General features: G+C 60.4%; 36 protein-coding genes. 24 read left to right on the top strand and 12 right to left on the bottom strand.

Annotation, left to right across the window (positions count from 1 at the left end; translation table 11 throughout):
• From M3436_02915 to fusA, 8 genes are all read left to right on the top strand, one after another.
• Window positions 1-394 (top strand): hypothetical protein (locus M3436_02915; GenBank protein ID MDQ3563121.1); only part of this gene is annotated, 394 nt, incomplete at its 5' end.
• A 91-nt stretch (window positions 395-485) separates the two neighbouring features.
• Window positions 486-1,109 carry a substrate-binding domain-containing protein gene (locus M3436_02910; protein ID MDQ3563120.1) on the top strand — a complete coding sequence of 208 codons (624 nt, stop codon included), beginning with the start codon at window positions 486-488 and terminating at the stop codon, window positions 1,107-1,109.
• 22 nt (window positions 1,110-1,131) lie between these two features.
• Complete coding sequence (locus M3436_02905; GenBank protein ID MDQ3563119.1) at window positions 1,132-2,316, top strand: hypothetical protein; 1,185 nt, start codon at window positions 1,132-1,134, stop codon at window positions 2,314-2,316.
• Between the two features lie 497 nt (window positions 2,317-2,813).
• Window positions 2,814-3,704: an alpha/beta hydrolase gene (locus M3436_02900; GenBank protein ID MDQ3563118.1), complete on the top strand. Its 891-nt coding sequence runs from the start codon at window positions 2,814-2,816 to the stop codon at window positions 3,702-3,704.
• Window positions 3,705-3,784: 80 nt separating this feature from the next.
• Window positions 3,785-4,486: a cell division protein ZapE gene (zapE, locus tag M3436_02895; GenBank protein MDQ3563117.1), complete on the top strand. Its 702-nt coding sequence runs from the start codon at window positions 3,785-3,787 to the stop codon at window positions 4,484-4,486.
• Window positions 4,396-4,728 (top strand): AFG1/ZapE family ATPase, encoded by a 333-nt coding sequence (gene zapE, locus M3436_02890; GenBank protein ID MDQ3563116.1) that lies wholly within the window; start codon window positions 4,396-4,398, stop codon window positions 4,726-4,728. Before zapE (M3436_02895) ends, zapE (M3436_02890) begins: the two co-directional genes overlap by 91 nt.
• 210 nt (window positions 4,729-4,938) lie before the next feature.
• On the top strand, window positions 4,939-5,145 hold the full coding sequence (locus M3436_02885) for a hypothetical protein (protein MDQ3563115.1): 207 nt from the start codon (window positions 4,939-4,941) through the stop codon (window positions 5,143-5,145).
• Window positions 5,146-5,317: 172 nt separating this feature from the next.
• Window positions 5,318-7,369: an elongation factor G gene (gene fusA, locus M3436_02880; GenBank protein ID MDQ3563114.1), complete on the top strand. Its 2,052-nt coding sequence runs from the start codon at window positions 5,318-5,320 to the stop codon at window positions 7,367-7,369.
• A 723-nt stretch (window positions 7,370-8,092) separates the two neighbouring features.
• On the opposite strand, the gene M3436_02875 is transcribed toward fusA, so the two are convergent.
• Together M3436_02875 and M3436_02870 are read right to left on the bottom strand one after the other, a co-directional pair.
• The gene (locus M3436_02875) at window positions 8,093-10,885 is read right to left on the bottom strand and encodes a TonB-dependent receptor (protein ID MDQ3563113.1); all 2,793 of its coding nucleotides are present in this window, start codon (window positions 10,883-10,885) and stop codon (window positions 8,093-8,095) included.
• A 259-nt stretch (window positions 10,886-11,144) separates the two neighbouring features.
• Window positions 11,145-12,674, bottom strand: coding sequence for an AAA family ATPase (locus M3436_02870; GenBank protein MDQ3563112.1), 1,530 nt, complete (start codon window positions 12,672-12,674; stop codon window positions 11,145-11,147).
• A 674-nt stretch (window positions 12,675-13,348) separates the two neighbouring features.
• Here M3436_02870 and mtnA point away from each other — a divergent pair.
• The 14 genes from mtnA to M3436_02800 all read left to right on the top strand — a co-directional run bounded on the left by mtnA (window position 13,349) and on the right by M3436_02800 (window position 30,360).
• A complete protein-coding gene (gene mtnA / locus M3436_02865; protein ID MDQ3563111.1) occupies window positions 13,349-14,440 on the top strand; it encodes an S-methyl-5-thioribose-1-phosphate isomerase in 1,092 nt (363 codons plus the stop codon).
• A 167-nt stretch (window positions 14,441-14,607) separates the two neighbouring features.
• Window positions 14,608-17,166 (top strand): DNA gyrase subunit A, encoded by a 2,559-nt coding sequence (gene gyrA / locus M3436_02860; protein MDQ3563110.1) that lies wholly within the window; start codon window positions 14,608-14,610, stop codon window positions 17,164-17,166.
• Between the two features lie 8 nt (window positions 17,167-17,174).
• Window positions 17,175-18,266, top strand: a complete 1,092-nt coding sequence (pheA, locus tag M3436_02855; protein ID MDQ3563109.1) for a prephenate dehydratase — start codon at window positions 17,175-17,177, stop codon at window positions 18,264-18,266.
• Between the two features lie 206 nt (window positions 18,267-18,472).
• On the top strand, window positions 18,473-19,600 hold the full coding sequence (gene hisC, locus M3436_02850; GenBank protein MDQ3563108.1) for a histidinol-phosphate transaminase: 1,128 nt from the start codon (window positions 18,473-18,475) through the stop codon (window positions 19,598-19,600).
• Window positions 19,587-19,760, top strand: a complete 174-nt coding sequence (locus M3436_02845) for a hypothetical protein (GenBank protein ID MDQ3563107.1) — start codon at window positions 19,587-19,589, stop codon at window positions 19,758-19,760. Before hisC ends, M3436_02845 begins: the two co-directional genes overlap by 14 nt.
• A gap of 5 nt (window positions 19,761-19,765) precedes the next feature.
• On the top strand, window positions 19,766-20,662 hold the full coding sequence (locus M3436_02840; protein ID MDQ3563106.1) for a prephenate dehydrogenase/arogenate dehydrogenase family protein: 897 nt from the start codon (window positions 19,766-19,768) through the stop codon (window positions 20,660-20,662).
• On the top strand, window positions 20,659-21,981 hold the full coding sequence (gene aroA, locus M3436_02835; GenBank protein MDQ3563105.1) for a 3-phosphoshikimate 1-carboxyvinyltransferase: 1,323 nt from the start codon (window positions 20,659-20,661) through the stop codon (window positions 21,979-21,981). Before M3436_02840 ends, aroA begins: the two co-directional genes overlap by 4 nt.
• Window positions 21,978-22,685, top strand: a complete 708-nt coding sequence (gene cmk, locus M3436_02830; protein MDQ3563104.1) for a (d)CMP kinase — start codon at window positions 21,978-21,980, stop codon at window positions 22,683-22,685. Before aroA ends, cmk begins: the two co-directional genes overlap by 4 nt.
• Before the next feature lie 22 nt (window positions 22,686-22,707).
• Window positions 22,708-24,390: a 30S ribosomal protein S1 gene (gene rpsA, locus M3436_02825; GenBank protein MDQ3563103.1), complete on the top strand. Its 1,683-nt coding sequence runs from the start codon at window positions 22,708-22,710 to the stop codon at window positions 24,388-24,390.
• A 74-nt stretch (window positions 24,391-24,464) separates the two neighbouring features.
• Window positions 24,465-24,749 carry an integration host factor subunit beta gene (locus M3436_02820; GenBank protein ID MDQ3563102.1) on the top strand — a complete coding sequence of 95 codons (285 nt, stop codon included), beginning with the start codon at window positions 24,465-24,467 and terminating at the stop codon, window positions 24,747-24,749.
• A 95-nt stretch (window positions 24,750-24,844) separates the two neighbouring features.
• Window positions 24,845-25,141: a LapA family protein gene (locus M3436_02815; protein ID MDQ3563101.1), complete on the top strand. Its 297-nt coding sequence runs from the start codon at window positions 24,845-24,847 to the stop codon at window positions 25,139-25,141.
• Window positions 25,131-26,309 (top strand): lipopolysaccharide assembly protein LapB, encoded by a 1,179-nt coding sequence (gene lapB, locus M3436_02810; GenBank protein ID MDQ3563100.1) that lies wholly within the window; start codon window positions 25,131-25,133, stop codon window positions 26,307-26,309. Before M3436_02815 ends, lapB begins: the two co-directional genes overlap by 11 nt.
• Window positions 26,310-26,325: 16 nt before the next feature.
• Window positions 26,326-29,805: a transcription-repair coupling factor gene (gene mfd / locus M3436_02805; protein ID MDQ3563099.1), complete on the top strand. Its 3,480-nt coding sequence runs from the start codon at window positions 26,326-26,328 to the stop codon at window positions 29,803-29,805.
• Between the two features lie 237 nt (window positions 29,806-30,042).
• Window positions 30,043-30,360 (top strand): DUF2007 domain-containing protein, encoded by a 318-nt coding sequence (locus tag M3436_02800; protein MDQ3563098.1) that lies wholly within the window; start codon window positions 30,043-30,045, stop codon window positions 30,358-30,360.
• Window positions 30,361-30,365: 5 nt separating this feature from the next.
• On the opposite strand, the gene M3436_02795 is transcribed toward M3436_02800, so the two are convergent.
• From M3436_02795 to M3436_02760, 8 genes are all read right to left on the bottom strand, one after another.
• Window positions 30,366-34,031 (bottom strand): hydantoinase B/oxoprolinase family protein, encoded by a 3,666-nt coding sequence (locus M3436_02795; protein ID MDQ3563097.1) that lies wholly within the window; start codon window positions 34,029-34,031, stop codon window positions 30,366-30,368.
• 209 nt (window positions 34,032-34,240) lie between these two features.
• Complete coding sequence (locus tag M3436_02790) at window positions 34,241-34,837, bottom strand: hypothetical protein (protein MDQ3563096.1); 597 nt, start codon at window positions 34,835-34,837, stop codon at window positions 34,241-34,243.
• Window positions 34,834-35,382 (bottom strand): transposase, encoded by a 549-nt coding sequence (locus M3436_02785; protein MDQ3563095.1) that lies wholly within the window; start codon window positions 35,380-35,382, stop codon window positions 34,834-34,836. The genes M3436_02790 and M3436_02785 overlap by 4 nt, the downstream gene beginning before the upstream one ends.
• 40 nt (window positions 35,383-35,422) lie before the next feature.
• Window positions 35,423-36,166, bottom strand: a complete 744-nt coding sequence (locus M3436_02780; GenBank protein ID MDQ3563094.1) for a hypothetical protein — start codon at window positions 36,164-36,166, stop codon at window positions 35,423-35,425.
• Window positions 36,167-36,274: 108 nt separating this feature from the next.
• Complete coding sequence (locus M3436_02775) at window positions 36,275-38,425, bottom strand: hypothetical protein (GenBank protein ID MDQ3563093.1); 2,151 nt, start codon at window positions 38,423-38,425, stop codon at window positions 36,275-36,277.
• Between the two features lie 271 nt (window positions 38,426-38,696).
• The gene (locus tag M3436_02770) at window positions 38,697-39,689 is read right to left on the bottom strand and encodes an NAD-dependent epimerase/dehydratase family protein (protein MDQ3563092.1); all 993 of its coding nucleotides are present in this window, start codon (window positions 39,687-39,689) and stop codon (window positions 38,697-38,699) included.
• Window positions 39,686-40,291, bottom strand: a complete 606-nt coding sequence (locus M3436_02765) for a CDP-alcohol phosphatidyltransferase family protein (GenBank protein ID MDQ3563091.1) — start codon at window positions 40,289-40,291, stop codon at window positions 39,686-39,688. Before M3436_02765 ends, M3436_02770 begins: the two co-directional genes overlap by 4 nt.
• Window positions 40,288-42,945, bottom strand: a complete 2,658-nt coding sequence (locus M3436_02760; protein ID MDQ3563090.1) for an MMPL family transporter — start codon at window positions 42,943-42,945, stop codon at window positions 40,288-40,290. Before M3436_02760 ends, M3436_02765 begins: the two co-directional genes overlap by 4 nt.
• A gap of 345 nt (window positions 42,946-43,290) precedes the next feature.
• On the opposite strand from M3436_02760, the gene M3436_02755 reads away from it, so the two are divergent.
• Both M3436_02755 and M3436_02750 read left to right on the top strand, forming a co-directional pair.
• Window positions 43,291-43,722: a copper resistance protein CopC gene (locus M3436_02755; GenBank protein MDQ3563089.1), complete on the top strand. Its 432-nt coding sequence runs from the start codon at window positions 43,291-43,293 to the stop codon at window positions 43,720-43,722.
• A complete protein-coding gene (locus M3436_02750) occupies window positions 43,719-45,335 on the top strand; it encodes a CopD family protein (GenBank protein MDQ3563088.1) in 1,617 nt (538 codons plus the stop codon). The genes M3436_02755 and M3436_02750 overlap by 4 nt, the downstream gene beginning before the upstream one ends.
• Window positions 45,336-45,568: 233 nt before the next feature.
• Here the strand turns inward: M3436_02750 and M3436_02745 are convergent, their stop codons facing one another.
• Window positions 45,569-46,744, bottom strand: a complete 1,176-nt coding sequence (locus M3436_02745) for an MFS transporter (GenBank protein MDQ3563087.1) — start codon at window positions 46,742-46,744, stop codon at window positions 45,569-45,571.
• Between the two features lie 400 nt (window positions 46,745-47,144).
• On the bottom strand, window positions 47,145-47,374 hold a 230-nt coding region (locus tag M3436_02740; GenBank protein MDQ3563086.1), incomplete at its 5' end, for a hypothetical protein.

Genomic DNA, 47,374 nt, shown 5'->3' with positions numbered 1-47,374 from the left:
GCGAGGGGAACAGCAATGGCCGGATGGCCTGGCAGAAGAGGGCCGCGACACCGGTCGCCGGAGCGACGAGCGCCGGGTCTTACCGCATCCGGTTCTGGGTCTCATCAAGGCGGCCATGATCATGAGCTGGGAACGGCAGGTCAGCTACTGGTACACGGCAATGGAGCCGCGACTGGATCGGCGCCTGCGTCAGTTTGGACTCGTGCTCCGGCCTGTGAGCCCGCCGGTCGAATATCACGGACCGGTCCGCGCCCACGGGGGCTTCCTTCCGGAAGTCTTTGCAAATATGCACCAGCAGCGTCCCGAGGTATGGTGTTTGCTCACTGAGAACGGTAAGATCTGGCCCGCGCCGCGCGATGATGCAGCCAGTGCAGCACAGCGCCAGGCGAGTTAAGCGAAAGACATTCAGGAGGGGGATTGCTCGGGCGTAGTAGCGCTGAAGGTGCTGCGCTCGCAACTCACATACCGCCCCGATGGCATTCTCAATGCCGTTGCCTGCCACTCGTCAGCGAGCCACGGTTGCTACACGTTTCGTGGTAGTGCTGCGCCACGGAGTTGTCCTTGTTAAGTGCGCCCGGCCGGCGCTCGCCGGGCCATCGACAGGGAGGGGTACCGGCTCGACGCTCGGGGCGTGGGCGCTTTGCCTGATCCTGCTGTGCGGGTGGCCAGCCCGAGCAAATTCGGAGGAGGTGGTCGTCGCCGTCAATCCGACGGCACCCGTGGGGGAGGCGATCGCCCGAAACACGCTATCCGCGATTTTCGGCATGCGGCTGCGTGCCTGGGAGGACGGTACGCCAATTCGCGTCTACGTGCTCCCGGACAATCATGCGGTGCATGTCAGGTTCTGCAAGCAGATCCTCGGGGTCTTTCCACACCAGTATCGGACAGCCTGGGACCGCCTCGTCTATTCGGGCACCGGACAGGCGCCTCTTGAGGTGGCGAGCGAGGAGGAAATGCGCGCCAGGGTGGCAGGCACCCGCGGCGAGGCGCCCGTCGTGGTGGACAGCGAGGAGGAAATGCGCGCAAAGGTGGCAGGCACGGACGGCGCGATCGGGTACCTATCGCGGAAGATGATTGATGAGAGCGTTACTTTCCTGCCGGTTCAGTAGAAGCGCGGGGGCGCCCCAGTCCGTGCCGTGGTGGCCGGCGCTAGTCCTCTGGCCCGGCCTGTGCAGCCCGGTGCTTGCCATCGAGCTTTTTGAGGGCTTTCAAGTGCACGGCTTTCTCAGCCAGGGCTATTTCCTGACCACTAACAATAACCTGTTCGGATCAAGCGAACGCGGCGGAAGCCTGGACTTCACCGAGATCGGGGTCAATGCTTCCTGGGTGCCCCGGCCCAACTTGCAGTTGGCGGTCCAATTCCTGTCGCGCCGCGCCGGCGAAGCGGCAAAGAGCGAGCCGGAGTTCGATTTCGGCTTGCTGGACTATACTGCGGTGGCGACCGAGGAGCGCCGACTCGGAGTCCGGCTTGGACGCGTCAGGCTACCCTTTGGCCTTTACAACGACACGCGCGATGTGGCCTTCACGCGCCCCAGTATCCTCCTACCCCAGTCGATCTATCTCGAGAGGACCCGCGAGCTGGCTGTCTCGGGAGATGGCACCATGTTGTACGGCGAAGAACGTAGCGCGTGGGGGAACCTGGGCCTCGAGGCGGGCGCTTTTTTAGCTCGCGTCGACGATGAAAATTCGGAATTGGCCCTCCTGGGGAGGGACTTTCCAGGCGATCTTGAGAGCCGCTGGTCGTTTATCGGGCGTCTGACGTACTCGACGCCCAGTGAAGCCCTAAGGCTCGCGGTGACCGGAGTTCGCTTGGAGGCGGATTACAATCCCAGGTTTACTTTTCCCGATGACCTAGGGCCTGGGAAAGACCTCTTCGAGCCGGTGATCTTCTCGGCGCAATACAATGCGGAGTCTTGGAGCTTGACCGGGGAGTATGCCAGACGGCCGATCAAGGACGAGGGATTCTTGGTGCCCGGTTTCGATCTGGACATCGTGGGCGAAAGTTATTACGTTCAGGGAATTTACCGCATAGACCCGTACTGGGAGATGGTGGTGCGTTACGATGTGCTGTACAACAACGTCGATGACCGCGACGGAACCGAGGCCAAGGCCATCTCCGGCATCCCCGCCCACAGCCAGTTCGCCAAGGATTGGGCCTTCGGCGTGCGCTACAACATCACCCCCGCCTTGATGGCGCGTGCGGAGTATCACAATGTGTACGGAACAGCCTGGCTGCATCGGAAGGATAATCCGGATCGCTTCGCGACCGATAAGAAGTGGGACTTCTTCGCACTGCTCGTGTCCTATCGGTTTTAGGGGGCCGCACGGTTCCTGAATGCCAACTAGCGGACCCTGGTCCTGATCATCCTAGTCCTCGCTACAGCCACCGTTCGGAACAGGATTCGGGTGCACACAAACTCGGGGGACACGCCAGAGCCGGAGCGATCACCGCCGGTCCTTAAAAAAGATTGGCGGTTTTGTACGGGGATGGCAGCTCTAATCCTGTCTCTGGTAATGCCGCTGTTCGTGGTGTTTGTTCCTCTGCTCGGGTTGTCTGTTGCGCAATCCGCCGTTATCGCCGGCTTATTGATCGTGGGCGGTCCTGAGGTGGCAGGCCTCATCGGCATCGCGCTTTTGGGCAGGAACGCGTTCCAGTACTTTAGTTACCGAGCGAAGAAAACCTGTCGGGCGACGGTGATAAAGTATTATCGCAGGGCCTGCGAAAGGGGCAGGCGGTGTACCTTCCTGGGGACCGTCCGGAAGAAAGGCCAGTGAGCTCGCCAAGAATCGGATACGAAGGGAGAGACGAAGAGATGAATAGCCACCAATACAATTCCATGGCCCGATGCAGCGCCATTTTTGCAACGCTGGTCGTGCTCGGTAGTAGCGTGTCTGCCGGCCAGTTTGTCCGGGTGAGCCCCGATTTAGAGCTTTACTACGAGGAAGCCGGATCGGGTCCCGCGATGATTTTTATCCCCGGTTGGACCCTAACGACTGAGTTTTTTTCTCGGCAGCATGCCCATTTCTCGAAACGCTACCGGACGATCAGCTACGATCCCCGAGGTCAGGGACGATCTTCCAAGACGCTGGAAAACAATCATTACACCCAGCACGGCGCGGATCTAAAGGCATTTATGGATGCGCTGAAACTCCGAGATGTCATTCTAATTGCGCATTCCTATGGTTGTTTCGATGCCTATGCCTACTTCAGAGCGTTCGGCACCGCGAATGCGCAAGCCTTCATTTGCATCGATGAATCCCCCAAGCCCACGGTGGTCAAGGAAGGCGACTGGGGCATTTACACGACATTCGAAGCCATGCGATCCTTTAATAACGATATAATCTATAACCGGCGCGAGATGATGCCAAAATTCGCCCAGTCGATGGTTACACGCAAGGTAACCGGAGAGGAAGCCGGCTGGTTCGTCGAGCAAGTCATGAAGACACCGAACTACATCGCAGTGGGGCTCGGGATTAGCGGCGATTTTGTCGATTACACCTACGAAGCGAAGGCAATAGACAGCCAGATCCCCGTGTTGCACGTCTTGAGCGAACAAGAAGGTTGGACCGTCGCGGGCAAGATGTGGATCAAGAAGAATATGCCCAGCTCGGATGTGATTTCGTTTGGTTTACACCTAATGTTCTGGGAGTTTCCGGATAGGTTCAACGCCGCCATCGATGCGTTTCTAGAGAAGATGAATTAGGCGATCCACATAGAAACCGGCGTCAAGCCTGACGAATCGCCCAAGTTGCAATCGGTCGTGCCTGTGGGATTATAGTCTTCATGACGCCACAGGAACGCTACCAAGAGGACCTACGTCGCGAGGATTTTTCACCCGATCTAGCCCAGCGTGTAGCCATACGCCAAGCGCAGCGCCTGTTTGACGGTCTGCTCGCATCCACGCCGAGTGCGAAAGGCTCTGCGCGGTCTCCGTGGGCGTTCCGGGGCGGTGGAGCCAGCGCCAAAATCACCCCGCTGAAGGGTATCTATTTTTGGGGTAGCGTCGGGCGAGGTAAGACCTATGTCATGGATACCTTGTTCGAGTGCCTCCCGTTTAGCGACAAGCTGCGTGCGCATTTTCACAGCTTTATGCTGGGGATCCACCGTGAGCTTAAGGGCCTCGATAATGTGCGTAACCCGCTCGATACCGTCGCGGAGCGCTTAGCAACGAGCACCCGCGTCCTGTGCCTTGACGAGCTTCACGTCGGTGATATCACGGATGCGATGCTGCTGGGAAATTTTTTTCGCGCCGCCTTCGATCGAGGCATTACTTTAGTGGCGACCTCGAATGAAGCGCCTGAGAGCCTTTACCGCAACGGGTTACAGCGTGAGCGTTTTCTTCCGGCTATCGCGCTGATCCACGCCCGATCCCGGCCGTGCGCCACGCGGACGGCGTGGTTTGGTTCGACTTCGATCAGATCTGCGGCGGACCGCGCGCTCCCTCCGATTACATCGAGATTGCGCTGTGCTATCAAACGGTCCTGATCGCTAATATCCCGTGTATGGACGACAAGGATAACGATAAGGCCAAGCATTTTATTACCTTGGTAGATACGTTTTACGACCGCAGCGTAAAGCTCATCGTGTCAGCCGATGCAACGCCCGTATCACTCTACCGGGGCGCCAAGGCGCGGGAGCAACTGCTTGACTGGAACGCGCAAACCGGCGCGTGGTTCGAGAAGTACGTCGGCGAAACCCAAAAACTAGCCGCAGCTAAGACGGCTTAAGATTGCCTACCCACGTTCGCGTAGCTGTCCACCCCACGGCTACGCGATTTATTTCTTGTTCCCGGGGAGCGCGTCCCGGTCATGTTTACATGTTTAAGATAATAATATACAATAGGTTAAAAGATGATATTGATCTTATATAGTTCATGTAATATACTAAGTTAAAGATTTAATAATTTGTAAAGAGAACAGTTAACAGCCGCTCATCCCATGAACGCATTAGAAAATCGTGCGAACGCTTCAAACGAAGTGGAGATCGCGTCGGTGCTGAGACACCACTATGGCGATGGTGATCTTTATTTGCCGGAGGGGACGCCGGGATCTGTCGTCCATAAGGCGATCGCCATGGGTTACTTGAGGGAGGACGGTTATCTCACCCGCAAGGGAAGGGATTTGCTCGCACAGCATGAATTTTGACGCCTACCGGGGAGGCCGGTAACCTCCCGGGAACGACGACACCACTGCCGCTTGCGTGTTCGTCACCAGCGCCTTGGGGCTGACCGAGTCAGCCCCATTTTTTTTCTTGCGCCTTTTGTATTGCCTCTTATACTCCAAAGTACGTGGCTAACAAGAAACTGCGAGGTAGTGCATGACAGGCTATACAACCCAGGATATCCGAAACATCGCGCTGGTGGGACACGCGGGAGCGGGCAAAACGACCCTGGTCGAGGCGATATTGGAACGCGTGGGCGCGATTAAGACCGCCGGAACCGTTGAGCGCGGCAACACCGTCTCCGATCACGACCCCCTGGAGAAGGCACATCAGCACTCGTTGAATAGCACGGTCCTCGGGTTCGATTATCAAGGCAAGCATCTCAATCTCATCGACACTCCGGGTTATCCGGACTTTATCGGGCGGGCGCTCTCGGTCCTTGCGGCGGTTGAAACCGCGGCTATCATCGTCAATGCCCAGACCGGGGTGCAGATGGTCACGCAACGCATGATGGCATGGACGCGCGCGAGGGAGCTTGATCGGCTCATCGTCATCAACCAAATCGATGCAGAAAACGTCGATCTCTTCGGTTGTTTGGAGCAGATCCGGCGCGTCTTCGGGGATGAATGTTTGCCCATTAATCTCCCCGCCGACAACGGCCGGTCAGTCGTCGATTGCTTTTTCGAGCCCGCCGGAGAAGCCACGGATTTCTCCTCGGTGGCAGAGGCGCATACTAGGCTCATCGACCAAGTCGTCGAGGTCGATGACGCGCTCATGGAACTTTATCTCGAACAAGGGCAATCGCTCGACCCGGAACAACTGCACGACCCGTTCGAGAAAGCCTTGCGCGAAGGGCATCTAATCCCGGTCTGTTTCGTTTCCGCGCGGACCGGGACCGGGCTTGCGGAGTTACTCAATATTCTCGTCAAGCTGATGCCCAATCCGCTGGAAGGCAATCCGCCCGCCTTTCTCAAAGGTGAAGGCGCGACCGCCGAACGCGCCGAGATCACACCTGATCCCGCCCGCCACGCATTGGCGCACGTCTTCAGGGTCGCCATCGACCCCTTCGTGGGCCGTTTGGGGATGTTTCGCATTCATCAGGGCACCATCACCAAGGACAGCCAGTTGTTTATCGGGGATGGCCGCAAACCATTTAAGGTCGGACACCTGTTTAAGCTCTTGGGGAAAGAGTCGAGCGAGATCCCGGCCGGGATCCCGGGTGACATATGCGCCGTCGCCAAGGTCGACGAAATCCACTTCGATGCGGTGTTACACGACTCCCACGAAGAGGACCACATCCACCTCAAGTCGATCAGCTTCCCGTTGCCGATGCACGGCCTCGCGATCGCGGCGAAAAGCCGCGGAGATGAACAAAGGCTCTCCGATACCCTGCATAAGCTGGAAGCGGAGGACCCGAGCGCACGCGTCGAGCACAACACCGCCCTCAACGAGACCGTGTTGCGCGGTCTCGGGGATCTGCACGTCCGGGTCTTGCTGGAAACCATGAAAGAGCGTTTCCACGTCGAGGTGGAAACCCGGCCACCCAAGATCGCTTACCGCGAAACGGTTACGGCGCCCTCCGAAGGGCACCACCGGCATAAGAAACAAACCGGCGGCGCGGGTCAATTCGGTGAAGTGTTCCTGCGGGTCCGCCCGCTCGATCGCGGTGAGGGCTATAAGTTCGTCGACGCGGTGGTGGGCGGGGTCATACCGCGGCAATTTATTCCCGCCGTCGAGAAGGGGATCCTCCAGGCGATCCAGGAAGGCGTCATCGCTGGCTACCAAATCCAAGACCTTGAGGTTACTTTGTATGATGGCAAGTACCATCCCGTCGATTCCAAGGAAGTCGCCTTCGTCGCGGCCGGCAAGAAGGCGTTCAGCGAAGCTTTCAAGAGCGCCAAGCCCGTGGTGCTCGAGCCCATCGTCGACATACGTATTACCCTACCGAGCGCGAATATGGGCGATATTACTGGTGATTTGTCCACCAAGCGGGGGCGGGTGAGCAATACCAGCGCTTTGCCCGGCGGGATGATCGAGATCGCGGGGCAGGCGCCTTTGAGCGAATTGGAACAGTACCAATCACAACTCAAATCCATGACCGGCGGTCACGGCAGCTATGCCATCGAGTTCAGTCATTACGATGCGGTCCCGGTGAGGACGCAACAGCAATTGATGGCGGCTTTCAAGCCGCAAGCGGCTGAAGATTAGGATCCCGGATGAGACAAAGTGAACCCGGGGACGCATGAGATCCATGCGTCCCCGGATTGCGAATCACTCCATCCGGCTACGATTTCTGGGCCTTCGCATTCTAGGTATTATGCACCTTCACTGGCACGGGCTGTCGCACCAGCTGTGTCCGCCCGAGTGCGGATCAGGGCATGAATATTTTCCAGCATACGTGCCCGAAATGTGACATGACTTTCGAGTACCGGAGGGGCTAAAACAGCGTCCGCAACCGCTCGCCAGTGCCTCCGGTGCGGTCGGCGCAGCCGGGTCTTGCTCGGCCGTTTGGACAGGAACCGATCCCTCGGGGGCGGAATAAACTTCGAAGGGCAATAGAGCGGCAAGCCCTAACACGACAAGGGGTAACCAAAACCGCTTATGTCCATTGTATAAAATAACTGGATCGCTCATGGCAGTGTTCTCCTATGATAGGTTGGATTTAGGGTATACCTTCATTTTTCGAGCACGGCCTTCATGGAGCACGACCGCCTCCGTGAAAGTCCGTTTGTGGTGGCCACTTAGCCAACGTACAAACGAAAACGCGAATGAGGGGCCCGCGTTCGTGCATCACCGCTAATGTATATAGAAAATTGGGGTCGTGCTGTGAAATATTCACAGTAGCATGTTAAGAGGCACCGCACTGAGGCTGTCGATCAACCTCTCAGGCGATCGGCGAATGACAATGAAGGGAGATTTTTAAGACGTATATCACCAAAGTGCAAGTGTGAGCCGGGCGAGGACAGTCACTTCAGGCGGAAACGGCAGGAACGACGGTACGCCCACCTCCGGTTGCGGCCGCCTATTTTGCAGCCCTTCGAACCGATAATCCTGGTCCAGCACGTTTTGGACTTGCACTTCGAAGATCCCCCAGCGCTTGGGCAAGCGGTACCCGAAGCCCAGGTCAAGAAAGGCGGCGCCATCGCTGTCGGAATCCGCTTCCAACGCGACTTCCTGGTTCAGATAACTCGCCTGCAGCTTGGCGAAAAAACCGGAGGGATCAAAGAAGGACACGCTAATGGGTAGAGTCTGCGTCTCGGTGTCACGCGGGCCAACCGGTTCGAGATTGTCGAAGTCTTCTTTAACGTATTCCAGCGTCGCGGCCCATCGCGGGTGCGGTGCCCAGTTCAAATACATTCGGTAGAGGGATTCTTCCGAATCGTCCGGATCAGGAGTACCCGATACCGGGACTTCGACCTCGCGTTTAGATATTTCCGCACCGCCGCTTAGGCTTGAGCTAAAGCGATGATCGATACCGGCACCGTAGCGGACCGCCTCGGTTCCATTAGGGTCATCGAAAAACTGATTGAATCCAGCCACCTGAGTAGGTTCCAAGGTCTGGTTTGCAATGAGAGAGCGTTTCAGTACTTTGAATGCTCCCGCTCTAAAAAGCGTCCGCGATGTGATGTTCCATAGGATCCCAAGTTTCGGATTTAGGGAACTAGAGCTTTCGAGTTCATCGTTATCAAACCAGTCGGCGCTCAAGCCGACGTGCCAAATAACAGACCGCGGGTACCGAATATGCGTGTAGATATAGGCGTTCCCGTGGTCGGTCACCAAGTCCTCGGGGCTTTCGGTTGGAATGCGGAGGTCTAGTCCGTAATACCCGCCTCCAAGCACCATATCGAAGATCGAGTGCTTCATGACGTATTGTGTCTCGGCGATGTAAGCTTGCGCGTCGCTACGCGTGGGAACCGGGCCCATCCGTCCAAGCTCAACGTCGGACTCTTGGTAAATGAACGACGCAATCAGATCGGAAGCCTCATTAGGTTGAAAGTGGATCCCGGCACGATAGCTGTCGGAATCTGCCTCTCGCCGAAAATCACGCGACCTTTGCATCTCGAAAGCGCTCGGCTCGAAGAAGGCGTCTAGATTGCCGTGCGCGACCTCGCGGCGGCGGATCTCGGCTTGCACGCTGATTTTCGGCGTGAGCCGCGCCTGCACGAAGGCGTTGTAGATATCGACGTCTATATCGTTATTCGTCCTGAAGCCGTCGGTCTCGTAATGAAATTGGCCGAGGCTATAGGAGAGGTTATTCCAGATCCCCGACTGCACGACCTCGTCGCCGTAGGTCTCCTGGCTTCCCACGAGACCCGAAGCGAGTAGACTAAAGCGGTTACGCTGAAAGAGCGAGTTGAATTCGTTGAGGGAAGGATCGGCTGGACCCAGGCCCCCGAGCAAGAATAGATCACTTTCAGCCAACTGCGGTTGCACCGGGGTAATGTTGATCGGTTGCAGCAACTGCGACTGCAGGAGTTCACTTACCCGCGCGATTTCATGCCGCGGTAGGGCTGAGTACGAGTCGGCTAGCAGCCGGTGGGCTGCATAGTCGGCCGGGTCTACGCTCAGGGACTTCCAGCCTTCCACTAAGCCGATTTGCTGAAATCCGAGGTCGCGATAAATTCTCCCCAGTGCGGCCCCACGCGCCGCTAAATCTTCATCCAGCAGCAAGCGCGAGCGATAGACCGCGCGGTTATCGTTGAGGTCGATGGAGTGCTGCAAATCGTGTAGCGCCTCGATCGGCCGATTCGTCGTCTGCTTGTGGATGGCTGAATAAAACCACGGTGTCGGATCCTTGGGATCGAGGAGCTTGGCTTGCTCGAACTCGGTTGAGGCCAATCCGCCGCGCTTCTGCTCGAAGTAAGCCTTACCGAGATAGCTGCGGATAAGCGAGTTATTGGGATCGAGGGAAGCAGCAGTCTCGATCTCTTGGGTGCCTTCATCGACATCGCCCTCACGGATCCTCGCCAGCGCGAGCCCGAGCCGGGGGAGGGGATCGGCGGGGTCGAGCATGAGGGCGCGCTCGAAGGCAGTCTTGGCGCGATCCACCTCGATGCGGGTGAGATAGGCGAAACCGAGCACACTCTGTGTGCGCGAGAGACCCGGATCGAGTTGCTCGGCCTTGCGCGTGGCTTCAAGGGCGGCGTCGAGATCTCCCAGCGAAAGCTCGATCTCAGCGAGCCGCGCCCAGACCAGCGCATCCTCGGGGGCGAGTCGGGAGGCTTCTTCGAGGCTCTTTCGGGCCGGCTCGATCTCAAAAGCCACATACGGGGTGGATGAACGAGGCTCGGCCGTGACCGCTTCCTGGGCGAAACGGAGTGCCTCCTCGGTCTCATTGCGTACCACCGCAATCACCGCGCGTAGAGCGAGCGCCGTACCCTCCTTCGGGTTGGCCTTGAGCGCCGCCGCAATATCCCGCTCGGCCTCCTCGACTCGCCCCACACTCAGGAATAACCCCGCCCGCAGCGTGAAGAAGCGCCCCATGCGGTCTTTGGGCGAAAGTGCCTCGAGCCGCGCGAAGGCCGCGGGCAGATCGTTTTGTCGATAGGCGGCAAGCGCCGCCCGTAACGGCTCGGGGTAGCGCTCGGGTCGGGTGTCGAGCAAAGGCGGATAGTAAAGCGCCCATTCGACCGCGCGGCGGGGCTTGACAACGATGCGACGCTCCGGGCCGCGGCCGCGCGCGGCAGCCGCGGCCTCCCCGTTCGCGATCAAGCGCTTTTTCACGGCTCAATGGCTGGTCCATGTGCTCACCTGTCAACGCTTCGCCGATACCCTCGCGGATACCTGCGCATGACTCGGTGCCACTGCGGCTTGCTAAACCTTCAGTGTGGCAGACACGCACTCCCCTACTCCTTGCCGGTCTCCCGGCGCACGGTTTCGCTACGCTCTACCCATCTAGGTGGGCTTCCACTCATGCGGAAGCAAGTCTCGTGACCATCATTAGAAATGCCGCTTCGTGCGATCCGCCCGGTGTCGGAGCATGTCAGGCTACGCCAAACGTGGAGAAGTGCTTGAACACCTCCCTGACCTCGGCGAACGGATCAGGCGCGGAATCAGCCGCGGCCTTCAGGTAAAGCCGCTTTAGACGAGGGGCGTCAAGCACCGTTTTCGAGGAGAACTGCTGCAAGATAGCTTTCCCCGGAATCCGCCGCTGCCATTCGTTGTCGTCACAGGCTACGAGGTCGGAGAGGCGTGCGAATTCAGCCCTTACCTCGTTTTCGACAAGCTTCCCGTCGAGCGCCACTGCAATCCGAGCAGATTCTGACGCTCGTCGACTCTCGAATAGTTGCGCAAGAGCAGTGGCATCTTGTCCATGGCAGGCCGACGGCATCAAGTCGACATTGCCAACTGATGCGCGAAGCCGGTGTGCCACATTGAGGGCGGCTGCATAGGAAAGGGAGGACTGCGCGAGCGATCGTATCTCGGCACGAATACGAGCTGGATCCCGCAACCATGAGCCTTCAGGTTCTTCAAGTTCTTCAAACACGCGAACCAACACTCGCTCGTCGAGGAAGTAGTTTTCGATGTGGTATCTCGGCAGCAGACGGAGGCGACCGCCCCCGTCTGCCCAGGAACTGAGACCCGTAGACGTGTCGCCGTCGCAAAGCATGAAGAAGTCGACGCCCCACACGGTCTTATTCAGGACGGTCTCAAACGCCTTCACAAACGATGCGATGCTCTCTTTTCCGCCCACGGGCACAAGGACGAGATCCGGATACTGCGAACCCACGATGCTACCGTATGTCTGCTTGTCCAGGCTCGATCTGGTTCCCTCGATTAGCACGATGCGTTTGCCGAGCGAGATGACGCCGACCGACTGCCCGATAAGGTGCAGAACCCTCGACGTTTCATCATCTTCGCGAAGTTGAACGGCCTGGTTCGGACGGGCCGCATTCGGGGGAGCAATGAAGACGACGGAGTGGTCGAGAGATGCCGTGATGATGTCGGGCGAATGAGTTGAGAATATGAATTGATTGCGCTCACCGACCTCTCGGAGAGTGCGGAGGAGGCGATACGACAACTCTGGATGTAGGTGCAGCTCAGGCTCATCGAATACGATAATGCAGTCTCGTGGATCGCGAAGTAGGAAATCGAATACGATCGTGACAACCTCTTTCTCCCCAGAACTGAGTGAGGTCAACGGAAGGACAGTATCTTCGGTCCGGTATCGAATAGTCTGCGATTGCTCGTCGAACGGCTCAAGGGTTTTGCCCGGTAGGAGTTTCGCGAAAGCCTCAGTGAATTTCTCAAGCGGGTCTCGAAAGTCCAAAGTCATTGCCTGCTTCCCAGAAGCTTGCAGTGCTATGGCTTTAACCGCTATGTCTTCCTTTTGGCTTCGGATTTTTCGGTGAAGAGAGTGAATCGTGTCCTGAAAACGACCCTTCATCGGCTGAAAAGAGAAATTCCATCCAACGTCTTCAAAGAAAGGGTCGCGGAAGTCCCACGAAAATCCGTACGGCTTAATCTGCTCGAGCTGCCGCGCGGAGTCGAAGTTGATGACGCCGCTCCGCAATTTCCCCCCGCTTTTGGTTGCGTTGAAGAAAAGCTCGAAGCTTGTCGGCCTCCGCCGGGACGGCCGTGCTAAGCGTCTTCTGGCCCCACGTTTCTTCTTCTTTGCGGTTTGTCGCCAGCACAACGGCGACAGGGCTCGGCATCGCGCCGGGGTTTTGGAAGGCGCCCAGCAGACTCGTTAGGAGGTTAGTCTTGCCTACGCCGTTTGGACCCGCGAGGACGACAATGTCAGACAACTCAGTGACCTCGAATTGGCTGAGCGGTGGAAACCCATGAATCTTGTACGATACGAGCTTCATACTCGGTAGCTATTGGGGAGATGCGGTTGGTTGGAGGGCGTAGCGGGTCAGGTTTCGATATATCATTATTCTGGCCTATGCTGACCTCATGGCCCGTCCGCTCCGGCTGGAACTTCCTGGTACTCCGTCCCGGCTGCCGAACCCCGTGCTAAGATAACATCAAAATCGATGTCCGGCTCGGTCCACCGCTCTTACTCTGGGGATCTGGTCCGGGGGGAAGGCGCGGAAGAAGGTCGAAGACTGTCGCATTGATCCGGTGGAAATCCCGTCTACTATTTCGACTCCCTATCTCGTGCGCACGGCGCACGGTACTCGCGCTACTCTTGCTATGCCATGGGGATGGTCGAGCGCGCTGTGCTAGGTGAAACCCCGCACCATGGCATCCGGAGCGAACGCGTTGCTGGGTAAGCCAGAAAACCATCACGACACCGTGCGCGCCATCGCGTGGCAGGACGGGCGTCTCGTGCTCTTGAATCAGCGGCTACTGCCGGCGGAATGCGAATACCTAAGTTTCGATACGCCCGAGGCGGTCGCCGGGGCCATCACGACCATGGTGGTGCGCGGGGCGCCCGCCATCGGGATCGCGGCCGCGTATGGTGTCGTGCTGGCGGCGCGCAAGGCCTACGCGAACGAGCGCGAGGGTTGGCGGCAGGCCATCGTTGCCGATTGTGAAAGCTTGCGGGCCGCGCGTCCCACCGCGGTGAATCTCGGGTGGGCAATCGAACGCATGCGCGCGGGGTTTTCGGAGGGTCCCGGAGATCCCGAACCCGCCTTAATCGCCGAGGCGCGGACGATCCATGACGAGGATATCGCCGCAAACCGGCGCATGGGCGCGATCGGCGCGGCGTTCCTCAAATCCGGCGAGCGCGTCTTGACCCACTGCAACGCGGGCTCCCTGGCGACCGGGGGATACGGCACGGCGCTAGGCGTGATCCGCTCGGCTTACGCCTGCGGGAAGATCGTGCAAGTCCATGCCGGTGAGACCCGCCCCTGGCTCCAAGGCGCGCGTTTGACTGCCTGGGAGCTGCTCCGCGATCGGATCCCGGTCGCCTTGCTGGTCGACGGCGCGGCGGCCTATCTCATGCAACGGGGCGGTATCGATTGGGTCATCGTCGGGGCGGACCGCATCGCCGCCAATGGCGATTTTGCCAATAAGATTGGGACCTATGGCCTCGCCTTGGCGGCCCGGGCGCACGGGGTTCGATTCATGGTCGCCGCCCCCACCTCGACACTTGATCCGGAGGCGCTCGATGGCCACGCGATTCCGATCGAGAACCGCCCGCCGGAGGAGATTGTGGCGTTTGCCGGGCAACGAATTGCCGCACCTGGCGTAGATATTTGGAATCCGGTCTTCGATGTGACACCCGCGGAGCTAATTGATGTGCTGGTGACCGAGAAGGGTGCCATCGAGCATCCCAATACCACCCACCTGAACGCCTTGCTAACGCGGGATCATCGGGTTGTTTGAGGCCGTGCTATCCACCACCGCTCCGTCATCCGTGTAATTACCGGGTTTGGGCGCGCAGCGCCAGGCGCCCGTCTGAAAATCACGTTAAAAATCCTCTACCTCGGTATCTCGTTGTGGTAGCATTTTGCGCCGGATGCTAATGCAGCCGGAGTCGTGAAAAACACCCGATGATCCAGTTTGCCAAAGAAGTCTCGCCTGTCAATATCGAAGACGAGATGCGCCAGTCCTACATGGATTACGCAATGAGCGTAATCGTGGGCCGGGCGCTGCCGGACGCGCGGGACGGCCTGAAACCCGTCCACCGGCGCGTCCTCCATGCGATGCGGGAGCTCGGCAACGACTGGAACAAGCCGAACAAGAAATCGGCGCGCGTGGTCGGTGATGTCATCGGTAAATACCATCCCCACGGGGATGTCGCCGTCTATGACACCATCGTGCGCATGGCACAACCCTTCTCCTTGCGCTACATGCTGATCGACGGGCAAGGCAACTTCGGTTCCGTGGACGGCGATTCGCCGGCCGCCATGCGTTACACCGAGGTGCGGATGTCCCGCATCGCCCACGAGCTGCTCGCCGATATCGACAAGGAGACCGTCGATTTCTCTCCCAACTACGACGGCTCCGAGACCGAGCCCACGATCCTTCCGACGCGCGTCCCGAACCTTTTGATCAACGGATCGAGCGGCATCGCCGTGGGCATGGCAACCAATATTCCGCCCCACAATCTCGGCGAGGTGGTCGGCGGCTGTTTGGCGCTCATCGATCGCCCCGATATCGACGTCAGCGGGCTGCTCGAAATCATCCCGGGGCCGGATTTTCCCACGGCGGCCATCATCAATGGGACCGAGGGGATCCAGGAAGCCTACGAGACCGGGCGCGGGAGGATCCACGTGCGCGCGCGCAGCGCGGTCGAGTCCGATGATGCGGGTGAGCGCATCGTCGTGACGGAGCTGCCCTATCAGGTCAACAAGGCGCGCTTGATGGAACGGATCGCGGAGCTGGTCAAGGACAAGAAACTCGAGGGGATCCGGGAGCTGCGGGACGAGTCCGACAAGGACGGGATGCGCATGGTGGTCGAGTTGCGCCGCGGCGAGATCGCCGAGGTCGTGCTCAACAACCTCTATCAGCAGACGCAGATGCAGGTGGTATTCGGCGTGAACATAGTTGCGCTGGTCCAGGGCCTGCCTCAGATCTTGTCGCTCAAGCAATTGATCGAGTGCTTCCTGCGCCACCGCCGGGAGGTGATCACCCGCCGTACCGTTTACGATCTGCGCAAGGCGCGGGAACGGGCGCATAATCTAGAAGGTTTGGCCGTGGCCTTGGCGAACATCGATCCGGTGATCGCCCTCATCAAGGCCTCGGCCAATCCCGCGGCAGCCAGGGCGGGGCTGATGGCGCGCGTGTGGGCGCCGGGGGCGGTGGTGCGGATGCTGGAGCGTTCGGGCGCCGAAGTGTCCCGTCCGGAGAGTCTTGCGCCCGAGTTCGGCCTGACGCCGAATGGCTACCGCTTGTCCGAAGCCCAGGCGCAGGCCATCTTGGATCTGCGGCTGCATCGGCTCACCGGTCTGGAGCAAGAAAAGATTGTGCAAGACTATCAAGCCGTCCTGGAAAACATCGCGAATCTCTTGGAGATCCTGGCGCGGCCGGAAAGGCTGACCGAAGTGATGCGCGAGGAGCTCATCGACATTCGCGATCAGTTCAGCGACAAACGCCGTACCGAGATCCGGCAACGGCACGTGGAGTTGAGCCTCGCGGATCTGATCAGCGTCGAGGATGTGGTAGTGACCTTGTCGCATGAGGGCTACGCCAAGGCGCAACCTATGGACGAGTACCGCCTGCAGCGGCGTGGCGGCAAGGGCAAGATGGCCACGGCGATGAAAGTGGAGGACTTTATCGAGAAACTGTTCGTGGCCAGCACCCACGATACGATCCTATGCTTTTCGAACCGCGGCCGGACATACTGGCTCAAGGTCTATGAGTTGCCTCAGGCCGGGCGCGCGGCGCGCGGCAAGCCGATGGTCAATCTCTTGCCGTTGGAGAACGAGGAGCGCATCACGGCCATCCTTCCCATCAAGTCCTTCGAGCAGGATGGATTCCTGGTCATGGCGACCAGCCGCGGCGTGGTCAAGAAATGTCCGTTAGCGGAGTTCTCGCGGCCGCGCGCGAGCGGTATTATCGCCATCGACTTGAGCGATGGCGATCGGCTGGTGGGCGTTGCTCTGACCGATGGCCGTCAGGAGCTGATGCTGTTCAGCACCTCGGGCAAGGCGGTCCGCTTCAGCGAAACGGAGGTGCGCGCGATGGGCCGGGGGGCGCGGGGCGTACGAGGTATTAGACTCAGGACCGGGCATGCAGTGATCTCGCTCATTATCCCCGGGGCGCAGAGCCAGATCCTCTGCGCGACCGAACGCGGCTACGGTAAGCGCACGCCGGTAGGCGACTATCCGGTGCACGGCCGCGGCGGCCAGGGCGTCATCGCCATCCAGACCACCGCCCGGAACGGAAAGCTCGTCGGGGCTATCGGGATCCGCGATGATGAGGAAATCATGCTGGTGAGCGATCGGGGAACCCTGGTCCGCACCGCCGCGAACGATATCTCGATTGTCGGCCGCAATACCCAGGGCGTCACGTTGATTAACCTCGCCGATGGCGAGCGCTTGGTCGGGATCGAGCGAATCGCGGATTATAACGATAGCGATAACGATAACGATAACGATAACGAATAGACCTCCGCGTGGACCTCCCTAACGACGACCGATTGCAGGGCTTGCGCACGCGCATCGACGAGGTGGATGCGGAGATACTGCACATGATCACGGCCCGGGCGCAGCTTGCCAAGGAAGTCGCGTCCGCGAAGGGTAACGATCATGAGCCCGATGCCTACTATCGCCCGGAACGCGAAGCCCAAGTCTTGAGAAAGATCATCTCGAAGAACAAAGGGCCTTTGCCGGACGAAGAGATGGCCCGCTTGTTCCGCGAGATCATGTCGGCCTGTCTGGCGCTGCAACAGCCCTTGAACGTGGCGTTTCTCGGGCCCGAGGGCACGTTCACCCATGCCTCGGTGCATAAACATTTCGGTAATTCCGTGCAGGCCTTGCCGATGGGTACGATCGACGAGGTGTTCCGCGAAGTCGAAGCGGGGGCTTGCCATTACGGGGTCGTGCCGGTCGAGAATTCGATCGAAGGCGTGGTCAACCACACCTTGGACATGTTCGTCAATTCACCGCTCAAGATCTGCGGCGAGGTCGAGCTGCGCATTCATCATCACCTGCTGGGGAAGAATGTCACGCCGCGAGAAATCACCCGCGTATTCGCCCACGAGCAGGCGTTGGCGCAGTGCCGCCGCTGGTTGAATAGCCACCTCGCGCACGCCGAAAGGGTGGCGTTTGCGAGCAATGCGGAGGCCGCGCGGCGCGCCGCCGGCGAGCCCGCGGCGGCCGCGATCGCCGGGGATGCGGCGGCTACGATCTACGGCTTGGAACATCTGGTAAGGAATATCGAAGATGAGGCCGACAACACGACGCGTTTTATCGTCATCGGCCACCAGTCGGTCCCGCCGAGCGGGGATGACAAGACCTCGCTCATTTTCTCGGCGCCGAATCGGCCCGGCGCTCTCTATCACCTGCTCGCCTCGTTCGCCGAATACGGGATCAGCATGATGCGCATCGAATCGCGTCCCTCGCGCCGCGGCATGTGGGAGTATTTTTTCTTTGTGGATATCGAAGGTCACCTGCGGGACGAGATGGTCGCACAAGCCTTGAAGGCGCTCAAGCAGCGCGCGGCCATGCTCAAGCTGCTTGGGTCCTATCCGCGGGCGGTACTCTGAGAGTTTGTGAAAAAATCTACTGCGCTCGGCATCTCGCGTTCCGGCGGTGCTCGGAATCCTCATGTATTGCAATACACTCCGGTTCCTGCGCTCCGGCGGAAAGCCAGGGCCAGGGAATGGCCCTGTTTGGCGCGCCGAGGATGCAGCGCGACCTGCCTTCGCTCGCTGACGATTTTTTCACAAACTCCGAGCAGGATTTGCTCTCCATGAAAAGCGATCGGCCTAGCCCCATCGATTTTTTCGCGCTGGCGGCGCCCGGCGTGCGCGCGCTCGATCCCTATCGACCCGGCAAGCCGCTCGCGGAGCTGGCGCGGGAGTATGGGATCACCGACGCGGTAAAGCTGGCCTCGAACGAAAACCCGCTCGGTCCGGGAGCACGCGCCCGCGCCGCGATCAGGGCTGGGTGCGCGGACATCGGCCGGTATCCGGACGGCGGCGGTTATGCTTTGAAGAAGGCATTGGCCGCACGCCTGGCGATAGGGCACGATCGGATCACCTTGGGAAACGGCTCCAACGACGTCCTGGAATTGGCGGCGCGCAGCTTCGTCACCTCTTCGCAACAGGTGATCTTCTCCCAACACGCCTTCGCGGTGTATGCGCTCGCCACCCAAGCCATCGGGGCCGAAGCGGTCGTGACGCCCGCCCGCGACTATGGGCACGATCTTGGAGCGATCAGAGCAGCGATCAATGCTCGCACCCGGCTCATTTTTATCGCCAATCCCAATAACCCCACAGGCACCTGGATCAACGAGCCGGGGCTGTTGGAATTTATCCAGTGCGTACCGCCGCGGGTAGTGATCGTTCTCGATGAAGCCTACTTTGAGTATGTGCAGGCGCCGGGTTATCCGAACGGCCTTCGGTGGATCGATCGATTTCCGAACCTGGTCGTGACGCGCACGTTTTCCAAGATTCACGGACTTGCCGGCTTACGCGTGGGCTACGCGGTCTCGCATCCCCAGGTGGCGGAGTTGATGAACCGGGTGCGGCAGCCTTTCAACGTCAACAGCGTTGCGCTCGCCGCGGCGGAGGCCGCGCTCGCCGACGAGGAGCATGTGGCTGCAAGCGTGGCGGTCAACACCGCCGGGCTCGCGCGACTGACTCGGGCGTGTGAAGCATTGGGGCTCGGCTATATCCCGTCGGCCGCGAATTTTCTCTGCATCGAACTCGGCCCCCGCGCACGCGACATCTATGAGGCTTTACTCAGGCGGGGTGTGATCGTGCGGCCGATCGGCAATTATGGCTTGCCAAACCATCTCCGGGTCACGGTTGGAACGGAGCCGGAAAATACGCGTTTCATCGACGCGCTGAGGAAGGTGCTGAATGAACGATCCTAAGGAAGCTCTGGAAAAGTTGCTGCGCAGCCCATCTGCTTTGTCGCGTGCTCGCTCGTCGCTTGCCTATCTACCTGATATGTCTCGCGACTCGCTCCGCGGCTTCGCGCATCTGGGCTTGCTCGCGACACTTTTGCAGAGCTTCCCTAAGGAGGCTCGGTAGCCATCGTGCCGCCCTCACGGGTCGCCATTATCGGCGTGGGTCTCATTGGCGGATCGCTCGCCCGCGCCTTGAAGCGCGCCGGAGAGCGCGTGACGGGATACGACACGGACCCAATGGCCCTGCGGCGCGCCAGCGAGATCGGTGTCATCGATGAGCCGTGCGCCGATCTCTCGCGGGCGGTCGAGGGCGCCGAGATCGTAGTGATCGCCGTGCCGCTCGGGGCCGTCGCGGAGATCTTTCAGGGTCTCGCAGGACACTTGGACGGGCATGCGGTGATCACCGATGTCGGTAGCGTGAAAGGTTCCGTGGTTCATGCCGCCCGCCGGTATCTCGAGCATCACCTACCGCGTTTCGTGCCGGGGCACCCCATCGCGGGCACCGAGCATGGCGGCGTGGAGAGTTCTTGTGCCGGGCTCTTTCATGGACAGCGGGTAATTTTGACCCCCCTCGCGGAGACCGACCCGCGCGCGCTGGAGCGCGTGCGCTTGCTGTGGCGACAAACCGGGGCTGTGGTCGAGGACATGGAGGTCGACCGGCACGATCAAGTCTTCGCCGCCATCAGCCATCTGCCGCATGTGCTCGCCTATGCGTTGGTGCGCGCCGCCGCGCGCGTTAGCGGCCGGTCCGCGCTCGTGCGCTATGCGGCGGGAGGATTCGCGGACATCACCCGAATAGCTTCGAGCAACCCCGTCATGTGGCGCGATATCTTTTTCGCCAATCGCGCGCGGCTCATCGATATGATCGAACGTTTTCGCGAGGATCTCGCGATGCTCCGCGACGCTATCGAGGCCGAGGACGGTCCCGCGGTCGTTGCGTTCTTGGACGAGGCCAAGAACACCCGGGATGCCTTGGCCGCCGAGCAGCGGATCGGGCCGGATCTCGCGGGTGAAAAAAAGCGGTGACTCTCGGCCCGCACCTGCTTAGCGTTGAACCGGGCGGGAAGCTCGCTGGCCGCTTGCGCGTGCCCGGTGACAAGTCCATCTCTCACCGCGCGCTCATGCTCGGGGCGATCGCCGAGGGTGTCACCGAAATCCGGGGATTCCTGGAGGGTGACGATACGCTCGCGACGCTACAGGCCTTCGCGTCGATGGGCGTGCGCATCGAGCGGCTCGGAGCGGGCGGGGTAAGGATCCACGGGGTGGGCTTGCACGGGTTGCGGCCGGCGCCCGGGCCGATCGATCTCGGCAACTCAGGTACCTCGATGCGGTTAATGACGGGGCTCCTCGCGGGCCAGTCCTTCGACACGGAATTGACCGGCGATGAGTCGCTGTCGAAGCGGCCCATGATGCGCCTCATCGAGCCCTTGCGCCGCATGGGGGCGCGCATCGAGTGCAGTGCCGCGGGCACGCCGCCGGTAACAGTCTTCGGCGGGGCGCGAGTTCGCGGCATCGATTACGACATGCCGGTGGCGAGCGCCCAGGTCAAATCCGGTATTTTGCTCGCCGGTCTGTACGCGCGGGGGCGAACGTGCGTGAGGGAACCCCTCGCAAGCCGCGACCACAGCGAGCGCATGTTGGGCCGTTTCGGCTGTCCGGTACAACGCCACGACGGCGCGGTTTGCATGCGCGGCGAAGCGCGCCTCGCGGGCGTTGATGTCACTGTGCCGGCGGATCTGTCTTCGGCGGCGTTTTTCATCGTCGGCGCGACGATTGCCCGCGGGTCGGATCTCGTGCTCGAGGAGGTGGGCGTCAATCCGACGCGCATTGGCATGATCGAGATCCTGCGGCGCATGGGGGCGGACATCGAGCTTCAAAACAAGCGCGAGGAGGGCGGTGAGCCCGTTGCCGATCTCTACGTACGCGCAAGCGATCTGCGCGGGATCCGTATTCCGGGCGATCTGGTACCGGCGGCCATCGACGAATTTCCCGTCCTTTTCATCGCCGCGGCCTGCGCCCGGGGCGAAACCCTCTTGGAAGGCGCCGAAGAACTTCGCTACAAGGAGAGCGATCGGATAAGAAGCATGGCGCAGGGCCTCAAGGCGCTGGGCATCGAGGCGCGGCCCACCCCTGACGGGATGCGCATCCGCGGTGCCGCGATCCAAGGGGGCCGCGTGGAAAGCGGCGGTGACCATCGCGTCGCGATGGCGTTTGCGATCGCGGGATTGCGGGCCGAGGGGCGTATTGTCATCGCCGGCTGCGCGATGATCACTACGTCTTTCCCAAACTTCCTCACGCTGGCGCGGGAAGCGGGTCTCCGAATCACCGCAGGCGGCGGACCGTGAGCAGCGAATCGATTCCCGTCATCGCCATCGACGGTCCGAGCGGCACGGGCAAGGGCAGCCTCGGGGTGCGCCTCGCGCGGACGCTAGGATGGCATTTTCTCGATAGCGGGGCCTTGTACCGGGTCTTGGGGTGGCTTGCGATGAGGGAGGCTGTCGTGTTCGATGATATGGCGCGGCTGGCTCATCTTGCGGCGCGGCTTGCGGTGGAATTTCGAGACGCTGCGCCGGGATCGGAGGAGGTGCGCGTGATCTGCCGGGGAGAGGATGTGACTCGGAGCATCCGTTCGGAAGCCTGCGCGCACGCCGCCTCTCAGATCGCGGCGCTGCCCCCGGTCCGCGCGGCTTTTCTTGTGCAGCAGCGCTCCTTCCGGCAGCCTCCGGGCTTGGTGGCCGACGGCCGCGACATGGGAACGGTGGTTTTCGCCGACGCGGCGCTTAAGATCTATCTCTCGGCCAGCCCGGAGGAGCGCGCCGAAAGGCGCTATAAGCAGTTGAAAGATCAGGGAGTCAATGTTAATCTCCGCAATCTTTTAGAGGGTATCCTGGAACGCGATGCCCGTGATAGTGAGCGCGGCGCCTCGCCTTTACGGGCCGCGCCCGATGCCGTGATCATCGACACCACGCGCCTTGATCTCGGAGCGGTGCTTGAGCGTGTTATATACTTACTCGATGGGCGCGATCGGCGCGCGGGTAAAAATCAATAGTCGTTTGAGGATTCGGGAACTAATGGTTGAAACGTTTGCGGAATTATTCGAGCAGAGTCAAATCGAGCACAAGATGCGTCCGGGCACCATCGTGACCGGTATCGTCGTCGATGTCCGGCCGGATGCCGTGGTCGTTCATGCCGGCTTTAAATCGGAGGGGGTGATCCCCATCGAGCAATTCCGCAACGAGGCGGGCGCCATCGAAGTCACCATTGGCGATCGGATCGATGTCGCGCTCGATGCGATCGCAGACGGGTCCGGCGCCACTCAACTGTCGCGGGAAAAGGCGAAGCGCGTCATGGCCTGGAAGCGTTTAGAAGAAGCTTTGGAGGCCGGCAGCAACGTGACCGGTGTGATCTCGGAGCGCGTGAAGGGCGGTTTTACGGTAGAGATCGAAGACATCCGCGCCTTCCTTCCGGGGTCGTTGGTGGATGTCCGGCCGGTACGCGATACCACCTATCTGGAAGGCAAGCCGCTCGAGTTCAAGGTGATTAAGGTTGACCATAAGCGTAATAACGTCGTGGTCTCCCGCCGTGCCGTAGTGGAAAGCGAGGGGGGTGCCGAGCGCGATGTGCTGTTGAACAGCATCGAGGAGGGCGGGGTTGTCAAGGGGGTGGTTAAGAACCTTACCGATTATGGGGCGTTCATCGACCTCGGTGGCGTCGATGGCTTGCTCCATATCACGGACATGGCCTGGAAACGCGTAAAACACCCGAGCGAAGTCCTCAATGTCGGCGACGAAATTGACGTTAAGGTCCTGAAATTCGATCGCGAGCGCAACCGCGTCTCCCTAGGGCTCAAGCAGCTTGGGGAGGACCCCTGGATCGACATCGGGCGCCGCTACCCGCAGCGTTCTCGGATCTTCGGCAAAGTCACCAACGTCGCCGACTATGGTTGCTTTGTGGAAATAGAACCAGGCGTCGAGGGTTTGGTTCACGTCTCGGAGATGGACTGGACCAACAGAAACGTTCATCCCTCGAAAGTGGTCCATGTGGGGCAAGAGGTCGAGGCGATGGTTCTCGATATCGACCAGGAGCGGCGCCGCATCTCGCTCGGAATAAAGCACTGCCAGCCGAATCCTTGGGAGGAGTTTGCGGTAAGGTTCAACAAGAACAGCAAGGTCCAGGGAATCATCAAGTCCATTACCGATTTTGGTATTTTCGTGGGGCTCGAAGGGGGCATCGATGGTTTGGTGCACCTGTCCGATCTCTCGTGGTCGAGTGCGGGTGAGGAGGCGGTCAGAAATTACAAGAAGGGGCAAGAGGTCGAAACGGTGGTTCTCGCCATCGATGCGGAGCGGGAGCGGATTTCGCTTGGGATCAAACAATTGGAGAAGGATCCCTTTTCCAATTATCTGGCCGAACACGAAAAGGGCAGTATCGTGACGGGCGTTGCCGTAATGGTCGATGCGCAGGGGATAACGGTCCGGCTCGCGGACAGCGTCGAGGGCTATATTCGCGCTTCGGAGCTTTCACAGCAGCCCGTGGACGATGCGCGCAAGGGGATCAAGGAGGGGCAAGAGGTCGAGGCCCTATTTGTTGCAATCGACCGGAAGAAGCGCATGATTTCTCTTTCGATCAAGGCGAAGGAATTTCACGAGCAGGCGCAAGCGTTGGAGACTTACGGGGCTGGGGCCGGCATGACGACCACCAAGTTCGGCGATCTGCTCAAGCAGCGCCTTGACGGTGCCGAGTCGCCCGATTGAAGGCGCGCCATGCATGAACGGCAGGGGATTCTTCCCGCCCGGTAATCTCTTTGACAGGGCTAAGGCAAGCACAGATGACTAAGTCGGAACTCATCGAATCCCTCGCGCGCAAGCAAATCCAACTGGGGAATAAAGATGTTGAGTTGGCAGTTAAGACCTTGTTGGAGCTCATGGCGTATACGCTCTCGACAGGGAGACGCATCGAGATCCGCGGCTTCGGAAGTTTCTCTCTCCATTATCGCCCGGCGCGGATCGGACGCAATCCGAAATCCGGAGATCCGGTGCCCCTGCCGGCGAAATACGTGCCGCACTTTAAACCGGGCAAACAGATGAGAGAACGCGTCAACGGCGTGAAATAATTCGGTCTCGGAAAACAATCGAAGCGTGCTTTCCCGCCCCGTGGGAGGGGTTCGAAGGAGGGGCGTGCTACGTTTAAACACTACGGCGTCTAGCTATGGTTCGCCTTCTAAAAGTAATCTTTCTGCTGGTCGTCGTCCTCGTCGGCCTTGAGCTGCATGTCAAGAATCATCAATTAGTCGTGGTCGATTATTATTTGGGTACGGTGCAGTTGCCGGTGTCTCTCTTGATCGCTTGCATGTTGCTCTTGGGAGCGGTTCTGGGCGTCCTGGTAAATCTCAGTGTCGTTGTGCGTTTGCGGCGTAAGATCGGTGAGCTCAAGCGTTCTTTGAAATCCGTGGATCAGCAGTTAGCGAGAGGCCAATCCATCACAACGCTCAAGGATGCCTCCTGAGCCGTTCTCGAACCTCATTTGGCTGCTATTGCCGCTTGCCGCGGCGTCCGGTTGGTATCTGGCAAGCCGCGGCGGCGCTTACCGCCGTGGCGAGCCCGCCACCCTCTCCAAGGATTACTTCAAAGGCCTAAACTACCTTGTTAACGAACAGCCGGATAAGGCCATCGACGTGTTCATCGCGATGCTGGAGGTCGAGAGCGACACGATTGAAACTCAGCTAGCGTTGGGCAATCTGTTCCGCCGGCGCGGCGAAGTCGATCGGGCCATCCGTATCCATCAAAATTTAATTACGCATTCCGCGTTGGGCGACGAGCAACGTTCCCTGGCGGCGCTCGAGTTAGGAATGGATTACATGCGCTCGGGCTTGTTCGATCGGGCGGAGGGGCTATTTAAAGACCTGTTGGACTCCGGAACCCACACGAAGAAGGCATTATCGCAGTTGCTGGATATCTATCAGCAAGAACAAGATTGGGATAAGGCGATCGCGTGCGCGCGCGAGATCGAGACCCGATGCAAAGAGGATATGGGCCGTATAACGGCCCAGTTTTACTGCGAATGGGCGCACCAGTGCGAGCTTCAAGGCCAGACCGCCGAGGCTGTCCGGCTATTGCGACGCGGGTTGGAAGTTGATCCCGGCTGCGCGCGCGCGAGCCTGATGGAAGGTAGAATCGCCAAGGCTTCCGGCGACACTCGCGCGGCGGTCATGGCGTTCAAAAGGATTGAGCATCAGGACCCTTCGGTTCTGGTACAAGCGCTACCGCACTTGCTCGAATGCTATCGAAGCTTGGGGCAATCCGACGAGTTTATAGCGTATTTGCAGACGCTCGTCGCCAAGAACTTCGGCGTTCATATCTTGTTGATGCTGGCGGATCTGATCGCGGAAGAGCAGGGCATCGAAGCGGCGATAAGCTATTTGGGTGAGGAGCTAAACCGGCGGCCTTCCTTACGCGGATTGAACCAAATGCTCAGTTATTCAAAAGCACACGGCGCGCCGTTGTCCAAGCCGCAGTTGGCGGTGCTCAGCGACTACGTAGGCCGCTTGTTACGCCAACGATCGAATTACCAATGTCAGCACTGCGGGTTTCTAGCGAAGACGCACCATTGGCAATGCCCGACCTGCAAGCATTGGAACAGCATGAGGCCGGTCGATGAGCTCGACGGCAACTGAGCAACGCGGTGAGGGGATGAGCGTAAGCGAACCAAAGCCCGAAAACAGCGTGTTCGAACCCCCGGCCCCGCGTCCGGCCGGTGAACGGCTCTATTGGACGCGCTTACACGGAAGCGCCAAGGCGCTTGCCGTCTCAAGGCTCGCGGAGAGATGGAACGGTCTGGTGGTGGTCATCGCCAAGGACGCGCTGCATGCAGAGCGCCTCGAGGAGGAGCTTGGGTTCTTTAGCGGGGGTGGTCAAGCAGCCGAGATCCTTAGCTTTCCTGACTGGGAAACCTTGCCCTATGACCGCTTTTCACCTTATCAGGACATCGTCTCGCAGCGTCTGGAAACGCTGGCGCGCTTACCGCAACGAAGCACAGGTTATTTAATCACCTCCGTCGCCACCTTGATGCATCGGTTGGCGCCGCGCGACTATCTTGAAGCCAACACCCTCGTGCTCAAAGTGGGCGAGCGCCTGGATCGCGAGCGTTTCCGCGAACGGCTGATTCACGGAGGGTATCGCTGCGTCTCGCAGGTGCTGGAGCACGGTGACTTCGCCGTTCGGGGATCGCTACTCGATGTGTATCCGATGGGTAGCCGGTTCCCTTATCGCATCGATTGGTTCGACGAGCTGATCGATACGCTGCGCCTCTTCGATCCGGAAACGCAACGCTCCATCGAGAGCAGCGATCGGATCGAGGTGCTACCCGCGCGCGAGTTTCCTCTAACGCCGAAGGCGCTCGAGTGCTTCCGCGCGAACTGGCGCGCGCGCTTTGAAGGCGCGCCCGGGGACTGCCCGATCTACCGCGAGGTAAACCAGGGCCTCGCGCCCGGAGGTATCGAGTATTACTTGCCGCTTTTTTTTACCGGCGGCGCGATCTTGTTCGATTATCTGCCCGAGGAGAGCGTCGTGGTGCTGGATGACGGTGCGTTGGAGGCTGCAAGCGCGTTTTGGGGGGAGATTGGTCAACGCTATGAAGCCGCCCGCCACGATCGCGAGCGGCCGTTGTTACCCCCCGATGAAGTGTTTCTCCCGCCCGAGGAGCTTTCCGCTCGGCTAAAAATCCATCCGGCGATCCTCATAGAGGGGCTCACGGCGCCAAAGCATGCCGTGAGTTTCTCGAGCAGCATGCCGGCGCAGCTTCCTATCGACGGCCGGGCCGCGGATCCGTTGGCCGTCGTCAAACACTATTTGCAATCTTTCGGCGGACGGGTCTTGCTTGCCGCCGAGTCGAAAGGCCGCCGCGAGACGCTCTCCGAGCTACTGCGCCAGCACCAGATTGAATTCCAAGCCTACGCGGATTGGGCGTCGTTTCTTAAGGGTGAAGCGCGAATCGGATTGACCATCGCCGCCCTCGATCAAGGCATGCAGTTGGACAGCCCGCGCATCGCCGTCGTTGGCGAGGCCCAGTTGTTCGGGGAACGCGCCCGGCAAGAGCGCCGCCGCAGCCGCGCGGCACGGGACCCGGAAAGCATCATTCGCGATCTCAGCGAGCTCCGCGCCGGTGCGCCGGTGGTGCATGAGCGTCACGGAGTCGGGCGCTATTTGGGGCTCTTTCCGATCGAGACCAACGGCATTCCCGGTGAATACCTCGGCATCGAGTACGCCGATGCGGACCGTCTCTACGTTCCGGTGCTCTCGCTCCACCTCATCACCCGCTATTCCGGCGTGGACCCCGCTCACGCGCCCTTGCACAAGCTCGGCAGCGGTCAGTGGCAACGCGCCCGCGCCAAGGCCGCGAAACGCATCCGTGACGTGGCCGCGGAGCTCCTGGAGATCTACGCGCGCCGCGCCGCTCGAAAGGGGTTCGCGTTTACGCTGGAACGGGATCAATACCAGGCGTTTATACAGGGGTTCCCTTTCGAGGAGACACCGGACCAGGAGGCGGCGATCGCCGCGGTTGTGCACGATCTGCAAGGCGAGCAACCGATGGATCGGCTGGTGTGCGGCGATGTCGGGTTCGGAAAAACCGAGGTGGCCATGCGCGCGGCGTTCGTCGCGGCCATGGGCGGCAAGCAGGCCGCGATCCTGGTGCCGACCACTCTGCTGGCGCAACAGCACTATCGGAACTTCAAGGATCGATTCGCGGAATGGCCGCTCCGTATCGAGCTACTGTCACGGTTCCAGGTCAAGAAAGAGCAGGATAAAGTCGCGGCGGGGCTCAAGGACGGCGCGGTCGATATTGTCGTCGGAACACACAAGCTATTGCAGGAGTCCATTGTCTTCAAGCGCCTCGGGCTGCTCGTGATCGATGAAGAGCATCGCTTCGGGGTGCGGCAAAAGGAGCGGCTGAAGGCCCTGCGTTCGGAGGTGGATATCTTGACGCTGACCGCGACCCCGATTCCGCGCACGCTCAACTTGGCTTTGTTCGGCACTCGCGAGCTGTCGATCATCGCCTCCCCCCCCGCAAGGCGCATCGCCGTCAAGACCTTCGTGACCGAGTGGGATCAGGCGCTGTTGCGCGAAGCCATGGGGCGCGAGATCAGCCGCGGCGGCCAGATCTACTTCCTGCATAACGAGGTGGAAACGATCGAAGAAACTGCTCGCGAGGTTGCGGCGCTCATTCCCGAGGCGCGCGTGCGCATTGCGCACGGGCAGATGCGCGAGCGCGAGCTCGAGCAGGTGATGCTCGATTTCTACCATCGCCGCTTTGCGTGCCTGCTCTGCACGACTATCATCGAGACCGGGATCGACGTGCCGAACGCCAATACTATTATCATTAATCGCGCCGACAAGTTCGGACTCGCCCAGCTCTATCAACTGCGCGGCCGGGTGGGCCGTTCGCATCACCGGGCGTATGCCTATCTCGTGGTGCCGTCCCGGAAGGCCCTCAAGGGCGACGCCCTGAGGAGGCTCGAAGCCATCGAGTCGATCGAGGATCTCGGCATCGGGTTTTCCTTAGCCACCCATGATCTCGAGATCCGCGGCGCCGGAGAGATCCTCGGTGAGGAGCAAAGCGGGCATATTCAGGAAGTCGGTTTCGGCTTGTTCACGGAACTGCTCGAGCGGGCGATCCAGGCGCTCAAGGCCGGGCGGCAGCCCGAGCTCGACCGGCCGCTCGATCATGGCGTCGAGATCGAGATCCATGTTCCGGTACTGATCCCGGGCGATTATGTACCCGATGTCCATACCCGTCTTATCATGTACAAACGGATCGCGAACGCCGGTGATCTAGAGGAGCTTGGCCGGCTGGAAGAAGAAATGATCGATCGTTTCGGCGCGCTGCCGCAGTCCGCCAAGGATCTCCTTCGGATCACGCGGCTCAAGCAGCGGGCGGCGCCTCTCGGGGTCCGTAAGATCGATCTCGGCGCGCATGGCGGGCGGGTGCTCTTCCACGCGCACGCCGAGGTCGACCCGCTGGCCTTAGTGAAACTGATGCAGACCCAACTTCATCCCTACAAGTTCGAGCAAGGAGACAAGATCCGGATCACGGCCTCGCTGCCCGATGGCGATGCGCGCATCGGCGTGCTCGATCGTTTGTTCGATCAGCTGGGACAGCGAGCGGCGGCTTGAGAGTTTGGGAAAAAACCTACTACGCTCGGGATCTCGCGTTCCGGCGGTACTCGGAATCCTCATGTATTTCAATATACACTCCGGTTGCTCGTCTCGTCCCTGAGACTCGCCCCTTCGGGGCTTGCGCGCCGTTTCGCTCCCGGCGAAACGGTCCTGCGCTCCGGCGGAACGCGACCTCCCTTCGCTCGCGACGGTTTTTTCACAAACTCTGAGCCTAAGTATTTCGCCGCACGGATCATGAAACGCGTTTATTGCTCGGAGGATCGACTGCTCGTCGGTTTCCTCAAAGGTGTCCTCGATGGCCACCGCATCGACTGCCTGGTCAAAAATGAATATCTCATCGGCGGCATCGGGGAGCTGCCGCCGGGCGCCTGTTGGCCCGAGCTTTGGGTGATCGAAGAGAATGATCTGCCACGTGCCCGCACTCTCATCGCTTCGGTTTTAAAAGGCGGATCCGGCACGGAGCCATGGTGCTGTCCTGCGTGCGGCGAATGGATCGAGCCGCAGTTCACAGAATGCTGGCAATGCGCGCAGTTTGAGGGTGAGCTACCCTGACGCCTTTAAAACGCTGCATCGGCTTCGGCGCCCGCGGTCCGGGCCGTTCCGTATCCACCACCGCCAGGCGTTTCAATCACCAAGACATCGCCGGACCGCATCATGGTTTCCGCGCAGCCGCTCAAGGATTCCACCGTACCGTCGGCCCGCTCCACCGAGTTGCGCCCGACCTGACCCGGCTCGCCGCCCGCGAGGCCGTAGGGCGGTATGCGCCGATGGCTCGATAGGATCGCCGCATTCATCGTTTCCAGGAACCGCACCCGGCGCACCGCGCCGTCGCCGCCGCGGTATCGGCCCCGGCCGCCGCTGCCATGGCGAATGTGAAAACTCTCAAGCAACACCGGAAAGCGCCACTCCAAGACCTCGGGATCGGTCAAGCGCGTGTTGGTCATGTGTGTCTGCACGCAGTCGGTGCCGTCGAAGCCATCGCCCGCGCCCGAGCCGCCGGCGATGGTCTCATAGTATTGATATTCTTCATTGCCGAAGGTGAAGTTATTCATGGTGCCTTGCGCGGCGGCCATCACGCCGAGCGCCCCATAAAGCGCGTCGGTGACATACTGCGAGGTCTCGACATTGCCCGCCACCACTGCCGCCGGGTAACGCGGGTTGAGCATCGAGCCCGCCGGGATGATGACCGTCAAGGGCTTGAGGCACCCGGCGTTGAGCGGGATGTCATCGTCGACGAGTGTCCGGAAAACGTAAATCACCGCGGCCAGGGTCACGGCCGCCGGTGCGTTGAAGTTGTTCGCCTGCTGCGGCGAGGTGCCGGTAAAGTCGATCACCGCGGCGCGTGTGGTCCTGTCTATCGTGATCTTGACCTTGATCGCCGCGCCATGGTCCATCTCGTAAGTGAACTCACCGTCACGAAGCACCTCGATCGCTCGCCGCACCGACTCCTCGGCGTTATCTTGCACGTGTCGCATGTAAGCCTGCACGGCTTTCAGGCCGAAGTAAGCCACCATGCGGCGGAGCTCCTGCACACCCTTTTCGTTGGCGGCGATCATCGCGCGCACGTCGGCCAGATTCTGCCTCGGATTGCGTGCCGGATAGCGGCCCGACGTCAGGATCTTCAGTAATTCGCCCTCGCGCAAGCGGCCTTGCTCGACGAGCAGGAAGTTGTCGATCAACACACCCTCTTCCCCAATATGACGGCTCGCCGGGGGCATGGAGCCCGGCGTCATCCCGCCGATGTCGGCGTGATGCCCGCGCGAGCCGAGGTAGAACAAAATGCGCTCGCCCCCCTCCTCGAATACCGGGGTGATGACGGTCATGTCCGGCAGGTGCGTGCCACCGCGGTAAGGGGCGTTCAGCAGGTAGACGTCACCCGGACGCATCGTGCCAGCGTTCGCGCGCCTCACTGCTTGCACGCTCTCGCTCATCGACCCGAGGTGCACGGGCAGGTGAGGCGCATTGGCGACCAACTGCCCCTGCGCATCGAACAGTGCGCAAGAAAAGTCCAGGCGCTCTTTGATGTTGACCGAGTAAGCCGTGTTGGCGAGCGCTGCGCCCATCCGCTCGGCGATCGACATAAATAGGTTGTTAAATATTTCCAGCATCACCGGATCGGCCCGGGCGCCAACCGCGGTGCTTTTCGGGCGCGGGACCTTGCGCGTGAGTACAAGACAGTTTTGCGGCGTGACGGCGGCCTGCCAGCCCGGCTCGATCACGGCGGTCGCGTTGGCTTCGGCGATGATCGCGGGTCCCGCGATTCGATCGCCGGGCCGAAGCTTATCCCGCTCATAGATCGGTGTGGGATGCTCGCAGCCGCCGCTGCGCATGGTCATGATCTCAACGGGTGCCGGAGAGCCGGCTGCTTCTACCTTCGCGGCAGGAGAGGGCGGCAGCGGGCGGCCTTCCGATCCGCCTCCCAACCCCGTCACTTCGACGGAAACCGCTTCAACGACGAGCGGGCGATCGGCCATCAAAAAACCGTAGCGTTGGCGGTAGTCCTGTTCGAACTGCTCGATCATGTGATTCGGCGCAGCAAAATTGACCGTCAACGCAGAGTCCGTTCCCTCGTAACGCAGATGCACGCGCTTAGCCACACGCCACCGCACTGTAGGACTCCCTTGATCGCTCAAATCCTCGCGGCCCTCCGCCGCAAGCTCCTCGAACACGAAGCGCAAGCCGGACATGAGCACCGGATCGAGCTTCGTTTCGATGGCACGCTCGCGCATGACGCTCACCTCGGCGAGCCCCATGCCATAGGCGGAAAGCACACCGGCGTGAACGTGAATGAAGACCTTATCCATCGCCAAAGCGTCGGCGACCAAACAGGCATGTTGACCGGCCGCCCCACCGAAGCAGCACAAACAATAGGCGGTGATATCGTACCCGCGTTGCACCGAAATCTTCTTGATGGCGTTGGCCATATTTTCTATCGCGACCCGGACGAAGCCCTCGGCCACTTCCAGCGGCCCTCGGCTATCGCCGGTGGCAGCCGTGATCTCCGCCGCGAGATCCTCGATCTTTCCTCGCACGATCTCGGCATCGAGCGGCTGATCGCCGCACGCGCCAAATACGCACGGAAAGAACTTCGGTTGCAGTTTTCCGAGCATGACATTGCAGTCGGTGATGGTGAGCGGCCCGTTGGCGCGATAACACGCCGGCCCGGGGTAGGCTCCTGCCGACTCGGGGCCTACCCGATAGCGCATGCCGTCGAAGTGAAGAATCGAGCCGCCGCCCGCCGCCACCGTGTGGATGCACAGCATGGGGGCGCGAAGCCGTACCCCGGCGACTTGCGTTTCGAAGGCGCGTTCGAATTCGCCCGCGTAATGGGAGACGTCGGTGGAGGTGCCGCCCATATCGAAGCCGATGACCTTGTCGAATCCCGCGGCGAGCGCCGTACTGACCGCCCCGACCACACCGCCCGCCGGGCCGGACAGGATGCTGTCCTTGCCGCGGAACCGTTGAGCCTCTGCCAGCCCGCCATTGGATTGCATGAACAGTAAACGCGAACCATGAAGTTCCCGTGCCATGCGCTCGGCGTAGCGGCAGAGGATCGGGGAAAGATAGGCGTCCGCGACCGCGGTGTCGCCCCGGCTCACGAATTTCATCAGCGGGCTGACTTCATGCGATGCCGAGACCTGCGTGAAGCCGATCTCACGGGCTGCCTGCGCCACCTGCCGCTCGTGGGCCGGGTAACGATAGCCGTGCATGAAAACGATCGCGACCGCGCGCAAGCCGCGGGCGAACGCGGCCCGCAACTCGTTTTCAGCCCCTTCAAGGTCGAGCGGTACGAGCACATCGCCGCGGGGGTCGACGCGCTCCCTCACCTCGATCGCGTCTGCATAGAGCATCTCCGGCATGATGATGTGCCGCGCGAAAATGTCGGGCCGGTTCTGATAGCCGATGCGCAACGCATCGCGAAAACCCTTTGTCACCGCTAACAGCGTCGGCTCGCCCTTGCGCTCGAGAAGAGCATTGGTCGCGACAGTCGTGCCCATCTTCACGGCCTCGATCCGCTCACTTGGGATCGGCGCATCGTGATTGAGGCGTAAAAAATAACGAATGCCGGCGAGCGCCGCGTCGGTATAACGGCTGGGATTTTCGGAGAGCAGCTTGTGAGTAAAAAGCCGCCCGTCGGGCCTGCGGGCGACGATATCCGTAAACGTACCGCCGCGGTCGATCCAGAACTGCCAGCGGGGTTTCAATTCGGACGGTTTCTCCATCGCCGGGAAGATAGCACAAACGGCGGGTTGCGCCTCCCGCCAACGCGCAAACCCCGAACCGTGCTATGTCACAGGACGCCGGTCGAAGTTGAACGGCTCAGCCGACGCCGCGTCCATCTCAGTGGTCGGAGAGCTTGCTTGCACTGACAATGGTCCACCCGCCTTTTTTCTACGACGTGAGCAGGGCGTTGACGGCCTTGAACGCCGTCTCAAATCCGGTCCAGCGTCGCGTCAGGGATCACCAGCGTCGACACCTTCTCTGCGAAGAACCGAGCCGGCCGGTAGTGGTTGAACGTGGCTCCTGCCTTCAGAGGATTCTTGACGAAGTAGTCCGCCACCCTCACGAGGATGCGGGGAGCGCGTCCCGTGAGATCCTCCAGCTTCACCTTCGCGGCGAGCGACTGGGAGAACTCGCAGTTCACGAGTCCAACGTAGAAGCTCTCGTCGAACATGTCCTCGATGTCGGCCTCTTTTTTCCCGGTGAAGTCGGCGAAGATGAACACGTGGCTTTTCTTTAGGAGCTTCTTCTTGTACAGGTTCTCGATCATCTGCCGGTCCCCCTTCTGGAAGTCGACCAGCGTCGCGACATTGAGGTTTTTCTGAGATCCGATGAGCGCGACGAACGTCGGCACCTTGTCCGACCCTCCGACCGGCGTGATAGTCCACCGGCTGTCGAGTCCAATGCGCTCTTTAGCCTGAAGGAGACCCGACACCGTCTGGATGTAAAGCAGGTCCGACACACCCTCGACCACGAGGCTGTTTGGGCCGATGAAGCGCGCGTAGGGCGCGTGCCCGCGCCAACTCATTCGCCGAAGTCAGCGCCGTTGAGTGGTTCGATGTTGCTTCCCCAATTTGCTGGCAGCCACCCCTGTTTGACATACCGATGGAAGCTCGAATACGGCCAAAGGCTTACCTGTGCCACGTACCCATGCTTCACCGGGTTCCAATGGATGTAATCGATATGCCGGTTGAAGTCGGCCTCATCGCGGATGAGATGTTCCCAAAATCGATGCTGCCATAACGTGCTTTGGTTCCGTTTTCTGCGACGCGCGTTCATCCATTCAGGTCGATTGAGTCTCGTTTGGCAGCGCTGCGTGACCATTCGCTTGAGGACACGCCAGCGGTGGGAGAAATCCTCATCTCCGGGAGGCAATGTCCAGAGGGTATGCATGTGGTCAGGCAGCAACACCCAAGCCTCGATCACAAACGGATGGGTCAAACGAAGCGTTCCGATCGCTTCCCGCAGGACGGAGCGCACATCGGCATCGGTGAGAAACGTTTGGCGCCGATAGGTGTTGACGGTGAAGAAATAGGTGCCACCCGGCACCTGGGCACGGCGATAATCAGGCATGACGGAATCATAAAGCCAATGAATGGCGCGGGCACGCGCCCTACGCTGGCTTCGGAAAGTGCGGCCTCAGGATGGTCTGCCAGATGTGGAGACCGAGACTCTTGCTCTTCAACAGCTCTGTCAGCCGTGCGCGGAGCGCCTTCGCCTGCTCGCTTTCGGCCAGGGCCTTGCTCTTCTGCAGGGCGGCGGCTTTCTCGGCCTCGTCTTGGAGTTGGTTCGCAGCGGCTTGGGCTGCGGCGACCGCTTCGCCCTGCTTCTGTCCGATCTCCGTGAGGTACTTGGAGAGCTGCGCCAGCGTGCCTCTCTTGGTCGCCTTTGCCGGCAAAGCTTCGGGCAGCTCGGATCTCTTGACCAAGTTCTTCACGAGAACGTGCTCCGCGACCAGAACGTTGACGAACAGCTGGCACGTACTCGAGTCGCCTCTAGCGTACCCCTTTGAAACCACGACTTCGGGTTTCGCCAGCACGCCGTCCCCGTACTCGTCGCCTATGGCCTTCAACTCGGGCTGTTCCAGCCGAAAGGTGGCCTCGACAACCACCGCGTGTTGTCGCCGCCCGCTCTCGACGTCCTGTTGGTAGTTCTCGACCTCGGACCGAGGGTAGTCGTCGGTCACATCAAAGTTGCCGTCGCGCTCGACGATGGGGTTTAAACGATAGAGTGCCTGCAACACGGCCGTCTTGCCAGCCTCGTTCTTACCAACCAGGCACGCGACTCTGTCGATCTCGAAGGAGTTGGAATCCCAGACCGATTTGAACTCTCGGACACGCACCGTTTGTAGCTTCATTGGAACCTCATGTGCAAACTCGTTCTCGTTTCCTTCGCAAGTGATCGATCATCGTGTGCATCCGTCCAGAACTCGCCTCAGTTCGGTTCGTTGACCCAACGCCAAAACTCAGGGGCGCGCCGCTTGCGGAGTGTCCCCTCCAGCGCCCGGTTGGGCGGCATGCCTCACCCGCTTGAGCAGGTCGCACACCGAATCAAAGTCACCATCGGCGCTCGACAACGCGACTAACATTTGTGAAGCCACAATGACGAAGCGATCAGAGGGTGATACCGATATACCCGCGAACTGAAGCTTGTTTGCAAGAGCCATGGATTTCTGAATAACAGCACTCTGGTCTACCTCGGCGGCACGGGTCCCTGAACGCTTCCTGCAAACGAGAATCGCGTCAAGGCTGATCGGATCCTTGGCAGCGGCTTTGGGGCTTGCCGCCCGCAGCTCCGCGTGCACGGGATGAGCAGCCACCACCATTAACCCGGCGTTCGTAATAGCCTCAAAGATCGCTGCCCACCCTTCAGCACGGGAATGATGAAAACTGAAGGCTAGCACCCCGTCATTCTTGAGTACCCGGCAGCACTCAGTGAAAACAGACCCAAGCTGCCTAGCGAATACACGAGGGTCTTGGTGTTGAACTTCGCCCATGTCAGAAGAATCCGTTCGCTCGAACCAGGGGTAGCGCGACTTGAGCGCTGGGGCGAGCCAGGCAAAGAAAAAATCGCTGAGCTCGCTGTAGTGGACGAAGTCGAAATAGGGTGGGTCGGTGATCACTGCATCGACAGATGCATCTGGTAGGGCAATGCGTGAGCTATCTCCGTTCAAAACCATCAGCCCGTTGTTCGTCGTAGCGAATTGCTCCCAGGAACTCACAACCGTCGGCCGTATCGGTTCACTCGCAACGATCTTTCCCGTGCCGAGCAGTTCACCAAAAAGGTCGCGCCTGAACTCAACCTCAAACGGTTCATCCATGTACCGCTTCGCGGGGATTAGGCGTGATTCGAACAGTGTGCTGAACGTGCCGCTACTCTTGTCTGTTCCCCAGACCGAGTTCTCAAGCGGAACACGCTCTGGCTTCAGGATGTGATGAGAGAACATGTGCCGGACGGCGCCTGTGCCTTCGCCCTTAAAGCTGCAGAACATATTGTTGAACTCGAGGGTGCTCGAGAACAGGCACAGCATCTGTTCCTGCACTGTCTCCTCCTCGATATCAAGGATGCCTTTAACCAAAAGCCCGAGGCAGAGCAACTGCCTGGAATTGAAGAAATCGCGCCAGTATAGATAGTTGTAGCCACGGGCCTGGTCCGTGTTGTGGCCTGGACGGACGGGCATTGTAGGAAGTGGCAGTGACTCCCGCTGCAGCTTAGCTTCGGCCTGTGCGTATAGCGCCAAATCCTCCTCGCGAGCGCGTAAGTAGACTTTCTGTCCGTCTGGCCGAACCGCCAAGATTGCGTACAGGCGGTGCCCGAGGGGCTGCCCGTCAGTGGGCAAGAGGTCCTTGATTCGGTACCGCTTACCGCTCCTCGTGGTCACATATTGACCCGACGCTGGCCCTTTCTGGGGGTTGAATTGATGCCTACAGCGCGGACACGTCAGATCGTTCGCATCGTACCGGTCTTCGATAACTTCCCAGCAGCTCGGACAGACGATCTGCGCCTTGGGCTTCTTCTTAGGGTAGGCGTCCTGAGCGAAGACATAGCGAGAGAGAAGGGGTATCGTCTCCCCGCCTGGGCTCTTCACGGTCTTGACCCAGAAGAAGTAGAGAACTGAAATCATCTGACCAGTGCGTGGATCCGTGGTCTGATAGTAACGCCGGATCTCAGGGGCAACCGTCCTTTCCAGACATTCGAAAGCGCTCCTAAGCTGAGTTTCTGACCCCCGTGTGAACGCCTGCCGTACGAGGAATGTGCTAACAGGATTGATGTCGGACCCGACAGCCTTTGCTCCAAGCTTAAGCGCCTCTCCCAGAGTTGTGCCGCTCCCCATGAAGGGATCGAGCACGACCTTTCCGGTGAAGGAGTGCCGTTCGTAGAACGTTCGCCACGTATCGACGCCTGACCGGCTGAGGGCCGCTAGAGTGATTGCACGGAACACCGATCCGAGGCGAGTCGCCCACCACTTGTGTATGTGGTAGATCGGGCGATTGATTTCCTTGCGCCAGCTCTCTTGTTCGGCAACCCGGCTGATCTCCACGATCGGGAAATCATCCTCCAGCGCCGTTAGCTTTGGCTCACGGCTACCGAGTAATGTCGCCGCAGGGCTATTCATTCGTCGTTAGTCCCGAACGTCTCATCGAGTATGATGGCTTCATCGACCATCGAAACTGACTTCGACGCGTCGCTGGCGAGCCGATAAGCCACGAACCGATGCTCAAAGGCTGGCTAGGGTATCAGCGCTAGCCGTAAATCGCTGATGGTCTCCGGATCGAGATAGGGCCGGAACTCGCTACGCTCGCTCATCGTGACCGTTCGCCCTTCTATACATCAGGGCGAACGGACTCTCAGACTTGTTCAGAGCTTCCTTAAATCAGATCCGCGTCTCAGCCGAGGTATCCGTTCGCACGATACCAGTCGATCGCATCGCGCAAGGCTTCGGCGGGCGGCCGGTGGGTATAGGCGAGATCGCGTTCGGCTTTTGCACTGCTGAAGAACATTTTCTTCTTTGCCATTCGCACCCCATCGACGGTCGCACGCGGCTCGCCGCGACCGAAGAGTCTTGCCCAGGCCTCGCTCAGGTAGGCGATGGGTAAGACGAGAGCATGGGGGAGCCGCACGCTCGGCGGGCGCCCGCCGGTGATTGAAGCCACGGCGCGGAGGATCTCGTACAAGCTCATGTTTTCGCCGCCCAGGATGTAACGCTCACCGACGCGGCCCCGCTGAAATGCATCGAGATGTCCTTGGGCAACGTCGTCGACATGGACGACATTGAGCCCGGTATCGACATAGGCCGGCATGCGTCCGCGAGCGGCGTCCAGCACGGTACGGCCGGTCGGCGTCGGTTTAACGTCCCTGGGACCGATGGGCGCGGACGGGTTGACAATGACGACCGGCAATCCCTGGTCCGCGGCCAAACGGCGGACTTCGGCCTCGGCGAGAAACTTGGACCGCTTGTAGTGGCCGATCATGTCAGGGAGCGTGGCCGGGGTCTCTTCGTCGGCGGGGCTACCGTCGGCGTTTATGCCGAGCGTTGCGACGCTGCTCGTATACACGATCCGGCCGATCCCCGCCTCGGCGGCGGCGAGCAACAGGTTTAGGGTACCGGTGACGTTGCTGGCGTAGATTTCCTGCGGGTTCGGGGCCCAAAGACGGTAATCGGCCGCGACGTGGAAGAGTGCCCGGCAGCCAGAGACGGCCTGTTTCAACGTGGCCGGATCGCGGAGATCGCCTGCCACCACCTCGATGTTCAGCCCCTCGATATTTCGCTGGAGGCTTCCTGGGCGCGCCAATACACGCACCGCATGACCCGCATTCAAGAGGCAGCGGAGCACGGCCGACCCGACGAAGCCGGTCGCACCGGTGATGAGGGTGGTCATTGCGCTTGGCTTGGTGCGCGCTGCAACGTTGCGAATTGCCTGAGAACGAGCACGGCCGCGATCGGCGCCCCGAGGGCGGCGGCGGCCAGGAACGGCACGAGAGCGTTAGAGAACGTAACCACCGGCAACAAGTACAGGATGTCTTCCGCCTCGAATCCGCCCCAACCGGGCTGCTTGGTTTCCGCTTTTCCATACCGTTGCTCGATCACGTTGCGCATATGGAAGATCGACGCCACCGCCACGCCAGCGATGACGCCGGCGGGCAGCGCCCATGCCCCTGCCCCCGTGTTCCAAAGCCCGATGCCGATGCTCACGAAGAGCGTCACATGCACGATCGCATCGCTGGCCACATCGTAGAGGTGCCCCGCGCGGCTGCTCTTCCCGGCGAGCCGCGCCAACTCGCCATCGGTATGGTCGAGCAAGTTGGAGAGCGCGAGTAAGATCGCCGCCAGGTTCGGCCAAACGCCGCTCGCAAAAGCCGCGGCCGCCGCGATTCCCGTCAGCAGGCGAACGGTTGTTAAATGATTGGGCGTGACCGGCGTGTCTCGCAGCGGCCGGATCAAGAACGACGCGAGCCGGGCATCCCAGGGTTTGCGCGTCATGCGGTTTGCATCGGTCTCTGCTTCCCGCTCCCGAGCAAGGCGAGTAGGCTCGGTAATACGATGAGGGTGCAAAGCATCATGAGCACGATCCCGACGGAAAGCAATACGCCCATGCTGGCCGTCCCCTGATGGGGGGAGATGGCGAGGTTGCTAAAGGCACTGGTGTTCGTGAGCGCGCTCAGCACGACGGCCCGCGCGGTACTGGTGTTTAATAGCGTGCCGTCGTCGGGCGGCGCGGTACGAAAGCGATGCACCATATGGATCCCGTTGTCCACGCCCATGCCCAAGAGCAGCGGCAAAGCGATAATATTGGCAAAATTGAACGGGATCCCGAGCACCACCGCGGTGGCGCCCGTCAATAATGCGGCCAGCAGCAGGGGCGTCAACACCAGCACGATATCGCGTTTACGTTCCATGAACACGGCGAGGACCACCGTGATGATGAGCAAGGAAGATAAAAACGCTTGCTGGAACGCGGTCACGACCGCGCGTCCTCCTTCCAAGTAATTTACCGGAACACCGCTCACGTCGGACTTGACGCTGCGTACCTCCGAGACGAATCTTTCCAACGCCTCCGAATCGTTGAGATTGCCGCGCGGAAAGACCTCGATGCGGACCGTTCCCTGGGGAGATATCCAGCGTTGTGTCAGCTCCTCGGGTAGATCATCGAGACCGACCATTGCGGCGTCCAAGGAATCCCTGAGGGAGTCCAAGCGTCCAGGCAGCGAGGCCGTGAGAGCGGTTTCGAGCGCCCTCAAAGCGCGTTCTCCCGCCGCGCCATCCAGCGATCGGAGGTGTTTCAAAAACGCTTCGATCTCTCGTTCGAGACGCGCGCCGCTCGCACTGGCCTGTGCTTCGGGATGTTCTAGGAGATAGCCGGATAATGTGGCGCGAAAGATCTCCAAGGTTTCCCGACTGGGCGCTACGGCCGCGACGGTCGCCGAGGCCGTGACGAGTTCGGGGCCGAGCGTCAAGGCCATGTCTTCGATGATCGGCAGCTTCTCGCTTTGGTCCTCCGGGACGAAGCTCTCAATCGTGATCACGTCATCGACGCTCGGGAGCGCCTGCATGCGCGCCTTCGTCGCACGCGCCGCCGCCAAGCTTTTCTCCAGCACAACCAATGACCAGGGGGAACGCTCGCTGGTCGCCAATAGCTCCTTGAACGTCTGGACTGACTCGTTCGCCGGATCCTGAAGGTTCAGGGGATTGTCATCAAAGCTGGATGCGGGAAGGACCAGGACCGCCGCGGTCGCCAGCACCGCCGCCGTGATGCATACGCTTTTCGCATGACGCAAGGGAAACTTCAGCATGCCTGGGAAGGGGAGACCGGTGAGTTGCTTGCCATTGGTGCGCGGGACTTTAGGGATCACGCTGAGCAGGGCGGGGAGAATCGCCAGCGTCACGCCCAGGCTGATGAACATCCCGCCACCCGAGATCAAGCCGAGCTCCGCCACGCCTGAATAGTCCGTGGGGATGAACGCGAAGAATCCGATCGAGGTCGTGATCGTACACAGAGTCAAGGATCCCCCGACGTGAAAGACCGCCCGTTTTAAGGCGTCGCGCCGATCGGGTTCGAGTTGCGCCAGCTCCGCATAGCGCAGACACAAGTAAATGGCGTAGTCCGCGCCGAGCCCGATATACATGACCGCGAAGGCCACGGAGATAAGGTTCAATTGCCCGACCGCGAAGGTGGCGAAGGCCGCGGTGAAAATCAGGCCCAAGATCAGCGCGGCCAGCGTACCCAAGGTCAGCCACAGGGAACGCAAGCCGATGAACATGATAAGGGTGACGAGCAGCAGTGCCCCGACGCTCGCGTTCTGCGTCGCGAAGCTTACGCTTTGCAGCTCTTCGTAGGCGAGGGCGGCGCCGCCGGTGAGCCTGACTCGCACCCCGCGCTCGACGGTTAACTCAAGCTTGCGGGCGAGATCGCGGATGCCGCGCATCGCGCCCTCCCCGGGCAACAAACTGCCGAAGTCGAGTTTGGGTTTAACGATCACGAAGGCGCGCCGGTCTTCCGGTTTGGCGTCCTTCCCGGTCATCAGTTCCTCCCAGGAGAGCCGGTAGCGCCGGCCTTCGCGGACAGACTGAAGGGCGGTACCGATGCGATCGAAGGCCGGGCGCAGATCGAAATCAGTATCGGATTCGGTGAGTGCGTCCCCCAAGAGCGAGAACAAACCTTTGATGCCGGGCTCGGATTGCAGCCGGGCGAGAAAGGGTTGCGCCTTGGCCAGATTATCGGCGAGGTCTTCGAGATCCTCCACGCTTAAAAACAGCAAGCCATTGCGGCGAAAAAAAGGCAATGCATCGGGCATGTATACCCATTCAAACAGCGCAGGTTGGCGCTTGAGATGTTTTGCGAGCCGCAGGCTCGCGTCGCGGGTTTGATCGGGTGTGTCGCCATCCACGACGATAACGATAGTGTCGGCATACTGAGGAAATGCCTCTTTAGCAGTCCGATAGGCTTGGCGCCACGGCAGATCCCACGAAATGAGATCGGAGGTGTCGGTGTTAAAGGTAAGGTGTTTAAAGGTATAGTCGAAACAGAAGCCGGCGCTGACCAGCGCTAACAAGATAACGACGACGGCGTAGCGCTGCACGCCAAGAAACCAATATGCCAGAAGCGGTTGCGAACCGTTAGGATGGTCTGGATTCAATTCGAGCCCCCGAATGTCTTAAGACCGCGTTCGTGCCGGCGCGCGTCCTATACCGGCACGCACGGGGCCGGACAGCTTGGATGCAACCGCAAGGAAAGGGTTTAGAAAGAACAATGTTATGGTGCCCGTTATCGCCGGTGAGGTACCCGTCCCCACAAAAAACCAACTGGTGTTGTGAATAGATTATTCTTTTCTAGAATATTATCACTCGATCCGGGACAATCATAACAAACAGGCCCCGTGTATTGCGTCTTACCATACAAACTGTTCCCTCGGGCGCGCTTTCTCTGCCAGGTGCACCACGGCCTATCGTCGATGGGCTGATCGCACCCGTGATTTGTTGCTATGTCGACGCCAACGTTTAGAACCTGCCGCGGCTTGGCCGCGACGAGGGGGTCCCGGCCAATACGCCGATACAGTGGGCTCACCGTATTAGGCATTCTTTCTGCCATCTGCGGCCCCAACAGCAGTTGGGCTCATGCAATACTGATTGATTCAACAGTTCAGCAGGATGCGCGGCTGACCGAGTCCCCGAAGAATATACGCCTGCGTTTGAACAGCCGCATCGAGCATGGCTTAAACCGATTCACGCTGGAGCGCAACGGCGGCCAAGAAGTCACCTCGCTGCAGGCGGAACCGCGAGGCCCCGACCGTATCCTCGTGCACATGCCCGCGTTAGCGCCAGGCACCTCTGTGCTCCGTTACCGTGTATTAGCCGCCGATGGCCATATTACCGAGGGCGTCCTGCGTTTCCATCTCACGCCTGGATCCCGATGACCCAGCTCGCCGATTTCTTGGATGTCCTGCTCCGTGGAATCAGCCTGATTGGTTTCGCCATCGCCGCCGGGGGGATGGCGTACATCCATTGGGCATTGCGGCCCTTCGAGGCCCTCTCGCCTCTCAAGGCCCGGGTGCTACGCCGATCGCTGCAGTTTGTCATTGGCGGAAGCTTGGTGCTGGCGCTGTCGCGGTCGCTGTTGTTGTTCGTGTTGCATCCATGGGCCTTGGCGGATGCCGCTGGACACTGGCCGGTCGCCGTGTTCTTAAATACGGACTATGCCCGTACCGTTCTCAGCAGCGTACTCTTGGCGCTTGGCTTGGCTGGCGCCGCCGCCCGCCTTCTAACCCAGCCGAGCAAGCGCGCGCTGTGGGCGGTCGCGGGGGCGATATCGATCGCGCTCTTGATCGATTCCGCCTGGCTCACGCATGGCGTCAGCCGCTTGGAGGGACGAGCGCAACTCATGGCGGTCACGGTATTGCACCAGACCGGTGGGCTCATCTGGGTCGGCGGTATCGTGCATTTGCTGGTCTTCTGGAGCCTTTGGAAACGGGGCCCCGAGGATCGAGCTTTGGCTCCGGCTCTCTTTAGCCGCTTTTCGGTGCTCGCCATCGTAAGCATGATCATGGTCCTCGGACCCGGTCTCTTTATCGCCTGGCGCTATATCGGAGATTGGGGTGGTTTAACCGGGACCGGTTTCGGGGTGATGGTGTTGACCAAGGCCATGCTTCTCGGCGCCGGTTTGATTCTGGGCGCGATGAATTTCTTTCTCGTGCGCGGTTGGGCCAGGCAGCGTGAGGCCATGACGACCCCGCTGCGCGTGCGCGCCTTTGTCGAAGCCGAGGCCGGTCTCGGCGTTACCCTATTGCTGGCCGCCGCTTCCTTGACCTCCCTCCCGCCCTCCATCGATATCGTCGACGATCGGGCCACCCCGGAAGAGGTAATCGAACGTTTCGTCCCCAAGATGCCGCGCCTGAGCTCGCCCCCGGTATCGGATCTGCTTGCCGTGGCCGCGCCGATCGATGACATGCTCGCGGCCCGGCAACCCGAGGAGTACGCGTGGTCGGAGTTCAATCACAACATGTCGGGCCTCTTCGTGTTCGCGATGGGTCTTTTAGCCGTGCTGGAGCGCACCGGTAAGGCCCCTTGGGCGCGGCATTGGCCGTTGCTATTTCTGGGGCTCGCGGCCTTCATGTTCTTGCGTAACGATCCGCGCGCCTGGCCCTTGGGACCGGCGGGATTCTGGGAGAGCATGCTGCTCCCCGATGTTCTTCAGCACCGCATCGCGGTGCTCGTCGTCATTGGTTTGGCGGTTTTCGAATGGATGGTGCGCACCGGGCGCTTGCAGCCGCGCTGGCGGTTCGTGTTTCCTCTGCTGTGCGCGTTCGGCGGAACGATCCTGCTGACCCATTCCCATGCGATGTTTGACCTCAAATCCGAATTCCTTACCGAGGTGACGCACGCCCCGCTCGGGCTCTTTGCCGTAATCTCGGGGTGGGGACGCTGGTTGGAGCTCAGGCTGCCGCGCGAGGATCAGCGCCTTCCCGGCTGGATTTGGTCGACGGCCTTCGTGATGATCGGCCTCACGCTACTTTTCTATCGCGAAACCTAGCCGGTGTTGCGGGGCGCTGCCCCGTAGGCGGGTAGCGTCTCAGTTTGAATTTCGGCTTCCGACCCTTTGCAGTCACTCGCGCAGCCCGAAAGCGGACGTGCACATCACTTCGACTTGGCGAATAGTTCTAGAGTTCAATCGACTACGGACAGGGGCCGGCGAAGCCGGCTCCGGCTTCCCTGCGTCCGCCAGGTTAGGCTCAGGATTCACGGTTCAAGATCTCGCGCGCGTCATTAAGCCGGCTGCCTCAGCTTCCAGGTCAACGGGAAGGCAAGCGCGCAGAGCGCAGCCATGACCCAAAACCCTTGCGCGCCCAGGCGTGCGTAGAGCCCGCCTGAGACAAGGGTGAGCACTGCGGTGGCGGCCCCGATGCCGACCGTGCCGTAGATCGCCTGCGCCGTCCCTTCAAGGCCCTGCGGCACCGTGCAGGCGATTAGACGCATGCAGGCGAGATGAAGCAGCGCAAAGGTGATGCCGTGCAGCGGCTGCACTAGCGCAAGCGCAATTACATCGGAGGTTTGTGCCATCACCGTCCAGCGCAGCATACCGGCCAGTGCCGCGGTGGCGATTGCACCGGCCGGCGTTAGCCGCCTTATGAGCGCCGGGCCAATGATGAAGAACACGAACACCTCGGCGGCGACCGACTCCGACCAGAGCACGCTCGCAGTAACCGGACTGATGCCTGCGGTTCTCCAGCGGATCACCGCAAATGCGTCGTGCATGGCGTGGCTCCCGAGGATAAGTGCCGCCACTAGGACAAGATTTCGAAACAGCGGAAGCCGGAGCAGTATGAGAACGCCGCGCACCGGCGCGCGCACCTCATCGGCCGTACGATTGTGAATCAGCTCCGGCACCAGGGTAGCGGCCAAAGCCGCCGCACCAAGCAGCAGAGCCTGTAGCCAGATGATCACGTCGAGGTCAAAGGCGCTCACCGCCCGGCCGGACAGCAAAGTTCCGACGATGAAGGCAGCCGAGCCGGTGCCACGCACCCAGCCGTACTCGAAGCCTCGGCGGCCGCTGCCTGGCGGCGGAGAGGCAGATCCCAGCGCCAATGCATCGGCCAAGATAGTGATCGGCGCGAGCGACGCAGCATGCAACAGGCTGATCGCAAGGAACGTCCAAAATCCATGCGCCGGGAGATAGCCCAGCGTCACCGAGGCGGCAAGCGCGGTGCAGACCACAAGCACGACGCGCAGCGCCTGGATCGAGTCACCGAGGCGGCCTGCGAGCGGCGCCGTGAGCAATCGCACGGCCGTACCGGCGCCAAGCACGAGCCCAAGCTGCTCGGGCGGCAGGCCGCGCGCAGTGATAAAGGTGGGCAGAAATGGTGACGCGACCCCGAATGCCGCGTACATCACGGCATAAAGCAGAATGAACCTTGCCAGCGCGCTGGGCCGGACGGAATACATGGCTCACGACAGAAGGGGCTGAAGTGCTTGGCGCGAATAAGAATTTTAAACGCCCTTTTTCGTGGAGAAGGAAGGTACAGCGGGGCCTGTGAGCTGTCAAACACGCGATCTTTGGTTTCGGCCCCATCAGTCGGCCCTTGTTCCACGTATGGCGAATGGCACCGACATCTGTGCTATTTGTGTTGCTGCACATAGTGTGTTACTTATTGGGGAAACACAAGTCTGGTCCATTACGATACAGGGAGATTCCGACCCTGAGGGGTCATTCACGCGGAGCTGGAAGATTTCTCAGGCCAGCAGCCGCGCAACTCCGCGCTAGCAGGGCACTGAGGCATGAGGTCGATCAGGGCCACGATAGTATCGACGGCTGTGGCATAGGCCCACTGGGCGACAGCCGGCCTTAATACAGCCCTATCCCAAGTAAGGTGCCCGCGCAATCCTTAGGGCCTACGATGCCGCGACTCAAAAAGAATTGGACATGTGCATGGGTAGCCAACTTCGCCGGGTCGTCCCCTATGATCGGCTTCGGATGAACCATGCCTATCCGGTTGACGCCCACTACCCCTAGGGGTAGTGTTCGCGCGTGGCGAAGCACTTCCCGACGACGTTGCTTGAATTCCAGCAGATGTT

The sequence above is a fragment of the Pseudomonadota bacterium genome, assembly GCA_030859565.1.
Lineage (GTDB): Bacteria > Pseudomonadota > Gammaproteobacteria > JACCXJ01 > JACCXJ01 > USCg-Taylor.
This window is presented reverse-complemented; position numbering and strand designations above follow the sequence as displayed.

Bases quoted from the DNA above. Each gene is read 5' to 3' on its own strand.
- M3436_02910 (MDQ3563120.1), top strand. From the start codon at position 486: ATGCCGTTGCCTGCCACTCGTCAGCGAGCCACGGTTGCTACACGTTTC.
- M3436_02900 (MDQ3563118.1), top strand. From the start codon at position 2,814: ATGAATAGCCACCAATACAATTCCATGGCCCGATGCAGCGCCATTTTT.
- zapE (MDQ3563117.1), top strand. From the start codon at position 3,785: ATGACGCCACAGGAACGCTACCAAGAGGACCTACGTCGCGAGGATTTT.
- M3436_02885 (MDQ3563115.1), top strand. From the start codon at position 4,939: ATGAACGCATTAGAAAATCGTGCGAACGCTTCAAACGAAGTGGAGATC.
- fusA (MDQ3563114.1), top strand. From the start codon at position 5,318: ATGACAGGCTATACAACCCAGGATATCCGAAACATCGCGCTGGTGGGA.
- mtnA (MDQ3563111.1), top strand. From the start codon at position 13,349: ATGGCATCCGGAGCGAACGCGTTGCTGGGTAAGCCAGAAAACCATCAC.
- gyrA (MDQ3563110.1), top strand. From the start codon at position 14,608: ATGATCCAGTTTGCCAAAGAAGTCTCGCCTGTCAATATCGAAGACGAG.
- hisC (MDQ3563108.1), top strand. From the start codon at position 18,473: ATGAAAAGCGATCGGCCTAGCCCCATCGATTTTTTCGCGCTGGCGGCG.
- M3436_02845 (MDQ3563107.1), top strand. From the start codon at position 19,587: ATGAACGATCCTAAGGAAGCTCTGGAAAAGTTGCTGCGCAGCCCATCT.
- rpsA (MDQ3563103.1), top strand. From the start codon at position 22,708: ATGGTTGAAACGTTTGCGGAATTATTCGAGCAGAGTCAAATCGAGCAC.
- M3436_02820 (MDQ3563102.1), top strand. From the start codon at position 24,465: ATGACTAAGTCGGAACTCATCGAATCCCTCGCGCGCAAGCAAATCCAA.
- M3436_02815 (MDQ3563101.1), top strand. From the start codon at position 24,845: ATGGTTCGCCTTCTAAAAGTAATCTTTCTGCTGGTCGTCGTCCTCGTC.
- lapB (MDQ3563100.1), top strand. From the start codon at position 25,131: ATGCCTCCTGAGCCGTTCTCGAACCTCATTTGGCTGCTATTGCCGCTT.
- mfd (MDQ3563099.1), top strand. From the start codon at position 26,326: ATGAGCGTAAGCGAACCAAAGCCCGAAAACAGCGTGTTCGAACCCCCG.
- M3436_02800 (MDQ3563098.1), top strand. From the start codon at position 30,043: ATGAAACGCGTTTATTGCTCGGAGGATCGACTGCTCGTCGGTTTCCTC.
- M3436_02795 (MDQ3563097.1), bottom strand. From the start codon at position 34,031: ATGGAGAAACCGTCCGAATTGAAACCCCGCTGGCAGTTCTGGATCGAC.
- M3436_02790 (MDQ3563096.1), bottom strand. From the start codon at position 34,837: ATGAGTTGGCGCGGGCACGCGCCCTACGCGCGCTTCATCGGCCCAAAC.
- M3436_02785 (MDQ3563095.1), bottom strand. From the start codon at position 35,382: ATGCCTGATTATCGCCGTGCCCAGGTGCCGGGTGGCACCTATTTCTTC.
- M3436_02780 (MDQ3563094.1), bottom strand. From the start codon at position 36,166: ATGAAGCTACAAACGGTGCGTGTCCGAGAGTTCAAATCGGTCTGGGAT.
- M3436_02775 (MDQ3563093.1), bottom strand. From the start codon at position 38,425: ATGAATAGCCCTGCGGCGACATTACTCGGTAGCCGTGAGCCAAAGCTA.
- M3436_02770 (MDQ3563092.1), bottom strand. From the start codon at position 39,689: ATGACCACCCTCATCACCGGTGCGACCGGCTTCGTCGGGTCGGCCGTG.
- M3436_02765 (MDQ3563091.1), bottom strand. From the start codon at position 40,291: ATGACGCGCAAACCCTGGGATGCCCGGCTCGCGTCGTTCTTGATCCGG.
- M3436_02755 (MDQ3563089.1), top strand. From the start codon at position 43,291: ATGTCGACGCCAACGTTTAGAACCTGCCGCGGCTTGGCCGCGACGAGG.
- M3436_02750 (MDQ3563088.1), top strand. From the start codon at position 43,719: ATGACCCAGCTCGCCGATTTCTTGGATGTCCTGCTCCGTGGAATCAGC.
- M3436_02745 (MDQ3563087.1), bottom strand. From the start codon at position 46,744: ATGTATTCCGTCCGGCCCAGCGCGCTGGCAAGGTTCATTCTGCTTTAT.